This window comes from Vibrio sp. Vb1026, assembly GCF_033338745.1.
In the GTDB taxonomy this organism is placed as follows: Bacteria; Pseudomonadota; Gammaproteobacteria; order Enterobacterales; family Vibrionaceae; genus Vibrio; species Vibrio alginolyticus.
In genome coordinates, this window is record NZ_JAWOTH010000011.1 from 57,672 (window position 1) to 115,342 (window position 57,671).

Annotated in this window: 54 protein-coding genes and 1 tRNA gene (2 of these 55 cut by a window edge); 22 read left to right on the top strand and 33 right to left on the bottom strand. The window is 44.8% G+C overall.

The window, feature by feature from the left end:
- The 6 genes in view from R7E47_RS16215 to R7E47_RS16240 are tightly spaced (at most 20 nt apart) and all read left to right on the top strand, a layout consistent with a single transcriptional unit that may run on beyond the window.
- On the top strand, window positions 1–569 hold the end of the coding sequence (locus tag R7E47_RS16215) for an MMPL family transporter (RefSeq protein WP_318084645.1). The gene continues 1,774 nt to the left of window position 1, outside the view; 569 of the gene's 2,343 nt are visible here — the last part of the coding sequence; the start codon falls outside the window, past its left edge; the stop codon is at window positions 567–569.
- Window positions 566–1,177, top strand: coding sequence for a DUF3261 domain-containing protein (locus R7E47_RS16220; protein WP_054575211.1), 612 nt, complete (start codon window positions 566–568; stop codon window positions 1,175–1,177). The genes R7E47_RS16215 and R7E47_RS16220 overlap by 4 nt, the downstream gene beginning before the upstream one ends.
- 20 nt (window positions 1,178–1,197) lie before the next feature.
- The gene (locus R7E47_RS16225; protein ID WP_318084647.1) at window positions 1,198–2,385 is read left to right on the top strand and encodes a beta-ketoacyl-[acyl-carrier-protein] synthase family protein; all 1,188 of its coding nucleotides are present in this window, start codon (window positions 1,198–1,200) and stop codon (window positions 2,383–2,385) included.
- Window positions 2,378–2,842 carry a hotdog family protein gene (locus R7E47_RS16230; protein WP_017634799.1) on the top strand — a complete coding sequence of 155 codons (465 nt, stop codon included), beginning with the start codon at window positions 2,378–2,380 and terminating at the stop codon, window positions 2,840–2,842. The genes R7E47_RS16225 and R7E47_RS16230 overlap by 8 nt, the downstream gene beginning before the upstream one ends.
- The gene (gene fabG, locus R7E47_RS16235) at window positions 2,839–3,564 is read left to right on the top strand and encodes a 3-oxoacyl-ACP reductase FabG (protein WP_213906496.1); all 726 of its coding nucleotides are present in this window, start codon (window positions 2,839–2,841) and stop codon (window positions 3,562–3,564) included. Before R7E47_RS16230 ends, fabG begins: the two co-directional genes overlap by 4 nt.
- The gene (locus R7E47_RS16240) at window positions 3,561–4,784 is read left to right on the top strand and encodes a beta-ketoacyl-ACP synthase (protein WP_053307508.1); all 1,224 of its coding nucleotides are present in this window, start codon (window positions 3,561–3,563) and stop codon (window positions 4,782–4,784) included. The genes fabG and R7E47_RS16240 overlap by 4 nt, the downstream gene beginning before the upstream one ends.
- A gap of 93 nt (window positions 4,785–4,877) precedes the next feature.
- Here R7E47_RS16240 and R7E47_RS16245 read toward each other — a convergent pair whose 3' ends face one another.
- Window positions 4,878–6,569 (bottom strand): class I SAM-dependent methyltransferase, encoded by a 1,692-nt coding sequence (locus tag R7E47_RS16245; protein ID WP_005382296.1) that lies wholly within the window; start codon window positions 6,567–6,569, stop codon window positions 4,878–4,880.
- 163 nt (window positions 6,570–6,732) lie between these two features.
- Window positions 6,733–6,809 (bottom strand) — tRNA-Arg (locus tag R7E47_RS16250).
- A 203-nt stretch (window positions 6,810–7,012) separates the two neighbouring features.
- On the opposite strand from R7E47_RS16250, the gene folD reads away from it, so the two are divergent.
- Complete coding sequence (gene folD, locus R7E47_RS16255) at window positions 7,013–7,873, top strand: bifunctional methylenetetrahydrofolate dehydrogenase/methenyltetrahydrofolate cyclohydrolase FolD (protein ID WP_005382297.1); 861 nt, start codon at window positions 7,013–7,015, stop codon at window positions 7,871–7,873.
- Window positions 7,874–7,941: 68 nt separating this feature from the next.
- Here folD and R7E47_RS16260 read toward each other — a convergent pair whose 3' ends face one another.
- The 4 genes from R7E47_RS16260 to R7E47_RS16275 form a co-directional block, all read right to left on the bottom strand.
- On the bottom strand, window positions 7,942–9,141 hold the full coding sequence (locus R7E47_RS16260; protein ID WP_005382298.1) for a NupC/NupG family nucleoside CNT transporter: 1,200 nt from the start codon (window positions 9,139–9,141) through the stop codon (window positions 7,942–7,944).
- 257 nt (window positions 9,142–9,398) lie between these two features.
- Entirely contained in the window at window positions 9,399–10,343 is a 945-nt protein-coding gene (locus tag R7E47_RS16265; protein WP_017634801.1) for a LysR family transcriptional regulator, read from the bottom strand.
- Between the two features lie 88 nt (window positions 10,344–10,431).
- The gene (locus tag R7E47_RS16270; RefSeq protein WP_005388330.1) at window positions 10,432–11,403 is read right to left on the bottom strand and encodes a lytic transglycosylase domain-containing protein; all 972 of its coding nucleotides are present in this window, start codon (window positions 11,401–11,403) and stop codon (window positions 10,432–10,434) included.
- A gap of 48 nt (window positions 11,404–11,451) precedes the next feature.
- Window positions 11,452–11,733: a YcgL domain-containing protein gene (locus R7E47_RS16275; protein WP_005382303.1), complete on the bottom strand. Its 282-nt coding sequence runs from the start codon at window positions 11,731–11,733 to the stop codon at window positions 11,452–11,454.
- Between the two features lie 197 nt (window positions 11,734–11,930).
- Between R7E47_RS16275 and minC the strand changes: the two genes are divergently transcribed.
- The 3 genes from minC to minE are packed head-to-tail and all read left to right on the top strand — an operon-like array spanning window position 11,931 to window position 13,689.
- A complete protein-coding gene (gene minC / locus R7E47_RS16280; protein ID WP_005382304.1) occupies window positions 11,931–12,593 on the top strand; it encodes a septum site-determining protein MinC in 663 nt (220 codons plus the stop codon).
- Window positions 12,594–12,610: 17 nt separating this feature from the next.
- Window positions 12,611–13,423 carry a septum site-determining protein MinD gene (minD, locus tag R7E47_RS16285; RefSeq protein ID WP_005388331.1) on the top strand — a complete coding sequence of 271 codons (813 nt, stop codon included), beginning with the start codon at window positions 12,611–12,613 and terminating at the stop codon, window positions 13,421–13,423.
- Between the two features lie 2 nt (window positions 13,424–13,425).
- Entirely contained in the window at window positions 13,426–13,689 is a 264-nt protein-coding gene (gene minE, locus R7E47_RS16290; protein ID WP_005388332.1) for a cell division topological specificity factor MinE, read from the top strand.
- Window positions 13,690–13,766: 77 nt separating this feature from the next.
- On the opposite strand, the gene rnd is transcribed toward minE, so the two are convergent.
- From rnd to R7E47_RS16325, 7 genes are all read right to left on the bottom strand, one after another.
- On the bottom strand, window positions 13,767–14,885 hold the full coding sequence (rnd, locus tag R7E47_RS16295) for a ribonuclease D (RefSeq protein WP_085569974.1): 1,119 nt from the start codon (window positions 14,883–14,885) through the stop codon (window positions 13,767–13,769).
- A 78-nt stretch (window positions 14,886–14,963) separates the two neighbouring features.
- A complete protein-coding gene (gene fadD / locus R7E47_RS16300; RefSeq protein ID WP_005382216.1) occupies window positions 14,964–16,655 on the bottom strand; it encodes a long-chain-fatty-acid--CoA ligase FadD in 1,692 nt (563 codons plus the stop codon).
- A 106-nt stretch (window positions 16,656–16,761) separates the two neighbouring features.
- A complete protein-coding gene (locus R7E47_RS16305) occupies window positions 16,762–17,616 on the bottom strand; it encodes an alpha/beta fold hydrolase (RefSeq protein ID WP_005382215.1) in 855 nt (284 codons plus the stop codon).
- Window positions 17,617–17,622: 6 nt separating this feature from the next.
- On the bottom strand, window positions 17,623–18,180 hold the full coding sequence (locus R7E47_RS16310; protein ID WP_205460858.1) for a Slp family lipoprotein: 558 nt from the start codon (window positions 18,178–18,180) through the stop codon (window positions 17,623–17,625).
- Between the two features lie 41 nt (window positions 18,181–18,221).
- The gene (locus R7E47_RS16315; protein ID WP_047102883.1) at window positions 18,222–18,527 is read right to left on the bottom strand and encodes a hypothetical protein; all 306 of its coding nucleotides are present in this window, start codon (window positions 18,525–18,527) and stop codon (window positions 18,222–18,224) included.
- A 60-nt stretch (window positions 18,528–18,587) separates the two neighbouring features.
- Window positions 18,588–19,289 (bottom strand): tRNA (adenosine(37)-N6)-threonylcarbamoyltransferase complex dimerization subunit type 1 TsaB, encoded by a 702-nt coding sequence (gene tsaB / locus R7E47_RS16320; RefSeq protein ID WP_318084650.1) that lies wholly within the window; start codon window positions 19,287–19,289, stop codon window positions 18,588–18,590.
- Between the two features lie 29 nt (window positions 19,290–19,318).
- Window positions 19,319–21,259 carry an ATP-dependent DNA helicase gene (locus R7E47_RS16325; RefSeq protein ID WP_318084652.1) on the bottom strand — a complete coding sequence of 647 codons (1,941 nt, stop codon included), beginning with the start codon at window positions 21,257–21,259 and terminating at the stop codon, window positions 19,319–19,321.
- A 218-nt stretch (window positions 21,260–21,477) separates the two neighbouring features.
- Here R7E47_RS16325 and purU point away from each other — a divergent pair, with 218 nt between their 5' ends.
- Window positions 21,478–22,311: a formyltetrahydrofolate deformylase gene (gene purU / locus R7E47_RS16330; protein WP_005382206.1), complete on the top strand. Its 834-nt coding sequence runs from the start codon at window positions 21,478–21,480 to the stop codon at window positions 22,309–22,311.
- Window positions 22,312–22,385: 74 nt separating this feature from the next.
- Here the strand turns inward: purU and R7E47_RS16335 are convergent, their stop codons facing one another.
- Complete coding sequence (locus R7E47_RS16335; protein ID WP_213876683.1) at window positions 22,386–22,985, bottom strand: VOC family protein; 600 nt, start codon at window positions 22,983–22,985, stop codon at window positions 22,386–22,388.
- A 220-nt stretch (window positions 22,986–23,205) separates the two neighbouring features.
- Here R7E47_RS16335 and argS point away from each other — a divergent pair, with 220 nt between their 5' ends.
- From argS to R7E47_RS16350, 3 genes are all read left to right on the top strand, one after another.
- Window positions 23,206–24,939: an arginine--tRNA ligase gene (gene argS / locus R7E47_RS16340; protein WP_053307515.1), complete on the top strand. Its 1,734-nt coding sequence runs from the start codon at window positions 23,206–23,208 to the stop codon at window positions 24,937–24,939.
- A 104-nt stretch (window positions 24,940–25,043) separates the two neighbouring features.
- A complete protein-coding gene (locus R7E47_RS16345) occupies window positions 25,044–25,472 on the top strand; it encodes an HIT family protein (RefSeq protein WP_005382194.1) in 429 nt (142 codons plus the stop codon).
- A 150-nt stretch (window positions 25,473–25,622) separates the two neighbouring features.
- Window positions 25,623–26,144 (top strand): YqhA family protein, encoded by a 522-nt coding sequence (locus R7E47_RS16350; RefSeq protein WP_042523163.1) that lies wholly within the window; start codon window positions 25,623–25,625, stop codon window positions 26,142–26,144.
- 108 nt (window positions 26,145–26,252) lie between these two features.
- Here the strand turns inward: R7E47_RS16350 and R7E47_RS16355 are convergent, their stop codons facing one another.
- From R7E47_RS16355 to znuA, 5 genes are all read right to left on the bottom strand, one after another.
- Window positions 26,253–26,483 (bottom strand): FeoC-like transcriptional regulator, encoded by a 231-nt coding sequence (locus tag R7E47_RS16355; protein ID WP_005426709.1) that lies wholly within the window; start codon window positions 26,481–26,483, stop codon window positions 26,253–26,255.
- Window positions 26,480–28,756 carry a Fe(2+) transporter permease subunit FeoB gene (feoB, locus tag R7E47_RS16360; RefSeq protein ID WP_053307516.1) on the bottom strand — a complete coding sequence of 759 codons (2,277 nt, stop codon included), beginning with the start codon at window positions 28,754–28,756 and terminating at the stop codon, window positions 26,480–26,482. Before feoB ends, R7E47_RS16355 begins: the two co-directional genes overlap by 4 nt.
- On the bottom strand, window positions 28,756–28,983 hold the full coding sequence (locus R7E47_RS16365; protein ID WP_005382190.1) for a ferrous iron transport protein A: 228 nt from the start codon (window positions 28,981–28,983) through the stop codon (window positions 28,756–28,758). Before R7E47_RS16365 ends, feoB begins: the two co-directional genes overlap by 1 nt.
- A gap of 833 nt (window positions 28,984–29,816) precedes the next feature.
- Window positions 29,817–33,194: a helix-turn-helix domain-containing protein gene (locus tag R7E47_RS16370; RefSeq protein WP_318084656.1), complete on the bottom strand. Its 3,378-nt coding sequence runs from the start codon at window positions 33,192–33,194 to the stop codon at window positions 29,817–29,819.
- Between the two features lie 202 nt (window positions 33,195–33,396).
- Window positions 33,397–34,284, bottom strand: coding sequence for a zinc ABC transporter substrate-binding protein ZnuA (gene znuA, locus R7E47_RS16375; RefSeq protein ID WP_065274261.1), 888 nt, complete (start codon window positions 34,282–34,284; stop codon window positions 33,397–33,399).
- A gap of 78 nt (window positions 34,285–34,362) precedes the next feature.
- On the opposite strand from znuA, the gene znuC reads away from it, so the two are divergent.
- Together znuC and znuB are read left to right on the top strand one after the other, a co-directional pair.
- Window positions 34,363–35,151, top strand: coding sequence for a zinc ABC transporter ATP-binding protein ZnuC (gene znuC, locus R7E47_RS16380; protein WP_017634809.1), 789 nt, complete (start codon window positions 34,363–34,365; stop codon window positions 35,149–35,151).
- Entirely contained in the window at window positions 35,144–35,929 is a 786-nt protein-coding gene (gene znuB, locus R7E47_RS16385; protein ID WP_005382183.1) for a zinc ABC transporter permease subunit ZnuB, read from the top strand. Before znuC ends, znuB begins: the two co-directional genes overlap by 8 nt.
- A 119-nt stretch (window positions 35,930–36,048) precedes the next feature.
- Here znuB and sucD read toward each other — a convergent pair whose 3' ends face one another.
- The 8 genes from sucD to sdhC all read right to left on the bottom strand — a co-directional run bounded on the left by sucD (window position 36,049) and on the right by sdhC (window position 45,758).
- Window positions 36,049–36,921, bottom strand: coding sequence for a succinate--CoA ligase subunit alpha (gene sucD, locus R7E47_RS16390; protein ID WP_005382181.1), 873 nt, complete (start codon window positions 36,919–36,921; stop codon window positions 36,049–36,051).
- Complete coding sequence (gene sucC / locus R7E47_RS16395; protein WP_005382179.1) at window positions 36,921–38,087, bottom strand: ADP-forming succinate--CoA ligase subunit beta; 1,167 nt, start codon at window positions 38,085–38,087, stop codon at window positions 36,921–36,923. The genes sucD and sucC overlap by 1 nt, the downstream gene beginning before the upstream one ends.
- A 213-nt stretch (window positions 38,088–38,300) precedes the next feature.
- Window positions 38,301–39,509 (bottom strand): 2-oxoglutarate dehydrogenase complex dihydrolipoyllysine-residue succinyltransferase, encoded by a 1,209-nt coding sequence (gene odhB, locus R7E47_RS16400; protein WP_005382177.1) that lies wholly within the window; start codon window positions 39,507–39,509, stop codon window positions 38,301–38,303.
- A gap of 28 nt (window positions 39,510–39,537) precedes the next feature.
- The gene (gene sucA / locus R7E47_RS16405) at window positions 39,538–42,363 is read right to left on the bottom strand and encodes a 2-oxoglutarate dehydrogenase E1 component (RefSeq protein WP_005382176.1); all 2,826 of its coding nucleotides are present in this window, start codon (window positions 42,361–42,363) and stop codon (window positions 39,538–39,540) included.
- Between the two features lie 171 nt (window positions 42,364–42,534).
- A complete protein-coding gene (locus R7E47_RS16410; protein ID WP_005382174.1) occupies window positions 42,535–43,245 on the bottom strand; it encodes a succinate dehydrogenase iron-sulfur subunit in 711 nt (236 codons plus the stop codon).
- A 15-nt stretch (window positions 43,246–43,260) separates the two neighbouring features.
- Complete coding sequence (gene sdhA / locus R7E47_RS16415; protein ID WP_005382172.1) at window positions 43,261–45,027, bottom strand: succinate dehydrogenase flavoprotein subunit; 1,767 nt, start codon at window positions 45,025–45,027, stop codon at window positions 43,261–43,263.
- Window positions 45,028–45,372, bottom strand: a complete 345-nt coding sequence (sdhD, locus tag R7E47_RS16420; RefSeq protein ID WP_005382169.1) for a succinate dehydrogenase, hydrophobic membrane anchor protein — start codon at window positions 45,370–45,372, stop codon at window positions 45,028–45,030.
- Window positions 45,366–45,758, bottom strand: a complete 393-nt coding sequence (sdhC, locus tag R7E47_RS16425; RefSeq protein ID WP_017634811.1) for a succinate dehydrogenase cytochrome b556 subunit — start codon at window positions 45,756–45,758, stop codon at window positions 45,366–45,368. The genes sdhD and sdhC overlap by 7 nt, the downstream gene beginning before the upstream one ends.
- A 396-nt stretch (window positions 45,759–46,154) precedes the next feature.
- Here sdhC and R7E47_RS16430 point away from each other — a divergent pair, with 396 nt between their 5' ends.
- Window positions 46,155–47,444 carry a citrate synthase gene (locus R7E47_RS16430; protein WP_005382163.1) on the top strand — a complete coding sequence of 430 codons (1,290 nt, stop codon included), beginning with the start codon at window positions 46,155–46,157 and terminating at the stop codon, window positions 47,442–47,444.
- Between the two features lie 92 nt (window positions 47,445–47,536).
- Here the strand turns inward: R7E47_RS16430 and R7E47_RS16435 are convergent, their stop codons facing one another.
- Window positions 47,537–48,295: a Nif3-like dinuclear metal center hexameric protein gene (locus R7E47_RS16435; RefSeq protein ID WP_005382162.1), complete on the bottom strand. Its 759-nt coding sequence runs from the start codon at window positions 48,293–48,295 to the stop codon at window positions 47,537–47,539.
- Between the two features lie 231 nt (window positions 48,296–48,526).
- Between R7E47_RS16435 and R7E47_RS16440 the strand changes: the two genes are divergently transcribed.
- Window positions 48,527–49,300, top strand: coding sequence for a DUF1853 family protein (locus R7E47_RS16440; RefSeq protein WP_054578020.1), 774 nt, complete (start codon window positions 48,527–48,529; stop codon window positions 49,298–49,300).
- A gap of 61 nt (window positions 49,301–49,361) precedes the next feature.
- On the opposite strand, the gene pgm is transcribed toward R7E47_RS16440, so the two are convergent.
- Together pgm and seqA are read right to left on the bottom strand one after the other, a co-directional pair.
- Window positions 49,362–51,008 carry a phosphoglucomutase (alpha-D-glucose-1,6-bisphosphate-dependent) gene (gene pgm / locus R7E47_RS16445; protein ID WP_025766986.1) on the bottom strand — a complete coding sequence of 549 codons (1,647 nt, stop codon included), beginning with the start codon at window positions 51,006–51,008 and terminating at the stop codon, window positions 49,362–49,364.
- Window positions 51,009–51,100: 92 nt separating this feature from the next.
- Window positions 51,101–51,643, bottom strand: a complete 543-nt coding sequence (gene seqA, locus R7E47_RS16450; protein ID WP_005382149.1) for a replication initiation negative regulator SeqA — start codon at window positions 51,641–51,643, stop codon at window positions 51,101–51,103.
- A gap of 92 nt (window positions 51,644–51,735) precedes the next feature.
- Here seqA and R7E47_RS16455 point away from each other — a divergent pair, with 92 nt between their 5' ends.
- The 3 genes from R7E47_RS16455 (at window position 51,736) to fldA (ending at window position 53,419) form a co-directional block, all read left to right on the top strand.
- A complete protein-coding gene (locus tag R7E47_RS16455) occupies window positions 51,736–52,503 on the top strand; it encodes an alpha/beta fold hydrolase (RefSeq protein WP_017819953.1) in 768 nt (255 codons plus the stop codon).
- Window positions 52,504–52,615: 112 nt separating this feature from the next.
- Window positions 52,616–52,837 (top strand): DUF2788 domain-containing protein, encoded by a 222-nt coding sequence (locus R7E47_RS16460; protein WP_005393038.1) that lies wholly within the window; start codon window positions 52,616–52,618, stop codon window positions 52,835–52,837.
- Between the two features lie 48 nt (window positions 52,838–52,885).
- Complete coding sequence (fldA, locus tag R7E47_RS16465; RefSeq protein ID WP_005382146.1) at window positions 52,886–53,419, top strand: flavodoxin FldA; 534 nt, start codon at window positions 52,886–52,888, stop codon at window positions 53,417–53,419.
- A 52-nt stretch (window positions 53,420–53,471) separates the two neighbouring features.
- On the opposite strand, the gene R7E47_RS16470 is transcribed toward fldA, so the two are convergent.
- Window positions 53,472–53,975 (bottom strand): DUF4442 domain-containing protein, encoded by a 504-nt coding sequence (locus R7E47_RS16470; RefSeq protein ID WP_005382144.1) that lies wholly within the window; start codon window positions 53,973–53,975, stop codon window positions 53,472–53,474.
- Window positions 53,976–54,175: 200 nt separating this feature from the next.
- Here R7E47_RS16470 and fcrX point away from each other — a divergent pair, with 200 nt between their 5' ends.
- A complete protein-coding gene (gene fcrX / locus R7E47_RS16475; protein ID WP_005382141.1) occupies window positions 54,176–54,625 on the top strand; it encodes a ferric iron uptake transcriptional regulator FcrX in 450 nt (149 codons plus the stop codon).
- A gap of 222 nt (window positions 54,626–54,847) precedes the next feature.
- Here fcrX and glnS read toward each other — a convergent pair whose 3' ends face one another.
- Together glnS and nagE are read right to left on the bottom strand one after the other, a co-directional pair.
- Window positions 54,848–56,518 carry a glutamine--tRNA ligase gene (gene glnS, locus R7E47_RS16480; protein ID WP_005382124.1) on the bottom strand — a complete coding sequence of 557 codons (1,671 nt, stop codon included), beginning with the start codon at window positions 56,516–56,518 and terminating at the stop codon, window positions 54,848–54,850.
- A 276-nt stretch (window positions 56,519–56,794) separates the two neighbouring features.
- On the bottom strand, window positions 56,795–57,671 hold the 3' portion of the coding sequence (gene nagE, locus R7E47_RS16485) for an N-acetylglucosamine-specific PTS transporter subunit IIBC (RefSeq protein WP_005384985.1). Its footprint extends 617 nt past the window's final position; 877 of the gene's 1,494 nt are visible here — the last part of the coding sequence; the start codon falls outside the window, past its right edge; its stop codon occupies window positions 56,795–56,797.

Here is a 57,671-nt window from a genome sequence, read left to right on the forward strand (position 1 = left end):
ATTTGGGTAAGATCAAAGGAAAATCGGCAACGGTAGTGGTGTTAAACCAATTGCAAGACTCCGTTGTTGTTAAGGCATTTGCCAAATCACAGTCTGATGTTGTCTACCTAAACAAAGCTGAAGAAATATCCACCCTATTTGGTGAATACCGAATCAAAATCATGGAGCTATTGGCAGCCGCCAGTGCTGTGATCTTTCTGGTATTAATCAAGCGGTACGGTCTGCAACACAGTTGCCGAGTTTTACTGCCATCATTGATTGCTTGCGCCTGCGGTCTGGCAACTGCTGTCGCGATGGGAACAACATTAAACCTGTTCAACTTGCTTGGCTTGGTGCTCATTCTTGGTATAGGGATCGATTACACTCTGTTCTTTGCCGAGAAAGCCCGCAGTGTGAGCACACTATTGGCGATCACCCTTTCGGCAATGACCACTGTGTTGTCATTTGGATTGCTGTCACTCAGCCAAACTCACGCGATTCACAGTTTTGGCATTACGGTGTTAAGTGGTATTTTTGTCGCTTGGCTGCTCTCTCCGATTGCAATTAAAACAGAGGAAACGACGTCATGATTTTCAATCACGCCTTTCGCTGCGCGACGTTATTCGCACTGAGCCTGTTTTTAAGTGCATGCAGCTTGGTCCCTCACCAATCGACGCCTCAGGTCGACATTGCCGAGCACACCCAAGTTAGCTTGCCCACTCCCGCAAGCTTGGGCTATCAGTTGTCTGCCAGTCAGTTAATTACGGCTTCTTGGGCAATAGATGGTAAAACCACATCTGAGCAACTTCCGGTACAACTGCAAGTGACCAACAACGAAGTGGTGCTGGCAGGCTTCTCATCCTGGGGGACAAGAGTACTCTCACTGTCTTACGATGGAGAACAAATTCAAACCGAAGTGCTCAACGGTTTACAAGGTTCGCTACCGCAGCCAGAACAGGTATTATTTAACCTGATGATCACGCTCTGGCCGAGTTCCGCTTGGGAAGGGTCGTTAAATGAGGTAAGGTGGCGAATTATTGATAAAAATAATTCTCGCGCCATCTTTGATAGCGACGGTGAAAAGATCATTGAGATTCAATACAGCTCGTCTAACAAGTTAGAGGGTAAGATTGATTTTCATCACCTCAAACATCAGTTTTCAATTTCTATTCAAACACTGCAACATCAGATTAATTAAGAAAAATTTAGAATAACAATATGCCTATTCGCTCTTCTCAACCTTTGTATATTCAGGCCTGTGGCTTTCACTCTGCCATGGGGCAAGATGACGCGCTCATCCACCAGTGTTTATCGGGAGCGAAGCCATCCAACATGGTGGTTGACCGAGATATTTTAAATTCAGGCCGCCAAACAGTAATCGGTCGAATCGCACAGACGTTACCGCAATTACCACCCGCACTCAGCCAGTTTGATACGAGAAACAACCGCCTCGCACTTTCGGCTTTGCAGCAAATCGAAGGCAACGTGCGTGACGCCATTGCTAAATATGGCCGTGACCGTATCGCAGTCGTGATCGGCACCAGCACATCTGGCATTTCAGATGGCGAAATCGCATTTGGTGAAAAGCTGGCAAAGGGTAATTTTCCTGCCGACTACCATTACATCAAACAAGAGCTTGGCAACTGCAGCGATTTTATTGCCGCCTACTTTGATTTGAGCGGCCCACATTACTCAGTTTCAACCGCCTGTTCTTCTAGTGGTCGTGTCTTTTTAACCGCGCAACGCCTGATTCGCTCTGGCATTGTTGATGCGGTTATTGTGGGTGGTGTAGATACCATTTGTCGGCTAACACTAAACGGCTTTAACGGTCTAGAAGCTCTATCCGATAGCCTTTGTAAGCCGTTTGATCAACATCGCAACGGCATCAATATCGGCGAAGCCGCAGCATTAATGTTGCTAAGCAAAACACCTGCGCCCGTTGCTCTTCTCGGAGCTGGCGACAGCTCAGACGCACACCATATTTCCGCACCACATCCAGAAGGGTTAGGCGCAGAAGAAGCGATGAAAAAAGCGTTGGCCAATGCAGGACTTACAGCGCAAGACATTGGTTACATCAACGCGCATGGCACAGCAACGCCGTTAAACGATGCGATGGAAAGCAAAGCCATTCATCGCTGCTTTGGAGACTCCGTTCCCGTAAGCTCGACAAAGCCACTTACCGGACACACATTAGGCGCAGCAAGTGCAACGGAAGCCGCGATCACTTGGCATATTCTCAAGTACAACCTTGATTTGCCAATACAACACTGCGAAACCAAAGCAGACGATATCCATATATCGTTAGTTGAGACGCCAACCAAACTGGGTAACAAAGCGATTCTCAGCAACTCTTTTGCTTTTGGTGGCAATAATATTAGTCTTATTTTTGGTTACGCTCATGACTAAACTTCCTCCCATCGAACAACTTTTGCCACACGACAAACCAATGATCTTGGTCGATCGTGCTTTGGATGTTCAACAAGATACGATTCACTGCCAGGTTGATATCGCAGAACACAACCCGTTCTTCGACTCGGCCTCTCAAACTGTGCCAGCTTACGTTGGCATTGAGTTTATGGCGCAATCTGTCGCGGCGTGGTCTGGTTACCACGCATTAATGAAAGAACAAGCGCCACCGATTGGCTTTTTGCTTGGTAGCCGTCGATACACGTCTGAATGCGATACGTTTTCTCGCGGACAGGTGCTCGATGTGTATGCTGAAAAAGTTATGGAAGATAACGGTATGGCGGTTTTTTCAGCCCGTATTGAGCTACAAGGAACTGTTGTAGCGACTTGCCAATTGAACGTTTACGTTCCATCAGAAGAAAAATTACAAGAAATGAAAATCAGGAGTCAACAATGACCCGACAAGTCCTCGTTACAGGTGCCAGCAAAGGCATCGGTAAAGCCATTGCCGTTCAATTAGCCAAAGATGGTTTCCAAGTCATTGTCCATTACATGGGCGATCAACAAGGCGCGCAAGACACCCTAAACACCATCGAACAGCATGGTGGTAGCGGTCGTCTTATCCAATTCGACATCAGTGACCGTGCAGATTGTCGTGAGAAGCTAGAAGCCGATATCGCCGAACACGGCGCTTACTATGGCGTCGTGAACAACGCTGGTATCACAAAAGATACCGCTTTCCCTGCGATGACCGAAGAAGAATGGGATGGTGTGATTCATACCAACTTAGATAGCTTCTACAACGTTCTTCACCCTTGTGTTATGCCAATGGTGCAAAAGCGCAAAGGCGGCCGAATTGTTACGCTTGCATCAGTCTCTGGCCTAACGGGGAATCGTGGTCAAACTAACTACAGCGCAGCGAAAGCGGGCGTAATTGGTGCAACAAAATCACTCGCGCTTGAACTGGCAAAACGCAAAATCACCGTCAACTGCGTTGCTCCAGGGCTTATCGACACAGGCATGGTAGACGAACACGTGAAAGAACATGCGATGCCGCAAATTCCTTTGCGCCGCATGGGAGAGCCAGAAGAAGTTGCTGGTTTAGTCAGTTACCTTATGTCTGACATCGCAGGCTATGTAACTCGCCAAGTCATTTCGGTAAACGGAGGCCTAGTATGAGCCGTCGAGTTGTTGTAACCGGAATGTCAGGCGTGACTGCGTTTGGTAACGATTGGCAATCTGTCGAACCAAAACTGCGTGACTGCCAGAACGCGACGCAATACATGCCTTCTTACGAACAGTATGATGGTTTGAACACCAAGCTCGCGGCACCAATTTTAGATTTTGAACTGCCAAAGCACTACAAGCGCAAGCAAGTACGCGGCATGGGGCGTGTTTCCAAATTGGCGACCGTCGCAACAGAAAACGCACTAAGCCAAGCAGGTTTGATTGGTAACGACGTACTCACCAATGGTCAAACGGGTATCGCATACGGCTCATCAACAGGCAGTACTGACGCAATCGGCGCATTTGGTGTCATGCTGAATGAGAAAACCACTAAAGCGATCACCGCAACGACTTACGTGCAAATGATGCCGCATACCACGGCAGTGAACGTTGGTCTATTTTTCGGTTTGAAAGGCCGAGTGATCCCAACCAGCAGTGCATGTACCTCTGGCAGCCAAGCAATCGGCTACGCCTACGAAGCGATCAAGCACGGCTACCAAACGGTCATGGTTGCTGGTGGCGCTGAAGAATTGTGCCCAACGGAATCCGCGGTCTTCGATACCCTTTTTGCCACCAGTCTGAAGAATGAAGACCCGAAAAGCACACCAAGACCTTATGACTCCGATCGCGATGGTTTGGTGATTGGTGAAGGTGCGGGAACGCTAGTTCTGGAAGAGTACGAACACGCCGTCGCTCGTGGCGCGAAAATCTATGCAGAAATCATCGGTTTTGCCAGCAACTGTGATGCCGCACACGTCACTCAACCACAGATGGAAACCATGCAAATCTGTATGGAAATGGCTTTGCAAAACGCGGGCATTCCTTCTGAGAAGATCGACTATGTATCTGCTCACGGCACTGCCACCGACCGCGGCGATATTGCGGAAAGCAACGCAACAGCGAATGCTCTGGGCAAAGTGCCAATCAGTTCACTCAAGAGCTACTTTGGCCACACACTAGGCGCCTGTGGCGCGATTGAAGCGTGGCTAGGTTTAGAAATGATGCACACAGGTTGGTTTAACCCAACGCTCAACCTAGAAAACCTCGACGAGCAATGTGGCGATTTAGACTACATCGCCGGACAAGGCCGAGAGCTGGACGTGAAATATTTGATGAGTAACAACTTCGCCTTTGGCGGCATCAACACCTCCATCATCTTTAAAAAGATGTAATGCCCTTAATAAATGCAAAAGCGCTGGTTAACCAGCGCTTTTTTGTTGGTGGCTATCAGGTTCATATATCACGCTGTAACGGCAAACAAGACATTACCATTCCGCGATACAAAGGCGACTTTTAACACCACGAATTTGTAATCCCATCGCTTCAAAGACATGCTCAAAATCTTGACAAGATGCAGGCACATTAGGTAGCGACAATGAAGCCTCGGTAAAAAACGTCCGACTCAAATTATCCGTCTCTCCCCAAGCTAACTGCCACCAATCCAAAATTCGCGGCTTGGATGCGTTTAATCGATAGCTAGCAGGAATACGATCACGCTTGTTTAGGTTTTCAACCTTAGATGTTGGTAGTAAGTTCCACTTATCATTGTTGGGCCAATAAGCAAATGGCAAACAGTGATCAACGTGATACTCATTTCGTAATTTGCTTCCACTCCATACACTGACAATGTCGCAATGGCTGAGCTTCAACTGTTCAATTCTCTTTCGCACGACTCGCGTATCATGGTCTTTATCAATCCAGACCAAACAATCATGATACGTTTGCAGTGGAATACCCCGCTCTTGATTAGACCGAAATCGTTGCATTTCCATAATCCATTGGTTGACCACCAGCGGCTCAATCCAAGAGTTATACAATCGAAAACAATCCCAAAGGCTTTCATCCAACACAAACAGCCCATAACCTTCGAGGAACTCGCTATCCACAACAATTGAACGTTTTGGCTTCTTAGCTGAACGAATCATTTCAAAGTAAGGGTTTGATTTATCACCTTGATAGGTAAAAGTGACGGGACCATCTTTTATGGTTTTTAAGCTGTCTTTTATCGCTTTATCAAGCGCCACTGCATCTTCACCAAAAAATGTCGTGCCTATAGCAAGATCATCAGGACTTAAATGGGAAAGTCTGCCCCAGCCATCGGGCTTTATAAAACCTAGCCCTTTAGACGAGTTCGAGCTTTGCTGGATGTTCTCTTTATCGATTAAACGCTTAAATTGACGAATCCAATATAAGCCAACTAATCCTAATGGGATTGCAACTTTACCTTCGCTGCGATCAACCACTGCACCAGAATGAGCGTCTGCAATACGTAGTAAAGTACGTAGTAGTGCGAGCTTATAGGTAGCCGATTTGGAATCATTGACGATAATGTGGCGAACCTTATTCAGATCACCGGAACCATCATCAGGCAAAGACATCACTACAGTTTGCCAAGATACACCCGTTCGCTTTAACTGATCGTCATCGAGAGATACGTTTCTCACCATTAAAGCGCTATTCTTTGCAAACTTTTCGAGCTCTTCAACCGATACGGGATAAGCTTTACGACCGTCAGAAAAGTCACCGTGACGAAGGCTAATCACCAATCGACCATTAGGCGCTAACAAATTTGCAAGTTTGCGAAATGCACGTTCACGGTGCGTAGGCGCAAGATGCATCCATACCGCACTGACAAGAATTAAATCGAAGCGAAAGCCAAGATTAATGGTTTTCTCAAGCTTAGGTAATGCATCTTCAAGCCAAGTAACGGAATCGCCACAGTAAGACTTACCAAGCCTTAGAAGTGCTTGAGCAGGCTCAATCGCAACAACTTCACACCCATGCTCAGCCATCCATTTCGCGTCTCGACCAGAGCCCGCGCCAACATCTAACACACGATCTCCAGCCTGGGGCCAGAAGACTCTCCAACTCGCGTGGACATCCTCAAACTGGATCGATGTGTATTGCTTCGCGAAAGAGTCGGCGTGTCGGTCATAAAAGTTAGAAGTGGCAGGCATAAAGGTTAACGAAAGGTAATTAATATGCGTCCATATTAATTGCTAGAAATTGCAATGGCTAGAATGCCATTCAAAAGTTGTAGATAGAGTGGCAATTACAGCCAAAAACCTAAAAACGACAAAGCCCCGACAACTCAAAGAGTTATCGAGGCTTTTGAATAAATGGCACGCCCTATTGGATTCGAACCAATGACCACATCCTTAGAAGGGACGTGCTCTATCCAGCTGAGCTAAGGGCGCGCTACAGGGACAGGATTATACGAGTTCAAACGGGTAAATCAACGGGTTTTCATAACATTCTGATCTGAATGCCTAAAAAAAGTCCATTAAAACGCTTAATGTTCAAAAACACCACAAAGCAAACGTTTGCGTATGGATGTTGATAAGAAATTCTGCGACAATGCGCCGCAGATAATCTGCCTTCTTAATTTATAAGGAAAGTCATGACTGCTCAAAATATAGACGGAACTCTCATTTCCCAAACTGTTCGATCCGAAGTGGCTGCACGTGTTAAAGCACGTGTTGAAGCTGGGCTACGTGCTCCTGGTTTAGCAGTGGTTCTAGTTGGTGAAGATCCTGCTTCTCAAGTTTATGTCGGTAGCAAACGCCGCGCATGTGAAGAAGTTGGGTTTGTTTCTAAGTCTTTTGACCTTCCTGCGTCTAGCTCAGAAGAAGAGTTACTAGCGCTGATTGATGAATTAAACAACGATGATGAAATTGACGGCATTCTAGTGCAATTACCCCTTCCTGCGGGCATAGACACAACACATGTTTTAGAGCGCATTCACCCAGAGAAGGACGTGGATGGCTTCCACCCTTACAACGTTGGCCGTCTTGCACAACGTATTCCAAAGCTTCGCTCTTGCACGCCAAAGGGCATCATTACCCTACTCGACCGTTACAACATTGAGCTACGTGGTAAACATGCGGTTGTGGTTGGCGCGTCAAACATTGTTGGTCGTCCAATGACACTTGAGCTGCTGCTTGCGGGCTGCACAACAACAACATGTCACCGTTTTACCAAAGACCTAGAGAGTCATGTGCGTCAAGCTGACGTTGTCGTGGTTGCGGTTGGTAAGCCTAACTTTATCCCTGGTGAGTGGATTAAAAAAGGCGCAGTGGTGGTCGATGTCGGTATTAACCGTCTTGACTCAGGCAAACTAGTTGGCGACGTGGAATACGACAAAGCACGTGAAAGTGCGAGCTTTATTACTCCTGTTCCTGGTGGAGTTGGCCCAATGACCGTCGCAAGTTTAATTGAGAACACTATGCTCGCTTGCGAACAGTTCCACACAGACAAATAACGTAAAGCTTCAGATACGAAAAAGGCTCCGCAAGGAGCCTTTTTGCTAATTGTTGATATCTATTTCAATTACAGACTTAAAATCACACCCGCAATCGAAGCGCTCATTAAGTTCGCCATGACACCAGCGATAATCGCACGGAAACCATGCTTAGAAACAAATGCACGCTTTTCTGGTACCAATGAGCCCAACCCACCAATCAGCATCGCCATGCTTGAGATGTTTGCAAAGCCACACAAAGCAAACGTCACGATTGCTTGTGAGTGTTCACTAAGTTGAGACTTCACTTCTGCAAGCTGGATGAAAGCGACGAACTCATTCACCACAATCTTGTTACCAATCAGCGAGCCTGCTGTGGTTGCTTCTTGCCATGGTATACCCAACAACCAAGCGACTGGCGCAAACACAAAACCTAGGATGAGCTCAAAACTTAATGGTGTCCCAATAAGATCACCTATCCAGCCTAACATGCCGTTTAGCATTGCAATGACACTAATAAACGCCAGTAACGTACCACCGACCGATACAGCAATGCGTACACCCGCCATGGCACCATCGGCTAATGCTTCTACTACGTTGGTTGCACGTGGAATTTCAACTTGGCTAATGTCGATATCTGCTGCTTTATCCGTATCTTCTGGCATTAAAATTTTTGCCATCAACAAGCCGGCAGGTGCTGACATAAATGCAGCAGCAATAAGATAGTTGAGGTCGACACCCAGTGATGCGTAACCAACCAACGTTCCGCCAGCAACTGACGCTAAACCACCTGTCATAACTGCAAAGAACTGCGAGTCAGTCATGTGTTTTAGGTAAGGCTTTACCATTAATGGTGCTTCAATGGTGCCAACAAAGATATTCGCCGTAGCAGACAAAGACTCAGCACGACCGATACCCAGCAGCTTTTGAATACCACCACCGATAAAGTTAATGATTTTTGGCATCACACCAATGTGATAAAGACCTGAGATAAGAGAGGAGAAGAAAACGATGATACCCAGAACATTGATCGCAAAGGTGAAGCCCCCTGTCGCCAAATTACCGAATAAAAACGCAATGCCCTCTTGGCCATAGTTGATCAAATTCGACACAACACTGCTCACTGAATTCAGCGCATCTCGTCCTGCTGGTACATATAAAACCAACAACGCAAACAGTACCTGCAAAGCAAACGCAAACGACACCGTTCTCAGCTTTATATTTTTTCTATTTGTAGAAAGTAGCCATGCTAGGAATAGTATGGCTACGATACCAATAATTGAGTTCATAAAATGAATCCGACAGAAGGGGGATATGGAAGGCACCGGATTGTATAGCGGACTCAAAATGCTGCAAGTTGAGGATGTTAACAGTGTGAAAAGTTTAAGCGACCAATAACTGACCAACAAAATAACCAATTGAATTTATTGAAGATAAACGTTTGCTTATCTTAATTATTTCCATATGGAAAATATGTTTCTGATTCAGGAAAAATTTTTGTGAAGTGAATCACCTTATGTGTCGTTCTACAACGTCATTGATCCTGTTATTTAGGAATAGAGATGTAAGGCGCCAAACGTTGGTCCCAATGACAAGGGTTGCCGATCTTCTGTTTGATAAAGTTAATCACTGCGGATATTTTTTTTGGCATATGCTGGCGGCTTGGGTATACCGCATAAAACGGCATCGACTGGCTGGCTTTCCAATCAGGTAACAGCTGTATTAACTTACCCGTTCTGAACTCATCACCCAGCAAGTAAGTGGCAAGGTAGGCAATACCCCAACCTGCAATAGCCGCATCCCGAACGGCTTCTGCCAGATCCACTGAATAGTTACCCGAGACTTTTACGTTCAATTCTTGCTGATCTTTGGTAAACGCCCACCCCGTATAGTCACGCTCCCAGCTTCTGTATATGAGGCAGTTGTGAGCAGATAGGTCATCCGGTTCTGTTGGCGTGTCATGTTTCAATAAGTAATCTGGCGATGCCGCAACAACAAACTGGCAATCCGTCAAACGCTGCGCAATGTAACCTTCAGGCAAATGCTCGTTGTTGGTTACCCATAAATCGAGCCCTTCGGCTAACATATCGACCTTATAGTCAAACAGATGTACTTCCACTTGAAGTTGAGGATACAGTTCGCGTAACTCTTGAATCGCTGGAATAATGTGTAAGGTACCAAATGATTGCGACAACCCAAGACGTACCAAACCTGCCACTTCATCCCGCTGGGTTTCCATCTCTAATGTGGCGCTGCTCACCGCTTGTACCACTTGCTCACAGTGATGAAAAAAGGTTTTCCCTGCCTCAGTCGGCGTAAAGCTTCGCGTAGTGCGTTGAACAAGCTTGATACCAAGAGACGCTTCTAACTGACTTAACTGTTTACTCACATGAGACACCGACACGCCTAAGCTCTTTGCAGCAGCTGTGAAGCTTTTGTGTTTAAGAAGAGCGGAGAAAATCACCATTTGTGCGGCACGTTCAGATAACACGCTTTACCTCGATTTGGTTATAGAAAAAACAAAGGGCTCCGAAGAGCCCTTGTATTGAAGACTGGATGCCAAATTGTTTGATGGCAGATCAGTATTTAATGCGGTCAGCCAAGTGACTCACAGCAAGTGCGAAGTAGTAAGAGCGGTTCCACTTCATCAATACGTTGTAGTTATTGTAAACCAGATACGTACGACCATTCTCGTCGTCCGGCATGATCAACCATGCTTTGATGTCTTCATCCAGTTTTGGCAACGGGCTACCGTCATATTTTGTGATACCTAATTGGCTCCACTCTTGAAGGTATTTGCCTTTTTCAGCCGTGCGCCCTTCTAGACTGCGATCAATATTTTTAGGAACCTTAACTTGGCGACCCCAAGTATATTTATCATCCCAACCAGACTTGCTCAAATAGTTAGCGGTTGATGCAAACACGTCCGCTTCAGATTGCCATATGTCTTTTTTACCATCCCCGTTGCCGTCAGCAGCAAAACGAAGGAAAGAGCTTGGCATAAACTGGCATTGACCCATCGCACCAGCCCATGAGCCTTTAAAGTTCTCTAGCTCAATATGGCCTTGATCGAGGATCTGCAGTGCCGACATAGTCTCTTTACGGAAAAACTCTTCACGACGGCCTTCAAATGCCATTGTGGATAGTGCATCAATCACTTTAAAGTTGCCGGTAAACTTACCAAAGTTACTTTCAACTCCCCAAAGTGCCACAATAAAGCGCGGGTGGACACCGTACTCATCGCCTATACGCTTTAGCTCGGTGTAATGCTCTTTGTAGAGTTGTCTGGCTTGCTTCACCTTCCATTCAGGCACCGCGCGAGGAATGTACTCATCCAATGTCAGTTTCTTTTCTGGTTGGTTTCGGTCCGCTTTTACTGCTCGGGGCTTGTACTCAACATTAGCAAAAGCAGCACTAATGACCTGCTCTGAGATACCTTTATCACGAGCTTCAGCACGCAGCTTATTCAAGTATTCATCAAAACCCTCGCTACTTGCAAAAGCCGAGGTACACATACCAACGCTAAGCATGGTAGCCAGTATCTTTTTCATATTGCCCTCCTTGAGCAAGGCAGAAATCCCAGATGAAAAACGATGATGTTATTCGCCTTTCTGCTGGGCTTTTTGTTCTTTGTACTTTTCTAATAGGTTCTCCGGCGGCGGTGGAACCTGAAGAAAGAAGCCATCATTTTGTAATGAAGCCTTCACTTTTTCGATATCAACTTGTGCCAATTTACGGCCATCAAGTTTAATCGTCATGACAGCGATAGGCTTACCGAACATCTGCATTAAGGTGTCAGGAACCTGTGAAAAATCATCCTTTTTCGGAATATAGAGATAAGTACCTTCTTTTTTCGAGCTTTTATAAATAGAACAAAGCATGACACGCCTTTTATGCTGATTTAGCCGCGTTGAGTGCGGATTAGGTTGAAAACGTCAAATTCTCGCAAACTTAATAGCAAATTTGAGATTAATTCACCTATTTGCCCACGAGAGAACTTGCTGCGTCAAAGGATGAAATATAACATGACATACCTAGTTTAAGGCAACGCTCTTTCAATAAAGGCAAGAAGTCCACGATGACCCATTCACCAGACCTTAAAGGTAGCAGTTTTACATTGTCAGTTTTACACCTTTCTGACAATGAGATCGCAAAGACTGTCGAATTTTTGCAAGAAAAAGTTTCTCAAGCACCTTCTTTTTTTGCATCCGCGCCTTTGGTAATCAATATAGCAAAAGTACAAGGCGACATTGATTTCCCTAAGCTTAAACAAGGCATCTCAGATGCCGGTTTTATTCCGGTCGGTGTAACGGGCTGTAAAGACAAGCGTGTACAAAACCTTGCTTCCGAAGCTGGCTTCGCCATTATGTCGGCGAGCAAATCGCCAAGCCAAGCACCTGCCAAAATGGCACCAACGAAAGTAGTTCGTACGCCTGTCCGCTCAGGACAACAGATCTACGCAAAAGATGGTGATTTGGTGGTGCTAGCGCACGTAAGTGCAGGTGCTGAAGTCATTGCTGACGGCTCTATTCATATCCATGGCACACTTCGAGGTCGTGCGATTGCAGGAGCAAGTGGTCAGCAGGAAGCGCGTATTATTTGCCACGATTTACAAGCAGAACTGGTATCCATTGCGGGTGACTACTGGTTAAGCGATCAAATTGAAAGCGAGTACTGGCAAAAGAAAGTAATGATCAGTAAAGCCGATGAATCATTACATTTAGAAGTTCTCGCGATTTAATCTAAAAAGGAAAAAAAATGGCACGCATTATTGTAGTAACGTCTGGTAAAGGTGGCGTTGGTAAAACCACTTCAAGCGCAGCCATCGCCTCTGGTCTAGCTCTTAAGGGAAAAAAGACAGCGGTGATCGATTTTGACATCGGTTTGCGTAACCTCGATCTAATCATGGGCTGTGAGCGCCGCGTCGTGTATGACTTTGTAAACGTCATTAACGGCGAAGCGACATTAAACCAAGCGCTGATCAAAGATAAGCGCACGGACAACCTATTTATTCTTCCTGCTTCTCAAACTCGTGATAAAGACGCACTGACAAAAGATGGTGTTCAGCGCGTATTCGGTGAACTTGATGAAATGGGCTTTGATTTTATTATTTGTGATTCACCAGCAGGTATCGAGCAAGGCGCGTTAATGGCCTTGTACTATGCCGATGAAGCCATTGTCACAACGAACCCAGAAGTCTCTTCTGTACGTGACTCTGACCGCATTCTCGGTATTTTAGATTCTAAGTCGCTGCGTGCAGAACAAGGGCTAGAGCCAGTAAAACAGCATCTGTTACTGACTCGCTACAACCCATCTCGCGTCACTCAAGGCGAAATGCTAAGCGTTGAAGACGTAGAGGAGATCTTACATATTCCACTACTGGGCGTGATTCCAGAAAGCCAAGCCGTGCTTAACGCGTCAAACAAAGGTGTGCCAGTCACTTTTGACGATAACACCGATGCGGGTATGGCTTATTCTGACACCGTTGATCGCTTATTAGGCAATCAGGTTGAATTTCGTTTCCTTACTGAGGAGAAGAAAGGACTCTTTAAACGACTCTTTGGAGGCTAGACATGTCATTATTAGAATTTTTCCGTCCACAGAAGAAAACTTCTGCGAATCTAGCTAAAGAGCGTTTGCAAATCATTGTCGCAGAGCGCCGCAGCCAAAATGATCCTGCGCCGTCTTACTTGCCTCAATTAAAAGAAGACATCTTGAAGGTGATCAGCAAGTACGTGGCAATTGATCCAAATATGGTTGACTTAACATTTGAGCACAAAGACGACGATATCTCAGTTCTTGAGCTGAATGTGAAGCTACCAGACGAAGAAAAGTAATCAGTTTCTCTCGCAAGACGAATGCTCTAATTAGAACGAAAAAGGTTGGCATCGAGGCCAACCTTTTTCATCTTTCATTACTTTAATGCTTTGTTCATCTTGTCGCCGAGTAAATCCAAACGCCACCCTTGCATCAAATCAGGCAATACTTCTGGGTCACGATCTTTTTTCCAAACCCAACTGATCAACTGATTGATCTGCTTTTTAGAGGCAAGGAACTCCGTGGCTAAACCTGACTTCTGCGAAGCCGATTTCACCAAGTCTTTCATATTTTTGAAGACCTGCTTGTAACCCGGATAGTCCATTAAACGCTCAATTTTCGCAGGATACTCTTCAGAAGGTGTTTGCTTCGCTTGTTTAACAATCGCGGCAATCTTCGCGCCATGGCGGTTAATCGCTCGGATATCAATATCTTCTGCTTCCATCTTCTTAAAGTTCGTTAAACCAAGACGAGCGACCGTTAATAGATCACCTTCTTTGAAGATAAAGTTCAGCGCTAAATCTCGTTTGATTGCTTCACGATAACGCCACGTCGCCAATGGCTTTAAAATCGCCAGCTCAGAAGGTTTTAATTGCCAAGCGCCCTTAATATCAAGGTAGGCATTCTCTTCATTGGTTACGCGAATACGTTTCGAAACGAGTAAATCACTTTCTTGCTGTACAGCTTCCCACCAACCTGCTTGCGTCACCTTATCGAACAGCTTTTCGTATAACGGTAACAAGTAATGAACATCTGCGGCAGCATAATCTAATTGCTTTTGTGTCAGTGGACGAGCCATCCAGTCGGTACGTGATTCACTTTTGTCGAGCTCTACGCTTAAATATTCTTCCACCAGCGATGCGAAGCCTGTCGATAGGCCGTGACCGAGAAAAGCGGCCATCAGCTGCGTATCCACCATAGGGAATGGTGTACAACCAAAAGCGTTTTGGAAAACTTCTAAATCTTCACCACATGCGTGCAGCACTTTTAGCACAGAAGTATCTTTTAATAGCGCTACAAACGGCGTCATATCCGTTAATTCAGTCGGATCAATCAGCGAGAGGCGATTACCATCGAAAAGCTGAATCAGACCTAACTGCGGGTAGAAAGTGCGAATACGAACGAATTCGGTATCCAGCATCACTACGTCTGCCTCTCGGGCATGAGTGCAAACCTCTTCTAGGTCTTTGTTTTTAGTAATAATTTGATAGTTCACATACTTCTCGCTATAAAAATGCCAGCAAAACGCTGGCATTCTATCATTTTTTAAATCTCTCGACTCGACGAAATCGGCTTATGCGCTTTTCTTCGCAAGTTCAGCGTCATTCTCTTCGCGTAAAACACGACGCAAGATCTTACCGACATTGGTTTTAGGTAAGTCTTCGCGGAACTCAACCAACTTCGGAACTTTGTAGCCAGTTAAGTGTTCTCGACAATGCGCGATCACTTCGTCTTTGGTCAAGCTCGGATCGCGTTTCACGACATAAATCTTCACTAATTCACCAGACACTTCATGCGGCTGACCAATAGCAGCAACTTCAAGTACTTTGCCGTGAAGTGCTACAACGTCTTCGATTTCGTTCGGGTAAACATTAAAGCCTGATACTAAGATCATGTCTTTCTTACGGTCAACGATATGCAGGAAGCCTTCGTCATCGAACTTAACGATGTCGCCGGTTGATAGCCAGCCGTCTTCGTTAATCGTATCTTTCGTTGCTTCAGGTCGTTGCCAGTAACCTTGCATAACCTGAGGACCACGAACTTGAAGTTCGCCAGTTTCAGTATTCGCAAGAGCGTTACCTTCTTCGTCCACGATACGAACTTCTGTTGATGGTACCGGCAGACCAATAGAGCCATTGTATTCAACAAGATCATGCGGATATGCCGCCACCAACGGAGAACACTCTGTTAGACCGTAACCTTCGAGCAAGTAGCAACCCGTGGTCTTTTGCCATCTTTCCGCCACTGAGCGCTGCACTGCCATGCCGCCGCCAACAGCTAAACGTAGATTACTGAAATCCAACTCATGGAAATCTTCATTATTGACCAATGCATTAAATAAGGTATTCACGCCCGTAATCGCAGTAAACGGATGCTTTTGTAGCTCTTTCACGAACCCTGGAATATCTCTAGGGTTGGTAATAAGTAAGTTACGACCACCCATTTCAACAAACAGCAGACAGTTTACGGTAAGAGCAAATACGTGATACAGCGGTAACGCTGTCACGACTAATTCACGCCCTGGAGATAAGACCGGTCCGTACGCGCCTTTTGCCTGTAAAACGTTCGCAATCATGTTGCGGTGAGTCAGAATCGCGCCTTTCGCGACACCTGTCGTCCCCCCCGTATATTGCAGGAATGCAATGTCATCCCCAGACATAAACGGTTTAACGTATTGTAGACGACGACCTTTACGTAGAGCCTGACGCATTGAGATAGCACCAGGTAAATCGTACTTAGGCACCATGCCCTTAACGTACTTCACGACAAAATCGACAATCGTACCTTTCGCTCGTGGCAGCATTTGACCAAGACTGGTTAACACTACGTGTTTGACTGGTGTTTTATCGACGATTTGTTCTAGCGTGTTCGCAAAGTTAGACACAATCACAATCGTCGTCGCACCTGAGTCATTCAATTGGTGTTCAAGTTCACGAGGAGTGTAAAGTGGGTTAACGTTTACGGCGATACAACCTGCACGCAAAATACCAAACAACGCCACTGGGTATTGCAGTAGGTTTGGCATCATCAGAGCGACGCGGTCACCCTTTTGCAGTTTTAACTCGTTTTGCAGATACGCTGCGAATGCGCGACTACGCTCTTCCAATTTACGGAAGGTCATAACCGAGCCCATGTTCATGAATGCTGGTTGGTCTGCATATTTTTGTACAGACTGTTCAAACATTTCTACCAAAGACTCATATTGCTCTGGATTAATGGTTTCAGGTACGTCACTTGGATAACGTGAAAGCCATGGTTTATCCACGATGTTACTCCTCGTTTATAACTGGCTAAAAAATAGCGTCCTTTTTATTTTGAAAGCTATTACAGCACAGCGAACGTGCTTGAGCACGCAACTCTCAAACACTTGTTTAAATTTTGTTAACTACACCAAGAATTCGCGTTGCGACCTCGAGTATTTGCTCTAAATGACAGTGATGACCACCCTTGACAGACACCACTTGCGGTGGGTTCTCTCCCCAATCAGCTTGGTTAGATGGTAAATTCTGAAATCCTTGATCGCCTAATACAATCAAATGAGGACAACGTATTTGGCTGGTAATCGAGTTAGCATGCGCTTGCGCCATTCGGTAAAGCGACGCACATTTTAACTTGGCGTCATGCCGCCAATACCATTTATCTCCTCGCTGCTCTGTTCCACGCTCGACTATCGGTAGAAGCTGCTCAGCGGTTAATTGGTTGGCTTGCATGCGTAATTTTAACGCCAGATCGAAGGAGGCAATGGCTCGCTCTGGCTTGTTTTGCTGTCTTATTCGACTTAATACGCCATCGCGAAGACGAGGCAAACTGTTAGTAGGATCCTCATGAAGAGGTCCTGCTCCCTCAATTTGCACAAGAGCTTCGACCTGCTCTGGAAACGCTGCACTATAGCAACTTGCGATTAAAGCACCAAGTGAATGCCCTACTAATATCAGTCTGTTTGGTGATAATTCGTCCAAAAACTGATACAAATCGGCAATATAGTCGTGAAAGGGGTAATAATTATCGTGAGATTTATGACTCGATAAACCGTGACCAAAATGATCGATGGCGAGGAGGTGTAAGTGAGGATTAAGTTGATTCAACTGCTCCATGAGCGCTTTAAAGCTGCCCGCATTATCTAACCACCCATGAAGAAAAACGACTGACAAGTCAGCCGTTTTCTCGTTCCCTATCTCAAGGGCTGCCATTTTGCCGGCAGGAAGCTCGAATTGACGCTCATGCATCGCAGATTATTTGACCTGTTTTATCACTTTACCGTCTTGTGGGAAATCGTTACGCCACATGCGGCAGTTAATCGAGTAACATGGGTAAAAGTAGGTTGGCGAGTCATACATGCGTACACGTTCTTCAATTTTCCATAAACGGTACCCTTCCCCCTTAATTACCGGGAAGATGTAACCGTGCTCACCGATCTTTCCTTCTTCTTCCCCTGTTCCTTTGCCTACAACCGTCACCAAACGGCCTTCACTAAAGGCGACAGGCTCTAAATAGCCATCAAAATAGGCGACAAAACGCCCCGTAGGCTCTTCATCAATATCAGGTTTACCAGACTTACTGATTGGAAGGTTTACAATCTCTAGACGCGTTTTATCTTTAAAGTTATCCACTTTAGCGATGATTCCACCAAGGCGAACATCTTCACTCACTTGCCCCTGAGACTCAGCAAAAGCTTTATAGTCTGTAACGACCAATTCTGTGCTTGCAGTTAGCTCCTCTGGCAACGAGCTACACGCAGACAAACCAACCGTAGCAAATAATGCGAGAAAAAACCGTCCAAAAACCTTCATAAACCACCTTTCAATATTAGTAACCCCAAGCTGGGGAGATCTCACACGTAAATATCGACACCAAGTAATTGAGCCAGTTCCTCTTTTTTAGCTCGATTCATGACATCCATGTACTGCTCCATTGCTTTACGTGCGCCCCCTTCAGGAAGGTCATATTGCACTTGAGCTCGGTGAATTTGGGACTCATCCACGTGTTTTATGGAGTGCGCCACGGCGTTAGCAACCTTTGAAGGCTGACCTACAGGCTGCTTTGTTTGTGATTTATTTACCTGCTTCTTTTGACTGGCTTTATTAGTGCGATTTGCACCGGGAATCAAAGAAGGAGGCAAGCCATTAATCGACGCCATAGCACTCCATAAAAATACAGGGCAAACGCCCTGCTTTTTGTCAGGTTAATGAAAAACGGACTATTCGCGACCAGGAAGTTTTTTCCATGTCACATTATCACGTAAATAAACAGGGCTCGAATCTTCGACCGGCACGGTATTACCCTTTTTAAATTCTTGTTCAGCAAGAATCACGATGTCTTGTGAATCAGGGTACAGAACGTCACCATGCGTCAAATTAAACGGTAGGCCTGCTAATACTTCTTGGTAAGCATCCCAACCAGTACCTGTTGTCGTCCACGTTTTGTCGTCTGCTTGTGCTTCTTCAACTAGACGTGCTGGTGGAATTACGCACTCTGCATCCATCCCTGCCCACTCACCGTTTGCTTGGCGAGTGTAACGTGCCCAGTAAACTTCACCCATACGTGCATCAATGGCCACAGCGACATCGGTCACACCATGTAAGCGATAGCTACCTTGAGCCATTGCAGCCAGCGTTGAAACGCCGATCATAGGTAAGTCAGCACCGAACGCCAAACCTTGTGCGATACCAATACCGATACGAACGCCAGTAAAGCTACCTGGACCACGTCCAAACGCTAACGCATCCAGCTCTTGTAGAGTCAGGCCAGCTTCTTTGAGTACTTCATCAACCATTGGCAGTACTTTTTTGGTGTGATCGCGTGGTGCAACCGCGCTACGTGACATCACTTGATCATTAGCCAACAACGCAACTGAACAGTTTTCAGTCGCTGTATCGATAGCAAGAATTTTTGCGCTCATTTAACTCTCTACAACTCTCATTTATTGGGTTATGCCTCAGCACTTGCGTCTGTGACAGATTGTTCTGCTTTCAGGAATGCTTTGATTCCATCTAAGTCTCGCGTCCTTGGGATAGGTGGTAGGCTTCCGAGGAAAATACCACCATAGTCTCGCGTGACGAGGCGATTATCACAAATGATCAACGCACCGTGATCCTTCTGATCTCGAATTAATCGCCCTACTCCCTGCTTTAACGTAATCACTGCATCCGGGATTTGTACTTCAGCAAATGGTTCACCGCCACGTAATCGACAATCCTCGATACGGGCTTTGAGTAACGGATCGTCAGGGGCGGTAAACGGTAATTTGTCGATAATAACACAGCTCAGCGCATCACCTCTAACATCAATCCCTTCCCAGAAAGCGCCCGTCGCCACGAGTAAAGCGTTACCCAGTTCCATAAACTCCGCCAAGGTTTTCTGCTTACTCATCTCCCCTTGCATTAACACAGGCAGCTCAAGTACTTCTCGGAACTTCTCACCTAGTTCACGCATCATGCTGTGCGAGGTACATAAAAAGAAGCAGCGACCATCATTTTCTTCAATCACCGGAGCAAGCATTCGGACTAACTTATCCGCTAAGCCGTTACTGTTTGGCTCTGGCAAATACCTTGGCACACAAAGGCGCGCTTGTTTTTGATAATCAAAGGGGGACGGCAGAGAAAATTGCTTTGTAGGCTTGAGGCCAAGGCGCTCAGTAAAGTGCTTGAAGTCGCCCGATACAGCTAGGGTTGCTGACGTGAAAATCCACGCGCCTTGTTTAATCTCTATTTGCTCATGGAACTTGTCCGCGACAGAAAGAGGCGTAATGTGCAGAGCGAAATGACGAGGTGAGGTATCGTACCAGTATGAGTAACCGGTAATATCGACATCACAGACGCGGTCGATGCGGCCTTTGATCAAATTGGCTCGTTCAAAAGCGGTATCCAGTAATTGACTGCGCCCTAAAGCTATTTTGAGTACATCAATCGCCAATTCGAGGCTGTCAGTTAAGCGCAATAATTCTCGCTTAATAGAACCTGATTGCAACGCCTCACGCCAGTTGCCACGAAAGCCTGGCTCACCCAATACAATCCGCATGTCCATTGCGCTTTGCATGAGTTTGTCGCCCACTTTTTGCAATTGACGCATATCTTTGGCTTCGGTGCGGTAGGCTATTTCAATGTCTTTGGCAAGATCGTGAATTTGGCGGCTTGAAACTGACTGGCCGAAATATTCGCTCGCAATATCTGGCAACTGATGAGCTTCATCAAAAATAAACACATCGGCTTCTGGAATCAGTTCACCGAATCCTGTTTCTTTGATCGCTAAATCAGCAAGAAACAAGTGATGGTTCACCACAACAATGTCGGAATCCATGGCTCGCTTACGCGCTTTCAATACAAAGCAATCAGTGTAGCTCGGACATTCTTTACCTAAACAGTTATCATTGGTTGAGGTGATGGTCGGAATGATCATGCTGTCTTCTGGCAGATCATCACAATCCCCAAGGTCACCTGTTTTGGTTTCTGATGACCAAGCACGCACTTTAACCAGTTGAGTTAATAACGTTGGGTCAGATTCATTAGTGTGGCTTTCGACCATTTGGCGGCTCAAACGATCCAAACACAGATAATTAGAGCGCCCTTTTAATAACGCCACTTGGCCATAAAAACCAAGCGCATTGACCATGAGCGGTAAGTCACGATGGTACAACTGCTCTTGCAAGTTTTTCGAGCCTGTACTGATAATCACTTTTTTACCACTCAACAGCACAGGGACTAGGTATGCGAAGGTCTTACCGGTTCCGGTTCCTGCCTCCACCACCAACTGGGTTTGATCTTTGATCGCACTGCTGACGGCTTCCGCCATATCGATTTGTGGCTGACGAGCTTGAAAGCCAGGAATGGCCTTACCTAACGCGCCATCAGAGGAAAAAGTTTTTGCGATCATGCTTGGTATTGAGTTTGAAAAATTATCGAGAGTATATCAGAGGAATAGGAGTGACATCAGCCCACAATCTGACCAGCTTGCGGCGACACAAGGATATTTTGTTGAAACCAACGTAAGAATAGATTATTTATGGTGAAACATGGCAGTACAGTTACACCCGCCAGGGAATAATAACAAATTCGTACGCTAAAATATTAATGCATGGAAGTACCTGATTTATGGAAAAGAAAACACTGTTGACTCACTGTTCTGACGCCCCGGGGCTCATCTCGAAAATTACTAATATCTGTTACAAGCACCAACTCAACATCGTTCACAATAACGAATTTGTTGATAATACCAGTGGCCACTTTTTCATGAGAACGGAGTTGGAGGGGTACTTCAACGATCAAACGTTTCTTGCCGACTTGGACCAAGCTCTCCCGCAAGGTGCTAAGCGTAAATTGGTTGGCTCTCGCCGTAAGCGCATCGTCATTCTCGTCACAAAAGAAGCGCATTGTTTAGGCGATATTCTGATGAAAACCTACGATGGAAGCCTAGATGTTGAGATCGCCGCTGTGGTGGGGAATTACGACAAACTGCAAACTCTCACTGAACGCTTCGACATTCCTTACCACCATGTGACCCATGAAAACCTTAGCCGTGAAGAACACGAGCAGAAGATGCTAGAAGTGATCGATCAATACGATGCTGACTTTTTGGTGCTAGCTAAATACATGCGCGTATTAACGCCGACGTTTGTTGAGAAATATCACCACAAAATCATTAATATTCATCACAGCTTCTTACCTGCTTTTATTGGCGCGAAGCCATATCAACAAGCTTACGATCGCGGTGTGAAAATCATCGGTGCAACAGCACACTTCGTGACTAATGATTTAGATGAAGGGCCGATCATCAAGCAAGACGTAATTCCTGTCGACCATACATTCAATGCCCAAGATATGGCGCAAGCGGGACGCGATGTAGAGAAGAACGTATTGAGTAAGGCTTTGAATAAAGTGATCAATGACCACGTCTTTGTTTATGGGAATAAGACAGTGATCCTTTAAGTTCATCGCTTTTGAATGAAAGAAAGGGTTGCTCATTTGCAAACCTTTCTTCTTTCTAGTCGTTCAAAACTTGCTTATTCAGCCTGCTCAGACTCCACAATACGCTTAAGTGAATGCGGGTGCAGTTTGATACAAATGTCTTGGTACTTAAACGCCACCGTTGGGTTATTCAAGCGTTCGCCATCCCCTTTCGGGCTCGACAGTTTGATCTTCACACCCAGCTCTTCCAACTCATTAAAACGCGCCCCAAACGCTGGGTAAGTGTGTTTCAAATCAGCAAGAAACGCGTCTGCGGTTTCAGCATGAGATGGAATCACGAACTCCACATGTTCCCAGCTTTCATTTGGGTAGATTTTGCCTTCCGCAGGGTATGGCAGTTCCAGACACTCAATCTTCCAACCACGGCTTTCCAACGCTTTGTCGAATTCGATAACGATGATTGGACGACCGTTGATTTTCGCTTGTGAAATCACCTTACCGTATTGATTCCATGCTTCATGCGCGGCTTTTGCTGTTTCAGTATCATTAATTCGCAGCGCAATATGGTCAGCTTGAGCAAAGCTCAGATCCAGTTTTAACAGGGATGCAAGCTCTTCAATCTTCGCCATAAATGCATCCAGATCTTGGATCATCAATTTAGGCGCTAGGCGTTTTTCAACTAGTTGAGTCGTCATTGTGGTTCTCTTTTGGGGCGATTTATCTTATTACTCTGAGCGCAATAGTAAACGCAAACCAAACCACATTTCCATTCAATCGAAAAAGTATAAATTTCCCCAATTCCTCTCTGTATGAAAAGCAATAAAGTTGTTATCATTAGCCCCATTTTTGTGAACTCCAACAGAACTCGGCACTTACTTCGCCGAGTTCTTCGTCCTTGAATTGAAGGAAACGCGTGTGAATATCCAAGCACTTATTAATGACAAAGTATCTCAGGCTCTAGAAGCCGCTGGCGCACCTGCAGGCAGTCCTGCGGCGGTACGCCAATCAGCAAAGCCACAATTTGGTGACTACCAAGCAAACGGCGTAATGGGCGTTGCTAAAAAACTGGGTACTAACCCACGAGAATTTGCACAGAAAGTACTGGATGTTCTAGACCTAGACGGTATTGCGAGCAAGACAGAAATCGCAGGTCCTGGTTTCATCAACATTTTCCTAAGCGAAGAGTTCCTAGCAAAACAAGCGGAAGCAGCACTGGCTGACTCACGTCTTGGCGTTGCAGCAGACGAAGCTCAAACTATCGTTGCTGACTACTCTGCACCAAACGTTGCTAAAGAAATGCACGTTGGTCACCTACGTTCAACCATCATCGGTGATGCGGTAGTACGTACTCTTGAGTTCCTAGGTCACAAAGTGATCCGTGCGAACCACATCGGCGACTGGGGTACTCAGTTCGGTATGCTTATCGCAAACCTTGAGCGTGTACAACAAGAGTCTGGCGAAGTTTCTATGGAACTGGCTGACCTTGAAGGCTTCTACCGTGAGTCTAAGAAACTGTACGACGAAGACGAAGAATTCGCAGTGAAAGCGCGAAACTACGTTGTGAAACTGCAAAGCGGTGACGAGTACTGTGCAGAAATGTGGAAAAAACTCGTTGATGTAACCATGATCCAAAACCAGCGCAACTACGACCGTCTAAACGTGTCACTGACTCGTGACGACGTGATGGGCGAGAGCATGTACAACGACATGCTTCCTAAGATCGTTGCAGACCTAAAAGAACAAGGTCTTGCCGTTGAAGATGATGGCGCGCAAGTTGTATTCCTAGATGAATACAAGAACAAAGATGGCGAACCAATGGGCGTTATCGTTCAAAAACGCGATGGCGGTTTCCTATACACAACAACAGACATCGCATGTGCAAAATATCGTTATGAAGAGCTAAGCGCAGACCGTGTGCTTTACTTCATCGACTCACGTCAACACCAGCACCTAATGCAAGCTTGGACAATTGTTCGTAAAGCAGGCTACGTACCAGAGTCAGTATCTCTTGAGCACCACGCGTTCGGCATGATGCTTGGTAAAGATGGTAAGCCATTCAAGACTCGTGCGGGTGGTACCGTTCGTCTTGCCGACCTTCTAGATGAAGCAGAAGTTCGTGCAGCACAACTGATCGAATCTAAAAACCCTGAACTGGATGCGGAAGAAAAAGATAAGATCTCTAAAACAGTTGCAATGGCAGCGGTTAAATACTCTGACTTATCTAAACACCGTACGACTGACTACGTGTTCGATTGGGACAACATGTTAGCGTTTGAAGGTAACACAGCACCATACATGCAATATGCATACACTCGCGTAGCTTCTATTTTCGCTAAAGCTGGTGTTGCTATGGACGCTCTCCAAGGTGACATCAAAATCACTGATGAGAAAGAGAAAGCACTTATTGCTAAGCTTATGCAGTTCGAAGAAGCGGTTCAATCTGTCGCTCGCGAAGGTCAACCACACATCATGTGTAGCTACCTATTCGAACTAGCAGGTCAGTTCTCTAGCTTCTACGAAGCGTGCCCTATCCTAGTTGCTGAAGACGAAGCAGTGAAACAAAGCCGTCTGAAACTAGCAGCGCTAACAGCGAAGACCATCAAGCAAGGTCTGTCTCTACTAGGTATTGATACTCTAGAGCGCATGTAAGCGATTCTAGAATCGAGACGATTTAGAAAGGTTGACGTGAAAGCGTCAACCTTTTGTTTTATCTGGCGTATACTGATGTCATTCAATTCAAATCGGACAACATAATGAGTTTTGAACTGCACCCTCAACTGGCAAAAGACACCACCGTTATCGGCCACTTCCCACTGTGTGTGGCGCTTCTGCATAAAGATAACGCCGTGCCATGGGTTATCTTGGTCCCTAAACGTGCAAACCTAAAAGAGCTTCACCACTTGCCAATGCAAGAACAGCAACAGTTTTTGCTAGAGTCTCAAGCGGTAAGCCAAGCACTGGAAGCAACATTCCGTCCAGACAAGCTAAACCTTGGTGCGCTAGGTAATATGGTGCCACAGCTGCACATTCACCATATTGCTCGCTTCAAAGATGACGTAGCATGGCCGGGACCGGTTTGGGGGAACACCAAAGGTGAATTCCGTACAGAAGAAGAGCAAAACGAATTGCTTGGTCGCATTAAAAATGTGCTGTCACTGAGCTCTATTTTCCAAAAAGCATAAGCACTGCTAGCGAAAATAATTCGCCTTTGAATACGGCTGAAATAGACAGAGAAAGATTAATACGTATTTGTAACAATCTTTCTCATTTTTCTGGGATTATCACTAAAATAAAACTTGTTTAGACTACCAGCTCAGTTAGAGAGGGTCATCATGAAACAAGTCTTCAACACATTCCGATACGTCAGCTGGATCGCCATTATCTGTTCTATGGCTGCTTCATTCTTGCTTTTTCTTATGGGTGCAGCAAAAACCTATTCGGCATTTGCGGTCTTCATTCTAAATCAAACACCTCCAGAAGCACTCGCACATTTAGATAAAGCAGACATCGCGATCGCTTATTTGATCAAGTCACTGGATACGTTTCTTGTCGCACTAGTTTTGTTCATCTTTGCTCACGGCATCTACACACTATTTATTTCCAACAAAGCTAAAGCGAAAACACAAGAGCAGTCGGTTTTGCATTGGATCAGAACCCCAAACATCGGCCATCTAAAAAACATTTTGGCTGAAGTCATCATCGTGATCTTGTTTGTGAAGTTCTTAGAGCTCGTGCTGATTAACTTCGACAGCTTAGATTGGACGATCTTAACATTACCTATTTCGATTTTAGTTTTAAGTCTTGGTTTAAAGTTCCTAGGGTTAGGCGCGACTAAACACTCTGAAGAACATTAATTTCGCTGTATTCACAAACAATAACCAGCAAAATAAAAGCCGCATCATTGCTGATGCGGCTTTGTCGTTTTTACGTGATAATTTTTAGGTGACTAATTTTGATAGTCGCTACATGGTGACTGTCAGAGACAAACCATCTTGTTTAGTCACTGAGTAGCGAACTCGAGTCACGTCATGAGCTTTATTGGTGTCAACTAGGCGGCTAATTTTGCCCTTCTTAATCCACACACTTAACATCGCGTCAGCACCATCTTCACTCATCCCAAACTGCTTAGCCAGATCTGACTGGGAAACGGTTCCTTTGTCTGCAATGTATTGATAAAGCTCTTTTAAAATCATGCTACTTGCGCCTCTAATGCACCGTTTTGTTTCTTACCAACTCGTTTGAACACACGGTATGTGCCAAAGAAGATAGCTACGATCACTGCCATCCAAATGCCACTTGTCACTGGGCTATCTGCGAAATGCGTCAATTGGTTGTAGAACGTCGCACATAGGTAAGCCAAGCCCATTGTCCAAACCGCGATAAAGCGTGCGAACTTATGACCAAACTCACGTACGTAAGCCCCCATCGCCGCCACACAAGGTGTGTACAGTAGGATAAAGATTAGGTAAGCAAATGCGGCATTGCCAGAAGCAAACTGCGATTTAATGTTACCGAAGATAGAAGCATCGACTTCTTGTTCTTCGGCAACGGCATTTGAGTCAGTTAAGTCACCCACTTCAATGCCTAGTGGATCTGAGTAGCTCAAACCGGCTAGGTTTTCAGGGATACTCATTACTGCCTCTTCTAGGCTGCCCATTAGATCAAATTCTGCGTCTTCACCGTCGCTTGGCGTGGTGTATAGGCTGTTAAGCGTACCAACTACCGCCTCTTTTGCGAAGATACCGGTAATGATACCAACCGTCGCTGGCCAGTTATCTTCTTGAACACCGATTGGCGCGAATACTGGAGTAACAACTTGCGCAGCTTTAGAAAGCACCGAGTTTTCGCTGTCTTCGTTACCAAAACTGCCATCAGTACCCAATGAGTTGAAGAAACTCAGAATAGCAACAACGATAACGATGGTTTTACCTGCACCAAGTACAAAGCGCTTTAGCTTTTGCCAAGTTTTGATCACCACGTTTTGTAGCGTCGGAAGCTCGTAATCTGGCATTTCCATCACTAGGCTGTCGCTGCTACCTGGGTAAAGCGTGTGCTTAAGGAAAAGACCTGTGAAGATCGCTGCCACAATACCAAGTAGGTAAAGTGCGAATACAATGTTCTGGCCAGAACCTGGGAAGAATGCCGCAGCGAATAGCGCGTATACAGGCAGACGAGCACCACATGACATAAATGGTGCCATAGAGGCAGCCAGTTTACGCTCACGTTCTTGGTCTAGAGTACGAGTTGCCATGATTGACGGTACGTTACAGCCAAAACCAAGAACCAACGGTACAAATGCTTTGCCCGGTAGGCCGATCTTCTGCATCACTTTATCTAGTACGAATGCTGCACGAGCCATGTAACCTGAGCTCTCAAGTACCGCTAGGAAGAGGTACAAACACGCGATAACCGGAATGAAGGTTGCAACCGTCTGGATACCACCACCGATACCATCAGCAAGAACCGTCACTAACCACACAGGCAAATGACCGTCTAACAAGTGATGCCCACCATCAACCAATAATGCGCCCACACCAATGTCAAAAAAGTCGATAAATGCACTACCGATGTTAATCGAGAACATAAACATCAGGTACATAACAACAAAGAAGAAAGGAATTCCAATCCACTTGTTCAAAATAAACTGGTCGAGTCTTTCAGTCACACTACGACTTAACTTGCCTTCGCTTCGGCGAACTTTTTTACACTGTTCATGCAGATGCGTGTACTTAGTATCCGCGACATGCAAATCGATATCCAAATCTAACGTCGTAATGACTTCCAAGACTTTGCTTCTATCAATATCAGAAAGACTATTGAGCACCATTGTGTCTTTTTCAAGCGCACGAATCGCTAGTGCACGATGAGCGACGTTTTGGTCGTTAAAAAGTGCGGAAACCGTTTGAATTGCCGACTCCATCTTCTCACCGTAATGCAAAGACAATTCTTTAAGTGGCACTCCTTGAACGATGGATTTATGGAGCTTTTCTTTAAACTCTGCCACTTGAGTTTTATTGGTTGCAGATAAACTGACAACCGGACAACCTAACGTTTTCTCAAGCTCTGCAACGTTAATCATCTGACGTTCACGCTTTAGCGCATCCATCTTGTTGAGGACAACAATCATAGGGCGACCAAGTTCGCGAAGTTGCAGCGTCATGTATAAGCTGCGCTCTAAACTTGTAGCATCCACCACGTTAATAATGAGATCAGCAGGATGAGTTAGAACCGCACGCGATGCGATGGATTCATCAATACTATTACTATCATTACCACTGTCTAATGAGTAAATACCCGGAAGGTCAGTGAGCAAAAACTCATCCCCAGCATGCTTGAATTGTCCCGTTTTCTTTTCAACCGTGACGCCTGCCCAGTTACCAACTTGCTGTTTTGCGCCAGTTAAACCATTAAATAGCGTCGTTTTACCACTATTAGGGTTACCTACGGTTAGCACTTGATATTGCATTACACTCGCTCCACTTCAATTTTCTGAGCAATTGTTTCTCGCAATGCGACAGACACACCACGGACTTCGACTTGTAAAGGATCGCCCATTGGCGCACGTCGAATCACTTTGACTTCTGTATTGGGAAGCAGCCCCATTACCATGAGTTTCTTTCTGATATCTGATGAAAGACCATCTAACAACCGAATCGTCACCGTATCGCCAGGATTAATCTCTGATAACTTCATAGTGGCCCTTAAGAGTATTGCTAATGAGAAATATTATTATTTAATAAGTTTAGGTTGCCAATATTACTCCCCTATACCCCTTCAATCCTTGTGTGAAATCAAAGATTCCGTAAATGTTTTCACGCTTTCAAACGTTAACTTCGTAAATTTCCTCCCGTTATTTACGTCAAAATTAACAATTAAAAATGACACCTAACGAAACAAAAATGTCACAAACCAAGATAGAAAACAAAAAATACAAATTAAAACAATTGGTTAAGTAAAAAACCAAACGTTGTCGCTTTTCTCATATAAACATGGCGTTATTTTTATAAGAAAAATAAGTAACCTCTCGTATAGTTACTCCATCGAGAGGGCAACCTCTCTAATAAATTCCAGAGGTGGCATGGCAACATGTCACTCCGGCAGCAAGCGAAGGTGTCCTTGACACCCGTGGTATAGTCCCCCCGGCTATACCACGATATTTTTTTTCACCTCTTTCAAAACTTCTTTACCTTATTCATCTTTTCAACACAGTTTTCGTTTTCACGAATGTCGCACACCATCATTCACCCAAATGAACAACGCTCTTTTGATACAGCAATACAACTGTCATTTATTTGTTGCAACTATCAATAAATCATTCTCTTGAAGCCATTTATGCTTATTGCTATGAACATCGCGACTAACAGATAGAACGTGATCGTGCTTACGTGTTGAGAATGGATTTGTAGGCTAGATGTGATGAAAAAACAATGAAACTCACTGCGTTAGCAACTGCAGCAATAATAGAGCACTGCATGCAGCTCCCCAGCATCTTAACTATTAACTAGGGAGCGTGTAATGAAGGTTTTCTAGTTAATTTCTTGGCTTTCTTGAGTCAAAGCAAACTTGGACGGGGGCAAACCAAAATGTAGCTTAAACTTTTGGCTAAAGTAAGATGGATCATTAAAGCCACAGTTAAAGGCGACTTCACTGATTTTCTCACCCGCCAATAACTGTTCACACGCCGTTTCTAAACGAACCTCTGTGACATAGTCTTTTAACGTTCTTGACGAGGCAGATTTAAAACGTCTCTGCAAAGAGCGTTCAGACATATACAGCATTTTAGCGGCTGACGCAGTGCCAAATTCAGGATCATGGTAATGCTCTGCCACTAATTGATAGACTTTTTGCAACCACTCTTTCTCTGGTGTGACTTGATCTTCTGCAATAGTTACAGGATTGAGTTCTTGCTGCGGTTCATCCAGATAACTCCTTTCCTTCGCAGATGGCCATGTAATCTCGACTTTGTTTTGAGCATCAGAAGAGAAGACAGCCAAATAACCACCACTCGTTGTCACTAATTGGGCAAGGTGGTCAATACTCAACTCAGAGTGATTTAAGTTAGATGGAAACCCAGTCGCGACTTTATTAGGTAATTGCGTCCCGTAATCAAGAAAGCTCAATGACACAATATCATGCCCCTCTTCTAGCATAATTCTAACCGTTTGACCTCGGAAAGAGCGCTTGATGATATTGGCAAAAATGCTATTGAAAATAACATCAAGATTAAAGCTTTCCAGAGCAACCCGGCTCTGCTTGCTCTCATCTTCTAGCTCTACCAAAATACCCGCTTTTGCAAAGTCATCTTGCCATACATCAACCACTGACTGAGTTATCTGACTCAAGTTGTAGTTCTGGCTCCCACCACTTACATCACTTGGAACACTTTTGAGTTCATTTAACTGCCAATTCGTTTTAGCCAAATGATCCTCTGTCGCAGTATCCAGAGGCATAGGTAGTTTCGCCACAATAAAGTCGACGCTTGATTTTATGGATAGAGCTACATGGTCTACGAGTAGGTTTCTAACTTGAATCTGTTTACGTAATTGCTGGTTGCTCGTAAGCAACACTCTACTTTGATGTCTTAACTGATTCGTTTTGAGGGTCACTTGAGCTGCTAGATCACGGTTAGCCTGTACAACGTAGCGCGAGCGCCAGAATACGAGTACTGCAACGACCGCAATACTAGCTACGACAAAGCCTAAAATAGCAAATCGCGATAGATACCAAGGATGAAGGACGATAAAGTGAGATTCTAAACCAACGACTCCAGCGGCAACTTGAGACTCATTACTGACCTGCAAGTGATATTCACCGGAACTAAGGTGCTCGAGTGTCAGTTGGCCCCCCTCTAACGTTTGCCATGGGTCATCGTTGTTCAATCGATAGTACAAGTTTTGACTGTCTGGTTTTGGCATCACACCGAATAAAAAACTCAGCGAAGAACCATATGGCAGTGTGAGCCCATTCAGATCGGCACTACCAACTTGCAGAACTTCATTTTCAAGCACAACTTGGCTAACAATAAACTTAGACTCTGGGGGATTAGATACAAGCAGCTTGGATGCTTCTGCTTTTACGAGTCCGTACTTCGACCCCAGAACAAGCTCTCGCTCACCAATTTCTGTCTGCTGTATAACGCTACAAATACCAGGGAGGAACTCATTGTTCATTAAGCCTGATGACGATGAGTAATGTTTCACTAACTCACCCGAAAGGTGGTAATAGCTTAAACCGACAGAGGAAGCTAACCATACACCTTGCCTGTCTCTGATCAAGCAAGCAGGTCTGGCGTTGGGCTCACTCATTTCAACAACACGTTTTTCATCGCTTCGTGTATCAGTTTTAAACACACCATAAGATGAAGCAAACCACTGGCTGCCATCAACCGCCGTGGTCATGTCTAATGATTCACCAAACTTTTCTGAAAAACGGATAAACTGGATGTTGTCATTACTGTATTGGTATACGCCATGATCGGTGCCTATTAATAGGGCATCTTCAGTATCATATAGGCGCGTAACCTTAGCAGGCAAATACTGACTTACTAGCCACTCACTTCCAAAGTTTCGTACGCTTTGTGCAGCAGTATCAACATTGTAAAGATGATATCCGCTTGATACCCAAAGACGGTCATCACCATCAACGGTCACATGCTCTACGGCATGTCCGGCCATAACCTGTAAATAAGGAAATGTAATCTTGTTGAGACCATTTAGATCAAATATTTCCAGCCCTTTTGAGGTTGCAAGCCAAAGCATGCCGTTTTGAAACGCAAATTCATTGATCTGCGACTCCAACTCTAAGACTTGGTTAATCCCACTCTTTCCTGAACGATAAATCTTTCGGTCATCAGCAAACCAAAGCGCACCATCAGGACCTTCAATAGTTTGCCGAATTCGTCCTGATAGGGTGTGTGAGTCATAACTACTAAAGGTCACTCGTTCAAATTTTTTACTAAATAGCGAGTAATAACGAATACCTTGGTTAGTCGCAATCCACATCCCTCCCATATTGTCGCTCAACAACGAATAAATCTTCGTGTTATCTAACTCTAACTCAAGAAAACTTGCAGGCGCGACTTCGGTGACCTCACCTGAAAAAAATGAGTACAAATAAAGGCCATGCTCTGTCCCCACCCAATACTCTTTATTTGTCTCTGCGAATGTCAAAACATGTGAGCCGCCAATTCTAATCACTTCTTTATCAGGCTGGTAAATGTTGAAAATTAAAGCGCCACGCAATGTACCTATCAAAATTTCTCTTCGCGTGTGTGAATAATAGACTTTCTCAATGTAGCTTTGACCTGAGGCAGCGACATGGTCAAACTTATCACCTTCAGAAAGATAGAAGCCGGAAGTCGTTGCTAGTGCCCACTTCGTTTCAACTAGCACCGCATCATTAATGTAAACGTAGCTATTATTACTATGTTGATAGAGCTGCAATAGAGAGAAAGAGTTTAACTCGCTAGTGTCGATATTGTAGGTATAGAAATGCGAGCCATCACTCACCCAAATATAGTTCTTTGAAGACCCTATTTTTCTTATTTGTGAGCCTGGATTTAAACTAAAGACTAAACGTCGTTCCTGATTTGGATAAGTTCGATAGACCTCATTTTCAATAAAGGTCCAAAAAGCACCTTTATGATAAGCCAACTGCTTAGCCGACGTTTGTAGGAAGCTACCTGATTTAGGCAATATAGTTTGACCATCGTAAAACAGGACTCGTCCGTGTACGTCATGAATCCACAAACCGCCCTTTTCACCCAAGAACAACTTTTTAGCCGCGATAAAAGTACCCTTTGCCTGAGTTGGCAAAGGGTAAAAGATTGCATTTGCATTATGAAGCGCAAATGCTTGGTAGGATAAGACAAAGCCCAACAGAGCAAGGGCTAATAGGCGTAGCAAGACGAAAACCTTTTGTATCAATTTGTGCTCTGAAAGTGACCGTTCATCGTTTGTAAAACATGGATTGATACGGTTATTTTGAGCTGATAATTATTGGTAATGATATCTCAATTACTTTCTGAGAAAAGGCTCGCCTTACCAAAGGTTGTAATTCTTACTACTGGATCACGTTAAAAAGACTACTCCTACATTACGACAGCACTTAATCTGACTTTTTGTTCAAGCATTGCTCAAAACTATTCGCCATATTGTTGAGAAAAGTAAAGTAACTGCCAGGTTTTGCTTCAATTGTACTCCCTAACGGGTCAAGCTCGCCTTTAGTGACATCACTGCCTCTCATTACGCTCTGAACGACAGCCGGGGTAAACTGAGGTTCAGAAAATACACAAGCCACATCTCCACCACTTAGCTTTTGACGAATTTGAATTAAGGTCTTCGCTCCTGGCTTGCGTTCCGGGCTCACAGTAAAATGCCCCATTTGATTTAGTTCATAACGATCTTCGAAATAACCGTAAGCATCATGGAATACAAAGTAACCTTTGTTTTTTACTGGTGCCAGCTTCTGCTTTATCTGTTGGTCAGTGTCTTTTAGCTCGAGTTCAAACTTTTTGAGGTTCGCTTGATATTGAGCTGCATTTTCCGGATCAAGTGATACAAGTTGATTCACAACAGCCTTGGCCACTTGTTGTGCTTGGCTTACACCTAGCCAAAAGTGCGGATCATGTGAGCCATGATCGTGCCCATCATGGTCATGGTTGTGCTCACTATCAAATTCACGCAATTCTAGATTTGGAATTTGACTAATAGTCAAAGTATTCGATCTATCCGAAACAACTTTCTCTAGAAACGGTTCAAGATCATGTCCGTACCAGATAACCAAATCAGCCGAAGCGACCTTTTTAACATCCGATGGACGCAAAGCGTAGTCATGGGGTGATGTGTTAGACTGCAATAACACGTCTGGTGAAGTTACTCCTTGAGTAAGCTCTGTTACTAACAACTGAATAGGTTTGATACTCGTCAGTACCGTTACCGCCTGTGCTGGCAGTGTTAACATTGCTGAGGCAGCAAGAATTAATGCTCTTTTCATAGTTTTACTTGGGATATGGCGTGGAAAGTGAGATAATGTTACATTATAACATTATTGATTTGCAAATGAGTTTCATTCATGTCTTCCTTAGTCCATCTTGAGCAGTTATGCGTCGAGTTCGATGGCCGCAGAGTTCTCGATAACATTAGTATGGAATTAGAAAAGGGCAAAATAACTACCCTAATTGGTCCCAATGGAGCGGGAAAATCAACGTTAGTCAAAGTTATCTTAGGTCTTCAAAAGCCAACTAGCGGCAAGTTGAACCGACAAAGAAAACTGAAAATTGGTTACGTTCCTCAAAAGTTGAAGCTCAATGACTCCCTTCCATTGAATGTAACCCGCTTTCTAAATTTAGCAGGAAAATACAGTAAGCAGGAGTGCATTGATGCATTACGGCTTGTTGGCGCTGAACATTTACTTAATAGTAATATGCATCGCTTATCCGGTGGTGAAAACCAACGAGTGTTACTGGCTCGCGCTCTGCTTCAACGTCCTCAGCTATTGGTATTAGACGAACCAGCTCAGGGGGTGGATATCCAAGGTCAAATCGATCTCTATGACTTAATTGAGAGCATTCGTCACCGCTTTGATTGTGGCGTATTTATGGTATCGCATGACTTACATTTAGTGATGGCGAAAACGGACGATGTTATTTGTCTGCATCACCATGTTTGCTGCTCAGGTTCACCTGCCACTATTACTCAGCACCCTTCTTACATCGCACTATTTGGCAATGCAGCGAGAGAGTCTCTCGCGTTTTATCATCACGACCATGAGCACCATCATCACGATTTATCCGGAACGCCAGTAAGCGGTGATGCGATATCATGCTCCCACCATAAACACGGACATCACCATCATGATTGAGTTTCTCCTACCTTCTATTCTTGCTGGTATTGGTATCGCGATCATTGCCGGTCCACTTGGGTCATTTGTCGTTTGGCGTAAAATGGCTTACTTCGGAGATACCCTAGCTCATGCATCGTTAATGGGCCTAGCGCTGGGCTTCTTGCTCAACGTAAATCTCTACCTTGCGCTACTCGTCTGCTGTTTAGCTCTGGCCGTTTTGCTTGTCACTCTGCAAAAGCAACAACTTGTGGCTACAGACACGTTGTTAGGTATCTTGGCACACAGTGCACTCTCTATCGGTTTAGTATCGGTTAGCTTTTTGGAAAACGTGCGCGTCGATTTAATGAGCTACCTATTTGGGGACTTACTTGCCGTCTCTCCACAAGATCTGATGTTTATTTACGCAGGTGTTGTTGCGGTAAGCGCGTGTTTGTACGTCTTCTGGCGCCCACTGCTTTCTAGCACTGTCAGTGAAGAACTTGCCGCTGTTGAGGGCGTGAATACAGACTTAGTTAGATTGGTGTTAATGCTAATGGTGGGTGTAGTAATCGCAGTAGGTATGAAGTTCGTTGGCGCGTTGATCATGACTTCGCTCCTAATTATCCCAGCCGCAACAGCACGTAAAGTCTCTTCATCACCAGAGCAAATGGCATTGTTCGCATCCATTATTGGCTCTGTGGCAGTACTGATGGGGCTTAGCCTATCATGGCACTTCGATACACCGGCCGGCCCTTCCGTAGTGATCAGCGCAACATCCTTATTTATGCTGAGCCAGCTGATTAAAAGCAAAGCATAATCGCATTGAGTATTAAACGCGAAAGACCTTGCTAACAACAAACATAAATCCACGGAAACGGAAAAAGAAAAGCCTGCGAAATCGCAGGCTTTTTAATACTTATTAAGTAGTGTGGTCGATTACCAACCCGTCACTTCACGTAGACCTTGGCCAATCTCTGCTAGAGATTTCACAGTTTTAACGCCAGCCGCTTCTAGTGCAGCAAATTTGTCTTCAGCAGTACCTTTACCACCAGAGATAATCGCACCAGCATGGCCCATACGCTTACCAGGAGGCGCAGTTACACCAGCAATGTAAGAAACCACTGGCTTCGTTACATTTTCTTTAATGTATGCTGCTGCTTCTTCTTCTGCAGTACCACCGATCTCACCGATCATAACGATCGCTTCTGTCTCAGGGTCTTCTTGGAACAGTTTTAGGATATCAATGAAGTTTGAACCCGGGATTGGGTCACCACCGATACCAACACAAGTAGACTGGCCGAAACCTTCGTCAGTGGTTTGTTTAACTGCTTCGTAAGTTAGAGTACCGCTACGAGATACAATACCTACTTTGCCTTTCTTGTGGATGTGACCAGGCATGATACCGATCTTACACTCATCAGGAGTGATAACGCCCGGACAGTTAGGACCAATCATGCGAACGCCAGTTTCTTCTAGCTTCACTTTTACGTCGATCATATCTGTAGTAGGGATACCTTCAGTAATCGTTACGATTAGCTCGATACCCGCGTCAATCGCTTCTAGGATTGCATCTTTACAGAAAGGTGCTGGTACGTAGATGACTGTCGCTGTTGCGCCAGTCGCTTCTACTGCTTCACGAACTGTGTTGAATACAGGAAGACCTAGGTGAGTTTGGCCACCTTTACCTGGAGACACACCGCCAACCATTTGCGTACCGTATGCGATAGCTTGCTCTGAGTGGAAAGTACCTTGACCACCAGTGAACCCCTGACAGATTACTTTAGTGTCTTTGTTAATTAATACAGACATTATTTAGCCTCCGCAGCAGCAACAACTTTCTGAGCAGCATCAGTTAGCGACTCAGCAGCAATGATATCAACATCAGAATTAGCAAGAACTTCGCGACCTAGGTCAGCGTTAGTGCCTTCAAGACGAACAACAACAGGTACGCTTACGCCTACCTCTTTAACCGCGCCGATAATACCTTCTGCGATCATGTCACAACGTACAATACCACCGAAGATGTTAACAAGTACCGCTTTCACATTGTCATCAGATAGGATGATCTTGAATGCTTCAGCAACACGCTCTTTCGTCGCGCCGCCACCTACATCTAAGAAGTTAGCTGGTTTGCCGCCGTGTAGGTTTACGATATCCATCGTACCCATTGCTAGGCCTGCACCGTTAACCATACAGCCAACGTTACCGTCTAGTGCTACGTAGTTCAGCTCCCACTGAGCTGCGTGTGCTTCACGCTCATCTTCTTGTGAAGGATCGTGCATTTCACGAAGCTTAGGCTGACGATACAGTGCGTTTGAGTCGATGTTGATCTTACCGTCAAGACATAGCAAGTTGCCTTCGCCAGTAATCACAAGTGGGTTGATCTCTAGCAGAGCAAGATCGTACTGAGAGAACATAGTGCCAAGACCCATAAAGATCTTAACGAATTGTTTGATTTGGTCGCCTTCAAGACCAAGTTTGAACGCTAGCTCACGACCTTGGTAAGCTTGTGGACCTACTAGTGGGTCAATTGCTGCTTTGTGGATGAGTTCCGGCGTTTCTTCCGCAACTTTTTCAATTTCCACACCACCTTCGGTAGAAGCCATGAAAACGATCTTACGGCTAGCACGGTCAACTACCGCACCTAGGTATAGTTCGTTCGCAATATTTGAAGCTTCTTCAACAAGGATTTTTGTTACTGGCTGACCATTTGCGTCTGTTTGGTAAGTCACTAGGTTTTTACCTAACCACTTCTGTGCAAACTCTTTAACGCCTTCTTTTGTATCGTGTAGCTCTACGCCACCCGCTTTACCACGGCCACCAGCGTGAACCTGACATTTAACTACTTTCTTGGCTGTACTAATACGGCCTGCGGCTTCAAAAGCTTCTTGTGGTGTATCACACGCGTAGCCTTCTGGCACAGGCAAACCGAATTCTGCAAACAGCTGTTTGGCTTGGTATTCATGCAAATTCATTTCGATATTCCGTTTGTTTTTCCCTTAAGGGATTTATTATTTCCATAACGCTGCAGTCTTGGCTGCTTGTACGTCTGTAGGGTCTTCTCAAATCAATCCTTCATCATGAGTTCTCATACTGAAGGATTCAAATGAAGGCCAAACGTTGAGCTAGTCTAGCCATTGAAATTTTTAACGTCTAGCTACCTACGATAACTAGACGTTTTAGCGATATTAAACGTCTAATAGGAGACGTGCTGGGTCCTCTAGTAACTCTTTAATCGTTACTAGGAAACCAACTGATTCACGACCGTCAATTAGGCGGTGATCGTAAGATAACGCTAGGTACATCATCGGCAAGATTTCAACTTTGCCATCCACTGCCATCGGACGCTCTTGGATCTTATGCATACCAAGAATCGCTGATTGAGGTGGGTTGATGATTGGTGTAGACATTAGTGAACCGAACACACCACCGTTTGTGATAGTGAAGTTACCGCCCATTAGCTCGTCTACCGTTAGCTTGCCATCACGACCTTTAATAGCCAGCTCTTTGATGCCTTTTTCAACATCAGCGAAACCAAGCTTGTCACAGTCTTTTAGGACAGGTGTAACTAGACCACGTGGCGTTGATACCGCCATGCTAATGTCGAAGTAGTTGTGGTAAACAATGTCATCGCCATCAATCGAAGCATTTACTTCTGGGTAACGCTTAAGCGCTTCTGTTACTGCTTTCACGTAGAAAGACATGAAGCCCAAACGAATACCGTGACGCTCTTCGAACTGATCTTTGTACTGCTTACGAAGGTCCATGATTGGTTTCATGTTCACTTCGTTAAACGTCGTTAGCATTGCCGTGTTGTTCTTCGCTTCTAGCAGACGGTTAGCAACTGTCTTACGAAGGCGAGTCATTGGAACACGCTTCTGACTGCGAGCCGCTGCCGGCACGTCAACCACTGCTGGCGAGTCTTCTTTTGACGCAGATTTAGCGTTCGCAAGATGCGCTTCAATATCTTCGCGCGTAATACGACCACCAACACCAGTGCCTTTCACTTGGCTTGCTTCTAAGCCATGTTCAGCCAATAAACGGCGCACTGCTGGGCTTAATGCGTCATTACTTTCTTCGCTAAGCGCAGCTTTGTGACGCTTATCAGGAGATGCTTCAGTACCTTCTGTTTTGTCTGCAGTTGGTTCACCTGCAACTGCGCCTGGCTTCAATTTAGCAATGATTTGTTTAGAAAGTACTGTCGCACCTTCTGCTTCAACAATAGCTTCTAAAACGCCAGCTTCCGGAGCTGGAACTTCTAGCACAACTTTGTCTGTTTCGATGTCAACCAAAACCTCGTCACGCTCTACTGCGTCGCCTGGTTGTTTGTGCCATGTCGCTACGGTTGCATCAGCAACTGATTCAGGTAAATCTGGAACCAGAATTTCAATTGTCATATCTGTTTCTTCCTTTAACTTCTAGTTCTTAATTCGAAGTTTTTGAGTTCACGTTCAGAGCGTCTTCAACCAACGCTTTTTGTTGTTTCAAGTGCACCGACATGTAGCCAACTGCTGGCGAAGCAGAAGCTGGGCGACCTGCGTATTTAAGATTTGCACCTGCAGGAATAGCGGCACGGAAGTTATGTTGGCTACAGTACCAAGCACCTTGGTTCTGAGGTTCTTCCTGACACCACACGAAGTCTTCAACGTTAGTGTATTGAGCAATTGCTGCTTGTACTTCTTCCATTGGGAATGGGTAAAGCTGTTCAATACGCACGATAGCAACATCGTCTTGCTCGTTGTTACGGCGCTGCTCTAGTAGGTCAAAGTAAACCTTACCAGCACAGAACACGACACGTTTCACTTTGCTTGGTTCTAAATCATCTACTTCTGGAATTGCAGATTGGAATGTACCATCCGCCAAGTCTTCAATCGTTGAAGTACATAGAGGGTGGCGCAGCAAAGATTTCGGCGACATAACAATGAGAGGTCGACGCATTGGGCGTACAACCTGACGACGAATCATGTGGTACACCTGAGCCGGTGTTGAAGGAACCACAACCTGCATATTTTGCTCAGCACAAAGCTGAAGGTAACGCTCTAAACGTGCAGATGAGTGCTCAGGACCTTGACCTTCATAACCATGAGGTAGAAGCATAGTAAGACCGCACAAACGCGCCCACTTTTGCTCGCCTGACGAGATAAACTGGTCGATAACAACTTGTGCACCGTTGGCAAAATCACCAAACTGTGCTTCCCAGATAGTTAAACCACCTGGTTCGGCTGTTGCGTAACCGTATTCAAACGCCAACACAGCTTCTTCTGACAATACTGAGTCAAAGACTTGGAATGGCCCTTGGTTGTCATGAATATTCGCTAATGGAATGTAAGTGCTTGCATCGGTTTGGTTATGAAGAACCGAGTGACGGTGGAAGAAAGTACCACGACCCGAGTCCTGACCAGAAAGACGAATACGCTTGCCATCGTCAACCAATGTAGCATACGCCAATGTTTCAGCCATACCCCAGTCAATAGCTTTTTCACCGGTCATCATTGCTAGACGATCGTTGTATAGCTTATTAACACGGCTTTGCAGTTTATGGCTTTCTGGGTACTGACACAGACGATTGCCTAGCTCAATAAGGCGTGTCTTGTCGTATTTTGAATCCCACTCCATATCCCATTCGTGCCCTAAGTAAGGGGACCAGTCTACAGAGTGCAACGCCATTGGACGCCATTCTTTAACAACCACTTCACCGCGATCTAATGCATCGCGATACTCATTGACTAACTGAGTCGCTGTCTCGATATCTGATTCATTTTTATCGATCAGAACATCTGCATACAATTTGCGTGGTGTAGGATGCTTTTTGATTTTCTGGTACATCAAAGGCTGAGTCGCATTTGGCTCATCCGCCTCATTGTGACCGTGGCGACGGTAACATACAAGATCGATCACGACATCACGCTTGAACTCGTTACGGTAATCCAATGCAATGCGAGTAACAAAAGCAACTGCTTCTGGGTCATCTGCATTTACATGGAAAATTGGCGCCTGCACCATCTTCGCGATATCGGTACAGTACATCGTAGAACGCGTGTCACGAGGATTAGACGTCGTAAAGCCTACTTGGTTGTTGATGACGATGCGTACCGTACCACCAACTTGGAACCCACGAGCAAGAGACATATTGAACGTTTCGGCAACCACACCCTGACCAGCGATTGCTGAATCACCATGGATGGTGATAGGAAGCACTTTGCTACCTTGATTATCACCCAAGCGGTCTTGACGTGCTCGAACTGAGCCCATGACTACCGGGTTTACGATTTCTAGGTGCGACGGGTTAAATGCAAGTGCTAAGTGAACATCACCGCCTGGAGTCGCAAAATCAGCAGAGAAACCTTGGTGATATTTCACATCACCCGTACCCCAAGTTTCGTCGTGTTTACCTGCGAACTCATCAAACAGGTCTTGAGGTTTCTTACCAAGTACGTTCACCAGCATGTTCAAACGACCGCGGTGAGCCATACCGATAACCACTTCACGCATTCCACTTGTACCCGCATGACGGATCAACTCTTTCGTCATCGGAATCAGCGCATCACCACCTTCTAAAGAGAAACGTTTTGCACCTGGGAATTTCGCCCCGAGGTAACGCTCCAAACCTTCAGCGGCTGTTAGCTCTTCTAGGAATGTGCGCTTCTCATCTTTGTTGAATGATGGCTGGCCTACGACAGACTCAAGGCGTTGCTGAATCCAACGCTTTTGCTCTGTGTCAGTCATGTGCATGTATTCAGCACCGATGGAACCGCAATAAGTTTTGTTGAGGGCTTCATAGATATCTTTCAACTTCATGGTTTCTTGCCCAACAGCAAAAGAACCTACGTTGAAAGTTTCTTCGAAGTCATCTTCGGTAAGATTATGAAAAGCAGGGTCTAACTCCGCCACGGTTGGGCGTTGCCATAGACCTAGTGGGTCTAATTCTGCAGCTTCATGCCCGCGGAAACGGTATGCGTTGATTAGCTGTAGAACTTTTACTTGTTTTGCATCGACATCTGGGTCACTAACTTGGACATTGTAATGCTTTGTTTCTCTAGCGAGTCGTCGGAAGTAGTCACGGACACGTGAATGTGGTTGTTCTGCCACTTCTTCTGATGGCTTAGGCAAGCCTTCAAAAACACGTTTCCACTCCTCACTTACCAGATCGGGATCACTTAGATACAGTTCGTAGAGGTCCTCTACATACGTTGCATTGGCGCCAGCCAAGTGTGAAGACTCGAGCCATGCCTTCATCACGCCGTTGTGCATATTTTCCCTTAACCAGTAGTTTTCACGTTTGCTTCGGTCTTTGCCGAGCTATAAGAGCCGACTAAAAATACGGTCGGCAATTTTTGTATTCTTTACTCGAATATTACTGAAGCAGTGAAGCGGTCATATCGGGTGATCCGCAACACTGCGACATTCCTAAGAGCGAGTAAATTAAACCGAACGATTAACCAACATCGACTTAATGTGACCGATGGCTTTCGTCGGATTTAATCCCTTAGGACAAACACTTACACAATTCATGATGCCATGGCAACGAAAAACGCTAAATGCATCATCAAGATCAGACAAACGTTCATCTGTTGCCGTATCGCGGCTATCAATTAGCCAACGGTACGCTGCGAGAAGACCAGCTGGGCCGATGAATTTATCAGGGTTCCACCAGAATGATGGGCAAGACGTTGTACAACATGCACACATGATACATTCGTACAATCCATCTAAATGCGCACGGTCATCAGGCGATTGTAGATTCTCACGTGATGGTGGTAATGCACCATCATCAATCAAGAATGGTTTAACTTTCGCATAGTTATCATAGAACTGCGTCATGTCAACGATAAGATCGCGCACGACAGGTAACCCTGGTAGTGGACGAATAACTATCTTATCGCCTTGTAGAGCAGATAACGGTGTGATACACGCTAGGCCGTTTTTACCATTCATATTCAAACCATCAGAACCACATACCCCTTCACGGCATGAGCGACGGAACGCGATGCTTGGATCTTGCTCTTTTAGCAGAATCAATGCATCAAGCACCATCATGTCTGAGCCTTCGTCTACCTCAAGGGTATACTCTTTCATGTAAGGCTTAGTATCCACATCCGGATTGTAACGGTATAAAGAGAAGTTTAATTTCATAGTCGTATCCTCCCTTTAGTATGTACGTACTTTCGGCGGGAAAGCTTCACGATGCGTTGGCGTCATGTTCACATCACGCTTAGTCATCGCTTCTGTTTCCGGATTGTAGATAGAGTGGCATAGCCAGTTCTCATCATCACGCTCAGGGAAATCGAAACGAGCATGTGCGCCACGACTCTCTGTACGGTAGTTCGCTGCAACGGCAGTTGAAAACGCGGTTTCCATCAGGTTATCAAGTTCTAGACACTCGATACGCTGCGTGTTGAACTCTGAAGACTTGTCCGCTAGATGCGCGTCTTTCAAACGTTCGCGAATCACTTTCAACTCTTCTAGACCGGTTGCCATCGCATCGCCTTCACGGAATACCGAGAAGCTGTTTTGCATGCATGCTTGTAGGTCTTTACGAATCTGAACTGGATCTTCACCACCAGTGCTGTTTTCCCAACGCATAGTACGCGCTAGAGACGCTTCAATATCAGATTCTGTTGCAGGACGAGCTTCCGCTTGCGCTGCTAGCGTTTCGCCAAGGTGCAAGCCAGTAGCACGACCAAAGACGACCAAGTCTAGTAATGAGTTGCCGCCCAGACGGTTAGCACCGTGTACCGATACAGAAGCAATCTCACCACATGCGTAAAGGCCTTGTACTTCCATCTCGCTACCGTCGGCCTTCTGCTTAATTGCTTGGCCAGAGACTTGAGTAGGTACACCACCCATCATGTAGTGACAAGTTGGAATTACTGGAATTGGCTCTTTCACTGGGTCAACGTGTGCAAATGTACGAGACAGTTCACAGATACCTGGTAGACGTGATTCAAGTACTTCTTTACCAAGGTGATCAAGTTTCAACTTGATATGTGGCCCCCAAGGACCATCACAGCCGCGGCCTTCACGAATTTCAATCATCATTGAACGAGCAACCACGTCACGACCAGCAAGGTCTTTCGCGTTTGGTGCGTAGCGCTCCATGAAGCGTTCACCATCTTTATTTAGAAGGTAACCACCTTCACCACGACAACCTTCCGTCACTAGAACACCCGCGCCAGCAATACCTGTTGGGTGGAACTGCCACATTTCCATGTCTTGCATTGGAACGCCTGCGCGAAGTGCCATACCAACGCCATCACCCGTGTTGATGTGCGCGTTAGTGGTCGATGCGTAAATACGACCTGCACCACCTGTAGCTAGAATGGTTGCTTTTGATTTGAAGTAACAGATTTCACCCGTTTCCATACAAATCGCAGTACAACCCATGATTGCGCCGTCTTGGTTTTTCACAAGATCCAAAGCGTACCACTCCGAGAAGATGGTTGTTTTGTGTTTTACGTTTTGCTGGTAAAGCGTGTGAAGAAGTGCGTGACCAGTACGGTCTGCAGCAGCGGCTGTACGAGCAGCCTGCTCACCACCAAACTCTTTAGATTGACCACCGAATGGACGTTGGTAGATGGTACCGTTATCGAAACGAGAGAATGGAAGACCCATTTTTTCAAGCTCGATAACTGACTCAGGACCATTTTTACACATGTATTCAATCGCGTTCTGGTCACCGATGTAGTCGGAACCTTTAACGGTATCGTACATGTGCCATTGCCAATCGTCTTTGTGCGAGTTACCCAGAGCAACGGTAATGCCGCCCTGTGCAGACACAGTATGAGAACGTGTTGGAAATACTTTTGACAACAAAGCACATGATAGGCCTTGCTCTGAAATTTGTAGTGCAGCGCGCATACCTGCACCACCAGCGCCGATTACTACGGCATCAAACTCACGAACTGGAATAGACACTTACGCACCCCACAGAATAAATAGACCAGAGAAGACATAGCCGAATAGCACGGCAATAACACCAAGTTGTAGTGCGCCACGTAGTTTCGCGCACTTAATGTAATCAGTTAATACTTGCCACAAACCAACCCAAGCGTGAATCAGGATCGAGACAAGTGCCAACATGGTGAATACTTTAGTGAAGGTACCACCAAAGAATTGGGTCCAAGATGCGTAAGAGATATCTGAAAATGCACAGAAGCTAATCAGATAAATCGTGTATAGCGTCATAATGATTGCAGTTGCACGAATTAGTAGGAAATCGTGTACACCATTACGACCAAATGAAGATACGTGTTTTACCATACCAAGATCCCCGCCAATAATGATAATACTGCTGTTGCACCAAACGCGACTTTAGCGCTCATCGTGCCTGAATCTAGTTCTTCAAAGTGACCTAGATCCATCAATAAGTGACGGATACCACCTGCGATGTGGTAGGCAAGTGCAGTAAGAATTCCCCACAGGATGAATTTTACGAAGAAGCTATCGACGATGTCAGCGGCTTCCATAAAACCCATTGGGGATGACAGAGAAATGGATAGTAACCACAGTAATATACCCACCGCAACAAACGTAATTACCCCAGACACACGGTGTAGGATGGATGCGATTGCTGTGATAGGAAAGTGGATGGTCTGTAAATCTAAATTAACAGGTCTTGACTTTCTTTCTTTCACGGGCTTGCTCACTCAGCTCCATTGAGCATTTATTGTTATAACCAATTTCAGCTTCCAAACGTACAAAAGTTAACATCTATTTAACAAATATCGCGAGTAACCACCCAGATAATTGTAAACAATTTGTTAACAGACGGAATCCAGCAACAAACCTCACTCTTTGTTTCTAGCCCCGAATTTATAAGGATTTAACTAAAATTTTCTTTGCCAATATACGGCGAGCAACATTCTAATACAATTGGTGTAACAAATTATGCTACATAGAACAGATTTTTAACGATTTTCATGAGAAAAATCATAACAAGTGCACACAAAGATGGAGAAAAATTGACTTTAAGCTTTAACAACAGTACAAAAATGGCACATAAACATCCTGGACGGATTAAATAATAAACAAAGGAGATTGTTATGGCGGATAAGAAAGCGACCCTTCATGTTGAAGGTCAAGCGCCAATCGAACTGCCAATTATGGACGGTACGCTAGGTACACCTGTAATTGACGTTCGTAAGCTGGGAGCCAATGGTTACTTTACTTTTGACCCAGGTTTTCTTGCCACTGCATCTTGTGAATCATCAATCACGTACATCGATGGCGGCAAAGGTATTCTTTTGCACCGCGGTTTCCCGATTGATCAATTAGCCAATAACGCAGATTACTTAGAAGTATGTTACATCCTTCTTTATGGTGAAGCCCCTACCCGAGAACAATACGAGCAATTCAAAACGACCGTTACTCGTCACACAATGGTACACGAGCAAATCGCAAGCTTTTTCCATGGCTTCCGACGCGATGCTCATCCAATGGCGGTAATGTGTGGTGTAGTTGGAGCACTTGCAGCCTTCTATCACGACTCTCTTGACATTAACAACGACGAACACCGCGAAATTGCAGCGTACCGTCTGCTGTCAAAAATGCCAACACTGGCGGCGATGTGTTACAAATACTCTATCGGTCAGCCATTTATTTACCCTCGTAACGACCTTAGCTACGCTGAGAACTTCTTGCATATGATGTTCGCAAACCCTTGCGAAGAATATGAAGTAAATCCTGTGGTTGCCCGTGCGATGGATAAGATTTTCACTCTACACGCGGATCACGAACAGAATGCGTCGACATCAACTGTACGCCTAGCTGGCTCTTCTGGTGCGAACCCATTTGCATGTATTGCCGCTGGTATTGCATCCCTTTGGGGGCCTGCTCACGGTGGTGCAAACGAAGCCTGCTTGAGAATGCTAGAAGAGATTGGCAGCGTCGATAACATCCCTGAATATGTAGACCGCGCGAAAGACAAAGATGACCCATTCCGCTTAATGGGCTTTGGTCACCGCGTTTACAAGAACTACGACCCACGTGCGACAGTAATGCGCGAAACGTGTCATGAAGTTCTCAAAGAGCTAAACATTCAAGACCCTCTGCTAGACGTTGCAATGGAACTTGAGCGCATTGCACTTTCTGATGAGTACTTCGTGTCTAAGAAGCTGTACCCGAACGTAGACTTCTACTCAGGTATCATTCTTAAAGCGATTGGTATTCCAGTTTCTATGTTTACGGTTATCTTCGCGATTTCTCGTACCATCGGCTGGATTGCTCACTGGAACGAAATGCACAGCGATCCACTGAACCGCATCGGTCGTCCTCGTCAGCTATACACTGGCGAAACACAACGTGAGTTTTCTCCACTTCACGAACGTGAATGATCTTTTAGTACGAAGATAGACAAACAAAAGGGTTGAGATTTTCGTCTCAACCCTTTTTTCTTTTTTGCGTTTAACGTTATTAATGGAGAACGCTAAACCGGATTATCAATATCGATAAACTCCACATGTAGGCCATATTCATCCGCTAGCCATTTGCCTAAGGCCTGAACACCATAACGCTCAGTAGCATGATGACCTGCAGCAAAGTAATGAATGTCCATTTCACGAGCAGTATAAGTGGTGCGCTCTGAAATTTCTCCAGAGATAAATGCATCCAGCCCGTGCTGTACAGCAAGTTCAATGAAATCCTGCCCTCCACCAGTACACCAGCCGACTGTCTCAATCATCTTATCAGTATTCTCTGGAGCGATATGCAGAGGCTCTCTTTCAAGAACTTGGTTGATCTTACTCGCAAATTCAACACCAGACATCGGCTTTTTCAAGCGCCCAAACATAGCAACTGACTGAGGGTGCCCTTCAAGCCCACCTTCTACTTCGATTTCAAGTAAGCGAGCTAATTCAGCGTTGTTGCCTAGCTCTGGATGAATATCTAGAGGAAGGTGATAACCATATAAGTTGATATCATTTTTGATCAGGCTACGAATTCGTTTACCTTTCATGCCACGAATTGGCTCAGGCTCACCTTTCCAAAAATAGCCATGATGAACAAGCAATGCGTCTGCATTAAGCTCAATCGCTTTATCGATTAAGGCTTGAGAGGCGGTTACGCCAGTGATAACACGCTTTACCGCTGATTTCCCTTCTACCTGTAACCCATTTGGCGCGTAATCTTTAATTAACTGCGGTGACAGTTTGTCATTAAGAATCTGTTCTAGCTTTAAGTTATTCATTATTACTTCCAATTTCTAGCGCATGTAAACCTAAATAACCTCTCGATGGAATCAGACGAAAGAGTGCAACCTAGTTGATACAACAACGTTTTGACATCTGGCACCTTGATATCATTTAGGTCTTTAAAGTGTATCTCGAACCCTAATATCGATGCTAGCCACCCTACCCTCAAAAGCAAATTTAGTTACAATAACAAAGCTTGTCGCCTCACCATAAATTTAGGGATACGGATGAACCAACTGCAACGCTTTTACCAATGGATCGCCACTTCACCTCCGCTTTTCAAGTTACGCCCTCCGTTTGCAACCTTAGAAGATGTCTCGGTCAAACCTTTGAATAGCTCAGAACAATACAATGGTAATCCGAGACTGGGTTTTTTATATCAGCACCTATGCACTGCGGCTCTTTCTAATTCAGAACGATATCAGATTATTGCCGAAGAAATTCAGTTAAACGACGCGGAAGGTAAGACCATTGGTGCTGTCGATTTGGTATTGAGGAATACAGAATCAAATCAGATAGAACATTGGGAAGTGGCGATTAAGTTTTATCTTCTTTACAACGGCATTTGGTATGGCCCGAATGCTCACGACCAGTTACATGCAAAATTGGATAGAATGCTCACGCATCAGCTGAAAATGAGCGATCGCCCGGAATTTCAAAAAATAATTCCTTTAAACGACTCTCCAGAAGAGCGCCTAATGATGCAAGGACGACTCTATATTAATCCGTTTACTCCAGAGCCAACTCCTAAGGAGTGCTTGGGTTATGAATTAAATCCAAGTCAGATTAGTGGTTACTGGTGCTATCAACGTCAATGGGATTTAATTGGTAAACCCCTTTATCATTTACATAAACCATGCTGGGCGACCGGTACAGATGATTTCTCTCAACCTATTGAAAAGCCTTTAGATCGATTCATACACGCACAAACGGAAGACGGTCAATTCTGGTTTGTGGTACCAGATTCATGGCCCGGAGATAAAGCGGTTCGGGGCACTTAAACATGAAAGGGTTGATGTTTTCACATCAACCCTTTGCTAGATACATTGACCATTGGATGTTTTACAAACCAGCGGCTGCAAACACTTGATTAACGATCTCTTGTGCTTCAGCTTCGATTTGTTTCAGATGTTCTTCACCTTTGAAGCTTTCACAGTAAATCTTGTAGATATCTTCTGTACCTGATGGACGAGCAGCGAACCAACCGTTAGCTGTCGTTACTTTAAGGCCACCAATCGCAGCACCATTGCCTGGTGCATGCGTTAGACGAGCAGTGATCGCATCACCTGCTAGAGTTTCAGCCGCAACCATTTCTGGTGACAACTTCTTCAATACGTCTTTTTGTGGGCCATTTGCTACAGCTTGAATACGGTTGTACTTCGACTCACCGTGCTTCGCCGCTAGCTCTTCATAGTAATCTTGAGGGTTCTTACCCGTTACCGCAGTGATCTCTGCTGCTAGAAGGCATAGCAAGATGCCATCTTTGTCTGTTGACCAAGGCGTGCCATCTTTACGAAGGAAAGACGCACCAGCACTTTCTTCGCCGCCGAAACCAAACTTACCAGTGTACAGACCGTCTACAAACCATTTGAAACCAACAGGCACTTCACATAGCTCACGACCTAGATCCGCAACAACACGGTCAATCAGCGCACTTGAAACTAGTGTTTTACCAACAGCGACGTCTTTACCCCACGCGTCACGATGACGGTACAAGTAGTCAATACAAACGGCTAAGAAGTGGTTCGGGTTCATCAAACCTTTTGGCGTAACGATACCGTGACGGTCGTAGTCAGGATCGTTACCAAATGCTAAATCGTATTCGTCTTTCAGTGCCAATAGACCCGCCATTGCGTAAGGAGAAGAACAGTCCATACGCACAACGCCGTCTTTATCTAGCGACATGAATTGGAAAGAAGGATCGATCGATTCACTTACTAGCGTTAGGTCTAGGTTGTATGCCTGACCAATTTGACGCCAGTAATCGATACCGCTGCCACCCAATGGATCTACACCAATCTTCAGGTTCGCTTTTTGGATTGCTTCCATATCGATAACGTTCACCAGGTCATCAATGTATGGCTTCACCAAGTCCATCTCTACAAACAGATCCGATGCTTTTGCTTCTGCTAGTGGTAGGCGTTTCACACCTTGTAAACCTTCAGCAATCAATTCGTTCGCACGATCTTCGATAGCTTGAGTCAACTCAGCTTCTGCAGGACCACCATGTGTCGGATTGTATTTGATACCGCCGTCTTGTGGTGGGTTATGTGATGGGGTAATAACGATACCGTCTGCTTTTTCATCGTGTTTGATGTTGTAAGTCAGAATCGCGTGTGAAATACCCGGTGTTGGCGTGTAACCGTTGTCTTGCTGGACAATCACTTTCACACCATTTGCAATCAATACTTCAATCACACTTGAAAAAGCAGGCTCAGATAGCGCATGCGTGTCTTTACCCACAAACAACGGGCCAGTTGTGCCTTGCTCAGCACGAACTTCTGCTACCGCTTGAGCGATCGCTAAAATGTGGTTTTCGTTAAAAGTGTGCTTGTCTGCAGTACCGCGGTGGCCAGAAGTACCAAATTGAACTTTGTGTTCTGCGTTTGCCGCGTCTGGTTGAAGTAAGAAGTAGTTAGCAACGAGTGCTGGGATATTGTGAAGATCTTCCTGCTGCGCTTTTTGCCCAGCACGAGGGTGCATAGCCATGTTTGACATCCTTTCTTTCAATACAAATAAAATTAAAAAAGCCTCATAATATCCGCTCACTGCGACGCATTATGAGGCTTCTATCAGGTTTCTTAGATTGAACCTGTTACTTTTTCTATTAAGTCAGGTTGGAACCCCATGTGTGCCATCACTTGTTCAACCATCTGTCTTTTACGACTTGTATTGTTATTCGTGATAACCCAAAACGGTGTGCCAGGAATGGCTTTTGGCTTGGTCGTATTACCGTTTGCTAGCAAGGTTTCTTCATTATCTGCAAAGTACACGCGTTTGCGTCCTTTTACATTCGTAGCCTGGGCGAAACCTTCTGGATTCAATTTATGTAAGGTCGATAATACTAACATAAAGCGATCAATCGCTTTTTTTAGACCGGCAAACTCATCAGAAATAAGCAGCGAACGCATTTCTTTCACTACATCAACAGATTCCGTTTTACCCGCATCTTTACTTACTACAATCCCTTGTGGCTTCTCTACTACAGGCGCGGCTTTAGCTTCCTGCAACTGACCATCAAGGTTTAAAAGGCGTCGCAAAATATCCGAGGCGCTTTCACCGATATGCTTAGTTTGACTAGCTATATAACGGTATAGATCCTCATCAACCTCAATTGTTTTCATTCGCTTTTCACATTCTCAATGTTTAAACTCTGGGGGATTATAACGAGATCCACGCGGATACTCCACGTTAAACCCATCACGAATAAGATAAAATGTCAGCATTACTCAACTATAAGCAGGAAGGCCAAGGCCAAACAGTTGTTTTGATTCACGGATTGTTTGGTAGTTTAAGTAATCTGGGTCTACTCGCCCGCGATCTTATTAAAGATCACACGGTGATCAGTATTGATCTGAGAAATCACGGCCTCTCTTTCCACTCCGAAGTCCATAACTATACCGATATGGCAAAAGATGTGGCTCAGCTCCTTCAGCACTTAAACGTTGAGCCATCTATTGTTATTGGTCACTCCATGGGCGGAAAAGTCGCGATGGCTCTTGTGGACATTGCTCCAAATGTAGTCAAGCAGTTAGTCGTTCTCGACATGGCGCCTGTAGCCTACACTACGAACCGTCACGATAATGTTTTTAACGGCTTACATGCTGTTATTAATGAAAAACCAGCAAATCGACAGCAAGCCATGGATATCCTAGCTCAACATATTGAACTCGATGGTGTAAGACAATTTCTCTCTAAATCACTGTACAAAAATGGCGATAAGATGGATTGGCGGTTTAACGTACCGAGCCTTTTTGAGAATTATGACCAAATTATTGGCTGGCAAGAAATCACACCAACAGATATCCCAACTTTATTTATCAAAGGCGGCGACTCTGACTACTTAATGCCAGAACATCAGCCGGCAGTGAAGCGACAATTTAACCATGCTAAAGCACACATTATCGCTGGCACTGGTCACTGGTTACACGCCGAGAAACCGACAGAAGTAATGAGAGTCATTCGAAAATACATTTCGAGTTAACAAATTCGAAAAGCAACACTAGATTATTGAAATAACCCTTCTTGTAGTGCATTAACTTTACCGTTTAACAGTGGTATAGTGCGCCCAAGATTTTTCGGCATGAAGGGCTAAAATGCTTTACGACTATATGGATATGCTCGAGTCTATTGGGCTCGATCTTCTTTTTGCTGCTATCTTTTTTTTCATCGGGATGGCGATAAAAGATGTGCTAAAGCAAGGCAATGTACCTGTTTTTGGTCGTCGTATTGTGTGGTTAGTCCTTTTCCTAGGCTGTGCTGGCTTTATTGCAAAAGGTGTAATTCAGCTAACTTGGGAAGGCTCAGGGTTAGGTTAAACCCTTAGTAGCATCGCCAATAACAAACAATGTAAAGGTATAGACTCTATGGCAAGTGTAGGTATCTTCTTCGGTAGCGACACAGGTAATACTGAAGCCGTTGCAAAGATGATTCAAAAGCAACTAGGTAAACATCTAGTTCACGTTCAAGACATCGCGAAAAGCAGCAAAGAAGACATTGATAACTTCGATCTTCTTCTTCTAGGTATCCCAACTTGGTACTACGGCGAAGCACAATGTGATTGGGATGACTTCTTCCCTGAACTTGAGCAAATCGACTTCTCTACTAAGCTAGTGGCTATCTTTGGCTGTGGCGACCAAGAAGACTACGCAGAATACTTCTGTGACGCGATGGGCACAGTCCGTGATATCGTTGAATCTAAAGGCGGCACAATTCTTGGCCATACCTCGACAGAAGGCTACGAATTTGAAGCGTCTAAAGCACTTGTTGAAGGTGACGAAAGCCAATTCGTAGGTCTATGTATTGATGAAGACCGCCAACCAGAATTGACTGACGAGCGTGTTGAAAGCTGGGTTAAACAGATCTATGAAGAGATGTGTTTAGCTGAGCTAGAAGGCTAATCAAATTGAATGATGCAAAGACCTCCACTTGGAGGTCTTTTTGTATGTATTGTCACACAGCATCGGTAAGTACTTCCTCTTCGCGATACTGAGGTTTCTTTCTTACATAAAGCTTGCGTTGAACCTCTGAAACCACATTCCCCTGTTTATCTTTTACATGAGTAATAAACTCAGGAAAGCACTTTTCTCCATTCCGTGTCATTTGATAAATGTTTTCCAGCATCCCTTCAGTGACCTCAAATTCTGCAAACAAATCACTTTGCCCCGGCTTAATAAAGTTAATGCTTGCCTCTTTATCCCACACATAATATTCCTCTCGTAGAATCCCCATCAGCATCAACGAGTAAATAGGATCAGTTAAAGAGAAAATACTGCCGCCATATTGGGTGCGATTGGCATTTTTATTCCACCAGCGAAGCTTTAAACGTACCTTTACAGTACGGAAGTCTTGAGAAATATGTAAGATTTTAATACCCGCCCCCCAAAAAGGAGGCCAAATATTGAGTGCGAACTTTACAATTCCTGGTTTGTATATCTTCGCTAGTCGCCTATTCATCGCTATCCCTGCCCTCTCCAAGCTTAATGTTACACAATTGTAACTGGTCAGAGCTGTAATATAATGGACCTGTTTCTAATTTACAAAAAGATTCTATTAACCCTTTGAAGTTCGTGGTTTAATGTTCCGAACGCTTATCCTATAATGGTAGGAAGATTGAATTCTGTTAAATCGCTGCAGATGATCCAACGGGAAAGTATATGTCAGATAATAATCAGGCGCTGAAGGATGCGGGTTTAAAAGTAACCCTTCCGAGGCTAAAAATTCTAGAAGTACTTCAGCAGCCAGACTGCCAGCACATCAGTGCTGAAGATTTGTACAAAAAGTTGATTGATCTAGGTGAAGAAATTGGCCTAGCAACTGTTTACCGAGTTCTAAACCAGTTCGACGATGCTGGTATTGTAACTCGTCACCACTTTGAAGGTGGAAAGTCAGTCTTCGAATTATCGACTCAACATCACCACGACCACCTAGTGTGCCTAGACTGTGGTGAGGTAATTGAATTTTCTGACGATCTTATTGAAGAACGTCAAAAAGAGATTGCAGCTAAGTACAATGTCACACTAACAAACCACAGCTTATACTTGTACGGCAAGTGTAGCGATGGTGGTTGTAAAGACAATCCAGATGCACACAAACCGAAAAAATAAGGGTTTGTTAATTTAAAAAGTAAACGTCAGCACATGCTGGCGTTTTTTGTTTCTAGAAGTCAGTACCTTAGACGTCAGTACTTTGGTTACAGAACAAAAGCTACTAAACACCCATCTTTTTTCTCCACAGTTTTGCACATCTATATAGCACTCTGTGGGATTAGGTATAAAAAATGCCAGCGTTTGCTGGCATTTTTTCATCGTTCTCAGCATTAATTGAGATTATTGATTCTCAATTTTTGCCCAGGTATCACGTAGACCAACCGTGCGATTGAATACTAGATTATCTGCTGAAGAGTCTTTCGAGTCTGCACAGAAGTAACCCATACGTTCAAACTGGTAACCTTTTTCTGCTTCTGCAGAAGCTAGGCTAGGCTCGACGAAGCCATTGATCACAACTAATGATTCAGGGTTGATAGTAGAAGCAAAATCTTCCGCTGCGCCTGGGTTTGGCACCGTAAATAAACGATCGTACAGACGAATTTCCGCTGGAAGAGCTTTATCAGCTGACACCCAATGAATAACGCCTTTCACTTTACGACCATCTGCTGGGTTTTTACCTAGCGTATCTGCATCGTAAGAACAGAAGATCGTTGTGATGTTGCCTTCGGCATCTTTTTCAACGCGCTCAGCTTTGATCACGTAAGCACCACGTAAACGAACTTCTTTACCTAGCACTAAACGCTTGTACTTTTTGTTCGCTTCTTCACGGAAGTCTTCACGCTCAATCCACAATTCACGCGTGAATGGCACTTCACGCACGCCCATTTCAGGTTTATTTGGGTGGTTGGCAACTGTCAAGTTTTCTACTGCGCCTGCTTCAAAGTTTTCGATAACAACTTTAACAGGATCCAGTACAGCCATTGCACGCGGAGCGTTCTCGTTTAGGTCATCACGAATACAAGATTCTAATGAACTAAACTCGATCATATTTTCTTGCTTCGTTACACCAATACGCTTACAAAACTCACGAATAGATGCAGGTGTGAAGCCACGACGACGCAGACCTGAGACAGTCGGCATACGTGGATCATCCCAACCATTAACCAGTTTTTCAGTAACTAGCTGGTTAAGCTTACGCTTAGACATCACTGTGTATTCAAGGTTTAAACGACTGAACTCGTATTGATGTGGACGGCTTTCGATCGTGATGTTGTCTAGAACCCAATCGTACAGACGACGGTTATCCATGAATTCAAGCGTACAAATAGAGTGCGTAATGCCTTCTAATGCATCAGAAATACAGTGCGTAAAGTCGTACATTGGGTAAATGCACCACTTATCACCAGTTTGGTGGTGCGTAGCAAAACGCACACGGTATAAAACTGGATCGCGCATGACCATGAATGAAGAACCCATGTCGATTTTAGCACGAAGACACGCTTTACCTTCTTCAAATTCACCAGCGCGCATTTTTTCAAACAACGCCAAGTTCTCTTCAACAGAACGGTCACGGTATGGACTTGGTTTACCTGGCGCCTTTAGTGTGCCGCGGTATTCACGAATTTGCTCTGGACTTAGCTCATCTACGTACGCTAAGCCTTTGTTAATCAATTCAATTGCATATTCGTAAAGCTTATCGAAGTAGTTTGATGAGTAACATACTTCACCACTCCACTCAAAGCCCAACCAGTTTACATCTTTCTTGATAGACTCAACGTATTCGATGTCTTCTTTTTCAGGGTTTGTATCGTCGAAACGCAGATTACATTGACCCTGGTAGTCCTGAGCAATACCGAAGTTCAAACAGATAGACTTAGCATGACCGATATGCAGGTAGCCATTTGGCTCCGGCGGGAATCGAGTATGCACGCTAGTGTGTTTACCATCCGCTAGATCTTTATCAATGATCTGGCGAATAAAGTTTGATGGACGAGCATCAGCTTCACTCATCTATAGCACCTCAAAAATATTAGTATTGTCAGAGAAAACGGAACCCTGTATCCAAGTATGGTTTCACAGAGTACATTGTTCCTAATGATCCACAATTCTAAGCAATTAGACAACAAGAACTCGCTCTAAAACGACAATATTTATTGAGTTGGCGTGAAAGCAAAGCAGATTCAAAGGGCCTAAACGAAAAAAGGCCTCCTGCGGAGGCCTTTTGCGATGTTGTAGTATCAATTGTTTGCAATACCAATAACAAACAATCGCACCACTATTAAACAGTTAAGCTGGTAACTGAACACCACTTAAGTCTTCATCTTTAGATACATTCTTCATCTCACCAGCAACAATCTCTGCTAGTGGACCAAGGATAACTTGTAGGTTGTTTGTACCTAGCTTCACAACTCCCATAGCTCCAAGATCTTTCAGAGTTTTCTCATTGATAACGCTCATATCTTTCACAGAAAGGCGCAAACGAGTAATACAGGCATCGATAGAACTTAGGTTGTCATGACCGCCAAGTGCTTTCAAGTACTGACGAGCAAGCTCTGAAGAATTGCTTGATCCAGCCACGTTAGATGAAGCTTCTTCATCATCTTCACGTCCCGGTGTTTTAAGGCCAAACTTAACAATCACGGTACGGAACACGAAGTAGTAAACCGCAAAGAAACCAAGACCTTGTACAATGAGCATGTACCAGTTTACCGCTAGCGGGTTACGAGTCGACAATACTAAGTCGACTAAACCAGCAGAGAAACCGAAACCTGCAATCCACTGCATTGATGCCGCGATATAAACTGATAGACCAGTCAGCGCTGCGTGAAGAACGTACAGTCCTGGAGCAAGGAACATGAATGCAAATTCAAGTGGTTCTGTTACACCTGTAAAGAATGAAGCAAACGCAGCCGCAATCATGATAGATGCCACTTTCTCTTTATTCTTTGATTTCGCAGTATGGTACATCGCTAGAGCAGCGCCTGGTAAACCAAACATCATGATTGGGAAGAAGCCCGCTTGGTACATCCCTGTAACACCTACCGTTGCCGTGCCTTCAGCTAATGATTTCGCACCGCCAAGGAAGTTTGGAATGTCATTAATACCAGCAACATCAAACCAGAACACTGAGTTTAGTGCATGGTGCAGACCAACAGGAATTAGA

Coding starts and splice junctions, on each gene's coding strand:
- R7E47_RS16305 (WP_005382215.1), bottom strand. CDS start 17,616: ATGCATGAGCGTCAATTCGAGCTTCCTGCCGGCAAAATGGCAGCCCTT.
- R7E47_RS16410 (WP_005382174.1), bottom strand. CDS start 43,245: ATGAAATTAAACTTCTCTTTATACCGTTACAATCCGGATGTGGATACT.
- R7E47_RS16260 (WP_005382298.1), bottom strand. CDS start 9,141: ATGAACTCAATTATTGGTATCGTAGCCATACTATTCCTAGCATGGCTA.
- sdhD (WP_005382169.1), bottom strand. CDS start 45,372: ATGGTAAAACACGTATCTTCATTTGGTCGTAATGGTGTACACGATTTC.
- odhB (WP_005382177.1), bottom strand. CDS start 39,509: ATGACAATTGAAATTCTGGTTCCAGATTTACCTGAATCAGTTGCTGAT.
- R7E47_RS16460 (WP_005393038.1), top strand. CDS start 52,616: ATGCTTTACGACTATATGGATATGCTCGAGTCTATTGGGCTCGATCTT.
- R7E47_RS16350 (WP_042523163.1), top strand. CDS start 25,623: ATGAAACAAGTCTTCAACACATTCCGATACGTCAGCTGGATCGCCATT.
- minE (WP_005388332.1), top strand. CDS start 13,426: ATGTCATTATTAGAATTTTTCCGTCCACAGAAGAAAACTTCTGCGAAT.
- R7E47_RS16365 (WP_005382190.1), bottom strand. CDS start 28,983: ATGAAGTTATCAGAGATTAATCCTGGCGATACGGTGACGATTCGGTTG.
- R7E47_RS16440 (WP_054578020.1), top strand. CDS start 48,527: ATGAACCAACTGCAACGCTTTTACCAATGGATCGCCACTTCACCTCCG.
- R7E47_RS16355 (WP_005426709.1), bottom strand. CDS start 26,483: ATGATTTTAAAAGAGCTTTATCAATACATTGCAGACAAAGGAACCGTT.
- znuB (WP_005382183.1), top strand. CDS start 35,144: ATGATTGAGTTTCTCCTACCTTCTATTCTTGCTGGTATTGGTATCGCG.
- R7E47_RS16335 (WP_213876683.1), bottom strand. CDS start 22,985: ATGACGACTCAACTAGTTGAAAAACGCCTAGCGCCTAAATTGATGATC.
- sucA (WP_005382176.1), bottom strand. CDS start 42,363: ATGCACAACGGCGTGATGAAGGCATGGCTCGAGTCTTCACACTTGGCT.
- R7E47_RS16435 (WP_005382162.1), bottom strand. CDS start 48,295: ATGAATAACTTAAAGCTAGAACAGATTCTTAATGACAAACTGTCACCG.
- R7E47_RS16325 (WP_318084652.1), bottom strand. CDS start 21,259: ATGATCGCAAAAACTTTTTCCTCTGATGGCGCGTTAGGTAAGGCCATT.
- znuC (WP_017634809.1), top strand. CDS start 34,363: ATGTCTTCCTTAGTCCATCTTGAGCAGTTATGCGTCGAGTTCGATGGC.
- glnS (WP_005382124.1), bottom strand. CDS start 56,518: ATGAGTGAAGCTGATGCTCGTCCATCAAACTTTATTCGCCAGATCATT.
- minD (WP_005388331.1), top strand. CDS start 12,611: ATGGCACGCATTATTGTAGTAACGTCTGGTAAAGGTGGCGTTGGTAAA.
- R7E47_RS16270 (WP_005388330.1), bottom strand. CDS start 11,403: ATGAAAAAGATACTGGCTACCATGCTTAGCGTTGGTATGTGTACCTCG.
- R7E47_RS16310 (WP_205460858.1), bottom strand. CDS start 18,180: ATGAAGGTTTTTGGACGGTTTTTTCTCGCATTATTTGCTACGGTTGGT.
- feoB (WP_053307516.1), bottom strand. CDS start 28,756: ATGCAATATCAAGTGCTAACCGTAGGTAACCCTAATAGTGGTAAAACG.
- folD (WP_005382297.1), top strand. CDS start 7,013: ATGACTGCTCAAAATATAGACGGAACTCTCATTTCCCAAACTGTTCGA.
- R7E47_RS16230 (WP_017634799.1), top strand. CDS start 2,378: ATGACTAAACTTCCTCCCATCGAACAACTTTTGCCACACGACAAACCA.
- R7E47_RS16470 (WP_005382144.1), bottom strand. CDS start 53,975: ATGAATAGGCGACTAGCGAAGATATACAAACCAGGAATTGTAAAGTTC.
- R7E47_RS16430 (WP_005382163.1), top strand. CDS start 46,155: ATGGCGGATAAGAAAGCGACCCTTCATGTTGAAGGTCAAGCGCCAATC.
- pgm (WP_025766986.1), bottom strand. CDS start 51,008: ATGGCTATGCACCCTCGTGCTGGGCAAAAAGCGCAGCAGGAAGATCTT.
- fcrX (WP_005382141.1), top strand. CDS start 54,176: ATGTCAGATAATAATCAGGCGCTGAAGGATGCGGGTTTAAAAGTAACC.
- R7E47_RS16245 (WP_005382296.1), bottom strand. CDS start 6,569: ATGCCTGCCACTTCTAACTTTTATGACCGACACGCCGACTCTTTCGCG.
- sucC (WP_005382179.1), bottom strand. CDS start 38,087: ATGAATTTGCATGAATACCAAGCCAAACAGCTGTTTGCAGAATTCGGT.
- sucD (WP_005382181.1), bottom strand. CDS start 36,921: ATGTCTGTATTAATTAACAAAGACACTAAAGTAATCTGTCAGGGGTTC.
- R7E47_RS16275 (WP_005382303.1), bottom strand. CDS start 11,733: ATGCTTTGTTCTATTTATAAAAGCTCGAAAAAAGAAGGTACTTATCTC.
- R7E47_RS16220 (WP_054575211.1), top strand. CDS start 566: ATGATTTTCAATCACGCCTTTCGCTGCGCGACGTTATTCGCACTGAGC.
- znuA (WP_065274261.1), bottom strand. CDS start 34,284: ATGAAAAGAGCATTAATTCTTGCTGCCTCAGCAATGTTAACACTGCCA.
- fldA (WP_005382146.1), top strand. CDS start 52,886: ATGGCAAGTGTAGGTATCTTCTTCGGTAGCGACACAGGTAATACTGAA.
- R7E47_RS16345 (WP_005382194.1), top strand. CDS start 25,044: ATGAGTTTTGAACTGCACCCTCAACTGGCAAAAGACACCACCGTTATC.
- R7E47_RS16240 (WP_053307508.1), top strand. CDS start 3,561: ATGAGCCGTCGAGTTGTTGTAACCGGAATGTCAGGCGTGACTGCGTTT.
- R7E47_RS16455 (WP_017819953.1), top strand. CDS start 51,736: ATGTCAGCATTACTCAACTATAAGCAGGAAGGCCAAGGCCAAACAGTT.
- seqA (WP_005382149.1), bottom strand. CDS start 51,643: ATGAAAACAATTGAGGTTGATGAGGATCTATACCGTTATATAGCTAGT.
- tsaB (WP_318084650.1), bottom strand. CDS start 19,289: ATGAGCGCAAAAATTCTTGCTATCGATACAGCGACTGAAAACTGTTCA.
- R7E47_RS16225 (WP_318084647.1), top strand. CDS start 1,198: ATGCCTATTCGCTCTTCTCAACCTTTGTATATTCAGGCCTGTGGCTTT.
- minC (WP_005382304.1), top strand. CDS start 11,931: ATGACCCATTCACCAGACCTTAAAGGTAGCAGTTTTACATTGTCAGTT.
- fabG (WP_213906496.1), top strand. CDS start 2,839: ATGACCCGACAAGTCCTCGTTACAGGTGCCAGCAAAGGCATCGGTAAA.
- purU (WP_005382206.1), top strand. CDS start 21,478: ATGGAAAAGAAAACACTGTTGACTCACTGTTCTGACGCCCCGGGGCTC.
- R7E47_RS16315 (WP_047102883.1), bottom strand. CDS start 18,527: ATGGCGTCGATTAATGGCTTGCCTCCTTCTTTGATTCCCGGTGCAAAT.